The sequence below is a fragment of the Cutibacterium sp. LaCa_255 genome (assembly GCF_057458005.1).
The window spans coordinates 230,687-288,357 of sequence record NZ_CP190956.1 but is presented as its reverse complement, the minus strand read 5'-3'; the positions used below and the strand labels follow the sequence as shown (position 1 = coordinate 288,357).

Here is a 57,671-nt window from a genome sequence, read left to right as displayed (position 1 = left end):
CCACCAGCGCGCACCACGAGGGGCAGGACGGCGTGGTCGACGTCGATCCCCTCCTTGACGCACAGCTCAGCCAAGTAATCGACGAGAACCTTCGGCGGCACCAGGCGGAAGGGATAGTGGTGGGTCCGGGAACGGATCGTCCCGATGACCTTCTCCGGCTCGGTCGTCGCGAAGATGAACTTGACGTGCGGCGGGGGCTCCTCCACGAGTTTCAGCAGGGCGTTGAAGCCCTGCGGGGTGACCATGTGGGCCTCGTCGATGATGTAAATCTTGTAGCGCGAATGCACTGGGGCGAAAAAGGCGCGCTCCCTCAGGTCCCGAGCGTCATCCACGCCACCGTGGGAGGCCGCGTCAATCTCGATGACGTCAATGGATCCGAGGCCGCCGCAGGCCAGGTCGCGACAGGACTGACACTTTCCGCAAGGAGTCGGCGTCGGACCTTGTTCACAGTTCAGCGCTCGTGCAAGGATGCGAGCGGTGGTTGTCTTGCCACAGCCACGCGGTCCTGAGAACAGGTAGGCGTGGTTGACGCGGTTGTTGAGGATGGCCCGCTTGAGCGGCTCGATGACATGGTCCTCACCGATGACCTCATCGAAGGTCTCCGGGCGGTAACGCCGATAGAGGGCCAACGGAGGTTCGAGCGGATCGTCGTCAGGACGGCTGTCGAGGATGTCGATGTCGGGGTCCTCCACGGTCAACTCCTGAATCCGTTCGATGGTGTCGGCATCGTCGACGTCACCCTCGTCCTCGTCGGTCTCCAGACCGTCGGGCTCGTCGGGAGCCTCAGGACCGTCCAGCAGACCCGGATCACGCGAATCCGGGGGAAGGTCGTCGTCAGGGGTGGCTTCGTCAGGGGGCATGACGGGGCGCGGCGGCTCCTCGTCGCCGAAAAGATCCGGACCGTCCTGTTCGAAGGCCTCAGGCTCGACGACCTCGTCCTCCATGCCCGGTTCAGGCACCCTCTCATCCACGGGAAGAACCCTAGTTGACGACTGCGACACAGTCTCATCAGTCCGACGAGCTCTGCGTGGAACAGCCTCAGCCGAAGAAGACCAGCAGAAGGCTGATGACCGTGACGACGGCGAAGGTGGTCCACGCGATCTGCACCGCAGAGCGCACCGGATGCCCCAACCGCTTGGCCTTGCGGCCGCACGAGGTCGTCACCAGCGGAGGGATGAAGAAGGCGACGATGTCCAGCCCGATAACCGTCCAGGTCAGCCATGCCGGGACCCCGCTGTCGTGGAGTTGGGGGTAACCGAGATTGGCTGGCAGCATCGTCTGGGCCATCATCCCCACGATGCCCGCAACGATGAACAGCAGTAGCGAGCACCAGGTGATGCCTGCCCAAATGGAGCCGGCTCGGTCGGTTGTGATGATGCGTTGCTGATCGTTCATGACGACCCTCCTTCCGGGCATTGACGAATGCCTGACGGGGGCGCGGCTGCCGCGGACATGAAAAGGGCTCCCCGCGCACCCGGTAGAGCCAACCTACCCTTGCTACCTCTCGGTCCTGGGGGAGTTCAGTCAGGTGCCGCCGCGCGGGGAACCGAGTTTCACTCTACCCGACGCCTCATCTGGGGAACAAGCCATGGCATTGCTGCACGAATCGCCATTGCCTGCAACGACACGTGGCTCGCCCTAGCATTGCTGACACGTTTTCCACGGCACAGGGAGGCATGATGACGAGGATCGATGTGTGGCTGTGGTCGGTGCGCGCCTACAAGTCCCGATCATTGGCCACTGGGGCCGTCAAGGGTGGCCACATTCGCCTCAATGGGGATCCTGTCAAGCCCTCCCACGACGTGAAACCCGGCGATACCGTCACCATCCACACCCCCGGTTGGGACCGGGTTCTCAAGGTCATCAATCCCATCGCCAAGCGGGTCAGCGCCAAGCTCGCAGTCGAGGCCTACGAGGACCTGTCAGCTCCTCGACCGACCTACCTATCTGCTCCCCCTGCTCGTCGTGACCGTGGGGCTGGACGACCCACCAAGAAGGACCGGCGCCAGATTGATCGGCTTCAAGGCCGTGACTCTCACTACTAGGGCCACCCCGCTCCCCGGATTGGCGCCGCGCGCGAAGTCCATGTATGTTACTCCGCGGAGGATTCGCCTAGAGGCCTATGGCGCTCGCTTGGAAAGCGGGTTGGGTTCACGCCCTCACGAGTTCGAATCTCGTATCCTCCGCGGTCAGCCCGCCTCTCGGATTGCGTGAGAGGCGGGTTCATGTTTTTGATGACGTTAGCGCATGTGAGCCGTTGATCTGGCTGGTTGTAATTTTTTGCTATCAGCCTAAGCGCTCACCAGGTCAGCAAGGATCGTGCCGTGGTCGATTTCAGTATTTTCGGCGACTATCAAAACCCCGTTGAATTCAATTTCTCAACAGCCGAGGGATTCTCCAGCCAGCTACGCTGGACCTCACAGCGTATAAACATCTTTGACGCACGGACGTCGCTTGCTGAGTCCATCGCCTCTCGAGAGTTCAGGGGATTCTTCGCCACCGTATTTGCGCTGAATATTCAGGTGTGCTCGGCGGACGCCATGGCGCTGTCCGAAGCATTGAGTACCGCCGCTGACATGGTGGACTATCTTGCCGAACAAGCTCGTGACTTCGCCTCGCAACATGACGATTTTGGCGATCACGTGCGCGATTTCTTCACAGGCGTCGATGTCCCGCCTGATCTCACACCTGCCGAACCTCCGTCACTTCAGTTACTCCAACCGCCCGTGGCAGGAGATCGTCAGCAGAACCGGTCAATGCGAGGTTCATCGGGTGGAGTATCTTCAGCAGACCCCAATGATCTCACCAGCGCCGCACAGGTGTTGGGAGAGGCTGCAGTCCAGGTACCGGCAGGATCAGTCCTAGCAGGGTGGTTCGACGACTTCACCGCCCAATGTAAGTACGGCATCGTAGAAGTCGGGGATCTGTTCGCCCAGCTGGACAGGTGGCGAAGCCTCAATGATGGAGACGTCGAGTGGTTGTACGCAGTGGCCAAAGCCTTCCAAGCCGCTGGTTCTGGGGTCATCGCCTTGCCCAACACTGCCTTACGCACCGCCTTGCGCGCTGCTGGAACCCCCTTGTGGCGAACCGACCTAGGTGTAACCACCACACAGGTTAGGTACATCGGGCTGGTCAGAGACAGCTGTGGCTGGACACGGGCGAGGGCCTCTGGGTGGAGTGTGTTGCTACCACACAAAGCACGACTCTCAAGAGGCCCTCATGACCCATCGTAATGCCCCGTTGTCCGAAACCGGACGTTTGCGCCTGGCCTGCTGCATCGTCGAGGATGGCTGGCCCCTGCGTCGGGCCGCCGAACGCTTCAACGTCAGCGTCACCACGGCCCAACGCTGGGCACAGCGCTACCGCGCCCACGGGCCGGCCGGAATGCGTGATCACTCCAGCCGACCCCACCACCAGCCCCGACGGGTCTGCCGTCGCACGCAACGACGGGTGGTGGGATTGCGCATCACCCACCAGTGGGGCCCAGCACGCATCGCCTACCACCTACGCCACCAGCACCTCGGCGTCTCGACTGTCGGCAAGATCCTGCAACGCTACGGATGCCCACCCCTGACCTGGATCGACAAGGCCACCGGCGCCCGGCTACGCGCCCGGCCCACACCCGTCTGCTACGAACACGACACCCCCGGTTCCGACATCAAGAAGCTGGGCCGGATCCCCGACGGCGGCGGCCACCGCATGGTCGGATGCGCCCAAGGAGTACGCAACCGTGGCCGATCCGCCAGCGGGGGTGGGTATCACTACATCTACAACGCCGTCGACGACTACTCCTGCCTGGCCTACGTCGAGGTCTTCAGCGATGAGCGCAAGGACACCGCCGCCGGGTTGTGGACCAGGGCCCAGGCCTGGTTCGCCAGCCAGGGCATCACCGTCAAGCGGGTCCTGACCGACAACGGCTCCTGCTACCGGTCCAAAGCCTTCAACAGGGCACTCAAAGACACCCACATCATGCACAAGTACACCCGGCCCTACACGCCCAAGACCAACGGCAAGGTCGAGCGGTTCACCAGGACCCTGGTCGCCGAGTGGGCCTACGCACGGCCCTACGCCAGCGAGACCGACCGCCTGGCCGAACTCCCCGGCTGGCTGCACCACTACAATCACCACCGCGGACACACCGCGCTCAAAGGCACATCACCCGCCGACCGCGTACCTAACCTGTCCGGCGATTACACCTAGACCTCACGTCCCCGGGGCTATCGGGTATCGATCTGCGAACTGGATACCTCGAGGACCCCGTCAACTCGGCGACCGGTAATTTCATCGAGCCCGAAACCGATCTGGCCTTCACGGCAGCGTCAGCGCCCCTTGCTCTCAGCAGGATGTACAACTCTGTCCAGGCCGTTCGGGGACAGGGCGGGGTCTTTGGCCCGGGATGGGCCAGCGTCCTTGACCAGTGCCTACTCGTGAAGTCGGGGTGCGTCGAGTGGGTGCGTGAGGATGGCAGGCACATCGTATTCCCCCTACAGACCGCACAGATGACTGTCCCGCCAACGACTGACCAAGAGTCCGGCCTGGCGGAGGACGACACAAGGCCCGTCGAACAATGGCGAGCGCAGGGCAATAATCTGTGGCTCGGTCGCGTTCCCGTGTCACAGCTTCCCAAGTCCCTTCGCGCCCCGAAAGCATCGCACTGGGTGTGGATAATTTCAGACAACCACGGAAGCCGATGGGTCTTCACTGAGAGCGGCGCATGGGTGAGCAGCGGATCCTCGCAAAGAAGCATCGTGCATGCCACGCGAAAAGACGACCTCGTGACTGCGATAGAAACGTCATGGGGTCGCAAAATCACGGTGTCGTATGACGGCACTGAAGTGGCATCGGTTACTTCCAGTGATGGTCGTTGCGTCCAGTACTCCTACGACGACCAAGGTCGACTCGTTGAGGTGAATGGCCCCGGTGGTTCACGACGTTACGAGTGGGATAACGCACTAATCACGACTGTGGCAGACGCATCTGACACCACGGAATGCATCAACAACTATGACGACCGCGGCCGAATCTCGTCCCAACAAACCGCGAATGGTCGTACCGTCTATTTCAGGTATTTACCTGGGGGCGTCACTGCCGCCAGCGATGCGGATGGCGCCAATGCAAACACATGGATCTGTGACGCTTACGGTCGCACCACAGGTGTGGTCGACGCCCATGGTGGCCACGTTTCGATGGCCTACGATTCTTTCGGCAACATGGTGCGTTGCGTCGATCGAGCTGGAAACGTTACCTCACACCGTTATGACCAGCGAGGGAGACTGACGCACACGGACCTTCCCACTGGAGGCACGGTCGACTGTTCTTGGGACGATGCGGACCGGCTTGTGAGCACAACCTTGGCAAATGGCGCCCGGACTACGCTCGACTACGAGGCTGCTGACCGTGATCCGGTGCGTGTCACGGATCCGTGCGGTGGCGTCACCTGCTTGGAGTGGAACAACGGGTTGCTCCTGCATGCCATGAATCCTGTCGGTGTAAGCCTGAGGTTTTCCTATGACCATCATGGGGATCTAGTGTCTCTAGAGAATGCCGATGGGAAAGCTTGTCATCTCATCCGCGACGACGCGGGACGTATCGTCAAGACGATCTCACCGGGTGGCGTGACGACGCGGTTTGGCTACGACGATGCTGGTCACCTGCTTAGCGTAATTACACCGGATGGTGCGATATGGGCACATCGTCGTGATGCGGCCGGTCGCCTGATCGAGTTAGTTGCTCCCGATGGCGGGAGCACAAAGTGGGAGTATCGCCCGGACGGCCAGATCGCCAGGGTCATTGATCCCCTTGGTCACGTCATTAAACACTCCTACGATCATTTGGGCAACGTGGCGGGCATGCAGCTTCCCGACGGCAACGTTTGGGGCTTCGCCCACGACGCGCTGTCGCGGTTGATACAGATAGTGGCCCCGGACGAGGCTCGGTGGACTTATGCCTATGACGTTGACGGCAACCTTTCTGGCGTCAACGATCCAGCCGGTTTTGCTAGCGTCTTTACCGATGGCCTCACGACCAGCATCATCTCGGACGGCCACGGGCACCAGCTCCACCGCATAGATACCGACCCCTATGGCCTCCCCACTGCCGTGACCGATGCCACTGGTGCCCAGCAGATCGTCACACGTGATTTGTGTGGCCGCCCAGTTGAGTTCCAGAACGAGTCTGGCGCGGTTACCTATGTGGAGCGCGATCTGGCAGGCCGTATTGTTACCCTCATCAGCCCCACAGGGCTGCACACGAGCTACCGCTATGACGCGTGTGGACGGATGATTACCGTCACCGATCCTGCAGGGGGCGTGACGAGTTATTCCTACACCCCGGATTTCCAGGTGACGACGGTGACCGATCCAACTGGTGAGATCGCGCGTTACGAGTACGACGCCATGGGCCGTGTTGTGCTCAGTCATGTTCCCGGCGCCGGGGTGAGCCAATACCGATACGACTCATGCGGCCGACTCGTGTTCAGTTGCGATCTGGTGCACGGAGCGCGTCACTTCAGTTACGACCTTGCTGGTCAGCTCGTGACAGCGACTAACCCGGCTGGGGGCGTATCGCGGTACGACTACGACCGGTGTGGCCGACTCGTAACCCGCACCGATCCGCGGGGGGAGTCACCGAATATACCTGGGACAAGACCGGGGACCTAGTCACGATCAACCGCCCAGATGGCACGATTGCCAGTCGACGTCTCGGCCCTAAGGGCGTCGAAGAATACATTGATGACCAACTAATCAGTCGTATCCTCGTCACTCCGGCGACCCGTACGATCACCATTGATGACTACACTAATCCAGCTTCACCGTGGCGCCACCTGTTTGGGTACGACCCACGTGGACTGCTCGTGACCCATAGCATCTTCCCCATATCAGACGACGAATTCACCGTGGATGAGAGGGCAGCCTCCTCATCCGAGCAATGGTGCTACAACGCCGAGGGACGTCGTACGCGTCATCTCACGTTGGCCGGTGACTCCATCGATTACGCGTACACCAGCACCGGAGAGCTGGAGTCGATTCGTCATTCCCAATTGGGTGAGGTGAGCTTGGAGTGGGACGGGCCCGGCCGCCTCACGAAGCTGGGCAGCCCTCTCGGCCAACAGCAGTGGGGGTACGCTGACGGCTGGGTTACCCACCACACCACCTCCCACGGTTCCACGACTATCAGTCGTGATGAGTTGGGTCGGGTTTTCGAGGTGACTACTCCAGACGGTAGTGTCTGCTACGGGTATGATGGCGCGGGCTCGCTCACATCCGCCGTCGGTACTGACGGATCGAGCTGCCGATGGGACTATGACTCTGCAGGACGACTCGTCGAGATGACCATGAGAGATCCCATGCGTACTCAGATCTGTCACCTTGGCTACGATGTGGCCGGCGAGCCCGTCAGCAGGGTGATGCGGCTCGACAACCGTGGCAACACAGTTGAGACGCACTACCGCTATGACAGGTGCGGGCGACGCGTCGCGGCTGAGTCCTCGGAGGGTCAGTGCCAAGAGTTTAGGTGGGATTCGCGAGGCTGGCTTGCAGAGGTGCGGGTCGTCACGGCTGAACGATCCCAGGAATTCATCACCCATGTTGACGCTTTCGGATGCCTGGCCGAGATGTCAGGTCCTGCCGGACGAACCCCCATTATCTGGGATCTGGCAGTCAACGAGCCGGGATTGGTACAGGTTGGCGACATACCTGCGCTGCCGCTTCCCGACGGCAGTGTTCTGACCCCACTGAGTGCAGACACTGATCAGGCTAGGCAGTGGCGTCAACCGGCAACTGACCCCCTCGACCCGTATACGTTGGTCCACGAGCACCTGACGTCGGATGTCAGCACGGAGGGAGGCCATCTTGGTGTAGCTGGTTTAGCATGGATGGGAGCGCGTGTTTACGATTCCGCCACGGCGGCTTTCTTGACCAGTGACCCGCTTACGGCACCGCCAGGATCCCTGTGGGAAGCCAGCGGTTACGGATACGCCGCCACCAACCCCCTTGTACTAGCTGATCCGTTAGGTCTCAGACCCGTCACCGATGCCCAGATGCGCCAATTCGCGGGCACCATCGACACTCGGAACTTGTGGGACCGCCATATCCACAACGTGTTTTCCGGGGAGACCCTCAAGGGAGTTGGCCTGGCCGCCATCGGAGGAGTCCTGATGTGTTTTGGCGCCGAATTACCCGGGGCGATGCTACTCGGCGCCGGAACCGACATGGTGTACCAGCAAATCGTCAACGGTCACGTCGACTACGGACAGGTCATCTTATCCGATGCGTTGGCGCCTATAGGAGGCTCTGAATTCGGCGAAATCGCAGGCCCCGGGGCCCAATCCCTATTCGCTCGCGGCATAAAGATAGGCGCAACTCAAGGATTCGCCATGGGGAACTATCACTGGCAAACATCACCAGGGCCCCACAACGCCGAAAGCTATCTCGAACACGTAGGCGGAGAAACACTCAGCGGCGCCGCCTTCGGAGGCATCACCGCTACGATGGGAGAAAAAGTATACGATGCCCTCCCAGACTCAACACTCGCCAAGCCTTAAAGCCACACAAGAAGGTATTCTGTAGCAGTTCAGCACAAATATGTACCCAAGTTGCAAGGAGTCACGATATCAATTCGACGAATATGCTTCACCCACCCAGTCCTCCTGAATTTTGGGATTCGGATTTTCCTCTGACCAAAAACCAGAAATTCACTTAGATATTCAGCAGTACCCGCAGTGTCGAATTTGTACTGTCTCACCAACGCCCTGAAGGAGTACAGCCAGCAGAGACGGTAATGGATGATTGTATGCTGTGACAGGCATCCTGACATCCTAGATCTTGCATCTAACACCAACAGTACGATGATGAACTACTATTACCCTGTGATATAAAACCGCCATTTATGCGAATCGATTCGTCGGAAATTGGGGGAGTTGACCCTAGGAAAGATGGCGAAGATACATTCCGACATGAATATCTTGATAGACCGGATTATCAGTAGGGCACCGCATTGTTCCGAACAAGTGGTTATAGTTCATTTGAAATCATCATCTACAGACAGGCAAAAGTACATACCGGTTCACAGCATCGCTCAAAATATATAATATCGGAGGTCGATGGTCTCACCACTGTTCCCTGACGGGCACATGTACATCGAGACCTTTAACGCCTCCCTCACGCTATATCTCGCTTTCACCCCAAGACGCCTGAAACGCTGGCATTCCCGACTTATCAGGCGCTCTATCGTCTGGTAAGTCGGGAGAACGACGAAGCGATCGACTCCGGCAACCCGAAACCGGCATCGGAAAGCTCGACCAGAGACAATGGTTTCACAACTATCTACTTCAGATCACCTGCGAGTAGGGCCTTTTGCGCTTTTCTACCTTGGATCTGAATCCTTGTCAGGCCCGGAAGCATTCGTAGAACCTCTGCCCCACGGATCATCAGCATGGCGGCCATCCTGCAAAAAAGGCTGAACACGTTCAGAATTCACCGGATTCCCTTGCTGCCTGTCCCAGATTTGCGCTTGCTGCCCTTGATGCTGCGGTTGCCCATATGCCGGGTACTGCACGGTCGCGGGTGCCCCTGCAGACTTTGCGCGCATCTTCTTGGTACGTCTCTTATGACCCAGGTGGGAAGCAACACCCCCGATCAGGCCGATGAGCGCCCCTACGACGGTATAGCCCCGACGGTTCTCCGGTAGGAGGATCCCCCGTTACCTTGCTGGTGACCCCGTAAGGAGGGGTCACGGTCGCCGGGCCCGGCATGACTTGCTGCCCCTGTCTCATGAATGATCCGGGGGGTGTTGTCACCGGGCTTGGTGGCGCCAGCCGACCGCTGATAGGGACACGGCCTGCTTCAAAGGTCTCTTCGTAACGTGGGTGCCGGCAGCTGATGCATCACCACCCGGGCGACCGTTCATCTCGGGATGGAAGGATGGCGGTTGTCATGAATCAGGACAGCGGCTTCGACATCTGGTGCGGGCTGGACGTTGGCAAGACCGGCCACCACGCCTGCGCATTGGATGCTGCTGGCCGGAAGGTCTTCGACAAGCCCCTGCCCCAGGACCAGAAGCGCCTCGAGGAACTCTTCGACAAGCTCCAGACCCATGGCCGGGTCCTGGTGATCGTTGACCAGCCGAACACAATCGGAGCACTACCCATCGCGGTCGCCCGGTCCATGGGAATCCAGGTCGCCTACCTGCCCGGGCTGGCCATGCGCCGCGCAGCAGACCTCTACCCGGGCAACGCCAAGACCGACGCCCGCGACGCGTTCGTCATCGCCGACACCGCGAGGACCATGCCCCACACCCTGCGCCGGGTCGACGCCGGCGAGGAAACCCTCGCGGAGCTGAAGGTGTTGGTCGGGTTCGACGAGGACCTCGCCGCCGAAGCGACCCGGCTGTCGAACCGCATCCGAGGATTGCTCACCCAGATCCACCCGGCCCTGGAACGCGTTGTCGGACCCCGGTTGACCACCAAGCAAGGCCTCGCGGTGATCGAGCAGCTCGGCGGGCCCCAGGCCATGGCCGCTGCGTCGAAGTCCAAGCTGCTGCGGGTCATCAGCAAGGCCTACCCGCGCGGCGCCCAAGAGTTCGCCGATGCCATCACCACCGCCCTGGCCGAGCAGACCGTCATCGTTGCCGGAACCGCCGCAGCCGAGCAGGTCCTGCCCCAACTCGCTGCATCGCTGCGCCAGACGCTGGACCAGCGACACGCACTCGCGGCGCAGATCGAACAGGTTGTTGATGCTCACCCTCTTGCCGAGGTCCTGACCTCGATGCCAGGCGTCGGGGTCAGGACCGCAGCACGGATCCTGCTCGACGTCGGCGACGCCTCCCAATTCCCCACCGCCGGACACCTCGCCGCCTACGCCGGACTCGCCCCAGTCACCCGACGATCCGGAACCAGCATCCGCGGCGAGTTTCCCGCCCGCTCTGGCAACAAACACCTCAAACGAGCCCTGTTCCTGTCCGCCTTCGCCGCACTGCGCTCAGACCCCACCTCCAAGGCCTACTACGACCGCAAACGAGCCCAGGGCAAGAAGAAGCACAACCCCGCCCTCATCTGCTTGTCACGCCGACGCTGTGATGTCCTGTTCGCCATGCTCAAGAACCGGGAGCCCTACCGGGCCCCCACCCCAACGCGAGAGCCATCACCCCTGCCCCTCGCCGCTTGACGGGGAACATAGGGACACCCCCCGACGCAGCACCGGTAGGTCGCTCACTCACCGCCTTCATTCCCGATTTCGAGTCCTTGACATCAGTCCACGTGACAGTATTGCCGTCAACAGTACTTGAGCCTGAGTGGCTGAGCACCTTTCCAGGAAATGTCACTGAAACTTTAAAGTCCGCCACCGGGAATTTATCGAGTTCAACATAGTTGAAAAACTTCGAACCGATTGACAGCGACACTCTGTCTGCATCGAAATCCAGCCCCAGCCCGACGCCTCGCGCGGCCTCCGCAGTCGTGTCGACTGAATATTCGCAGTTAACGTAGTTCTTGTCCTCGACGAACTTGGGTTTTTGACCACGTGCTTTATCGGACGCAGACACCTCGAAGAGTTCCTCGCAATCAGCGAAATCCGAAGGCTTGTTGCCCGCCTTCGCTATGTCCGCCTTGGAGATGCCGTAGACGAACGTTGAGCGTACATCGTTCTCGTTCTGAATCTCCATGCCGTAATTGAATCTTCCGGCTCCCATCAGGAGAGGGGCGAGGAGGCTCACCAGAGAGCACCACACGCGGCGCGGACGATTGAGCATGTTCCACAGTTAATCACACAAGACAGTCAGCTTCAGAGCGCATCGCCTCGAGCCCGAGGCGTACATGACCGCGTATACGACTCCGTCTGGCCTGTAGCCACTCCACATCAACGAGCGACCCAAGCGTTCCGATCAGCCCCTGTCCGCGTGGCCCATGCACACGATGCAGTACACCTTGGCATGAAAAAGCATGCGAAGGCCAGGAATGGCATGAGAAGTACACGTCACCCATCTCTCCACTGGATATCGAGTTAGTCATCGTAGCAATCCGGCGGTTGAATCATGGCGTTGAGATGAGAGAGCGCATCAGGATGAGTGTCAAAGAACTTCTTGTGTTCTGCGTACAAGCGCCCGCCAACCGTATTACGCCATGCTTGAGCCTCATCTTCCCAGTCGGGATCAGTGATAGCAGTTCCGGGTAGCTCGAAACGACGGTGATGCAGTTCTTCAATAATCCGAAAATATGCCAGTGAATAGTCAAAACGATTGTAATCGATATTGACCGTCGTTTTCCCATCCCATAGCTTGTAGCGCTGTGTACCAATATCAAAGCGCGTCACTTCATCAAAACGAACCTCGCGGTAGAACACCGTGCCAAATCGAGTCCACACTTTATCGCGATCCACACCGAACCTGCGCCACAGCCCGTTAGCGAGGAAGATGTATCCGAATATGGCCACCAACAATGTGAGTAGCACTTCCGAAATATCTCCGTTCTCACCACGTGAGAATCGCGTCACGGCTCTCACGAAACCTGTGGTGAAGGCAACCGCGAGGATGATGCCAGCAGGCACCATAATCTTAGCCTGTGAGAAAGTCCGTGAATCATAAGGATCTGAGCTCATCTTTCGCAATGCACGCATAAGCCGTTGTTCTCGTGGAACATCAATCACTGGAAAAGGCAACGAATCCTGACCATACACACGTGGTTGAACTTCCATTGTCTTCCTCTCCATCGAATAACATCCTTGATGCCGTTAATCGGGTCCTGAATCCCTATACTCGATGATGTCCTTTAAATGAAGATCACCGAGAATGCTCACGAAAACGTCGCGCAATAGCCCAAATCGTCGTGCTTGAGCACACTAACTCACGATCCGCCGGCAACAACAGTAATAGGGCTGTCCTGAACCTGATAGTTGCCGATCTCTGCACCGATACTACACGACGCCGGATGCAAAGCGGTCACGTCATGACCGTCCGGGGTGATGGACACGGCACCTGAGCAACGATCCGTCAGTCGAAGGTTCTCCAACTTACCGCCAGTAATATCGCTGAGGATGCTTGTCGGATTTGACTTGAAAGGCGTCGTGTAGATCGGCGTCATCTTATTTTCACCCGCCGGCCACGTTCCTAGAATCGTCACTGGTATCGCCGATCCTTCTTTGACTCGCGAAGGTATTTTGATCCTCATGGTCTGCAGCCGTTGCAAAGAGTACGAGGTCGAGGTGTCAGCGTCATCATTTAACGCCTTGTCGGTAGCTTGCTGCTGATCTTGGAGCCACGTCTGCAGGTTTTCCTGATTACTGATCGCGGCTTCCTTTGCCGAAAATTTCGCTGTGACCGTCACCGGCTCTTCCTGTGAAAGAGCCTCCAGCGTGATTGTCCACCCACATTTGGCGTCGATGGAAGTCAGGGCCGGGCTGTGTGACGCAACCTTGACAGTGTCGTCCCATGTTGCATCGGGGCATGAATGGGCTGAGCTGACCACCTCGAGCACATCTCCCCTCACGGACTTCTTGATCGTGCGATAGGTGAGAGTGTACTTCACAGTCCCCTTGCTGACTGTCGCTGCTCGCGAAACATTCAGCCCAGACGGGTACGTTTGCATCGGCAACGAGGCGCTCAGTCCGTCAACCACTTTCGTCCCCTGCTTGTCGGCGTTTCCCGAGCCGCTGCCAGCCATCATCCATACGATGACCACTGCCGCGATGACGAGAATTACTGCGGCATAGATGATGATTCGGTGTGTGCGGCTCGACCACCACGACTTCTCGGTCGCCTCTTCTACCGGCAGGTCATCAAGCGTCTCCCCATCTATCCCCGGACCGGCCTTGAGCACAGTGGCCGAGGCAGAAATACCAAGGGTGCGCAGATGCTCCAGATCGATGGGGGCTTGTCCATCGTCGAGCTTGGCGAGCGACTTCTCGTCACTCCCTGGAGTCGTCAGTGACGTCGCTTGCCGAAGCATGGTCATGGTATGGGGAGCCAATGTCCCCTCGGGCACAGCTAGCGGCGGCTGCCCCTCAACGTCGACAATGATGTCATCCACCAGGTTGACGACGTCATTGTCTGACAGGCGATCGACCGGATTCTTGGCGAGCATCCCTCTGACAAGGCCCCACACCTGGCCGTCTAGCCCCGGAATCACCGCCGGGGTGGAGTGCACATGGCGCTCAGCAACGGAGTACGGATTGTCATCGCCCGTGCCGAATGGCAACTGACCTGACACCATCTGGTAAAGCGTCACGCCCAAGGCATACACATCGGCACTCGGGCTCACCACATTGTCACTGATGAGTTCAGGCGCCAGGTAGTGCGCTGTTCCGACCAGGTGCGTAGCCGTCGATGACTCGCCAAGGATCTTCGCGATTCCGAAATCTGCAACCTTCACCCCAGGGTTCTGGATGCCGTCGGGATTGGTGAGAATGATGTTGTCCGGCTTGATGTCACGATGGACGACCCCACGCCCATGGGCGTAAGACAAGGCCTCAACCACCTGACGGGTCACCGCCAATGCAGCGCCGGGTGCCATTGATCCGGTCGTCACTAACTGCTCACCAAGAGTGGGCCCGCTCGCCAGCTCCATGACGATTCCGAGCATGCCCTGGTCAACGATGAGGTCACGCACGGCAACAATGCGCGGATGCTCGAGTTCGGTGAGGGTATGACACTCGTTGACGAACCGCTGGACCAATTGCGCATCATCGTCAAGGCCGGAACGCAAAATCTTAATCGCAACGCGGTCCTCTTTAGCTCGATCGATTCCCTCAAATACGTACCCAGAAGCACCCTGGCCGATTTTGCGAATAGCCTGATATCGTGACCCGAAATCGAAGGGTAGAAGAATTCTCACCGGCGGCCCCCTGTATTCACCGTGACGCCCTGGATGAGAGTGGCAGCACCATTTTGGCATCCGTACCCACGTGCCTCACTCATCGTCGCTGCTGGATGTCTCGGCAGGCGCACACCCAGCAGGTCCCCGTCATAATCAAGATCCGGCACAAGGAGGACTCCCAGCCGAGACTTGCGAATCTGCCCGGTCCAGTGGCTGTACAGGGTGGGCAGATCGTTGTTGCGACCTGCCACGATAAACAGCAAAGACGAGTCTGGAACGGCCAATACTCGCGCCAAGGTCTGGCTCTCGTCAGCGACCAGGTGAGCATCATCGACAATGATGATGCACGGCTCGGGTTTAGCGCTCTGTGTTGCCACCAGATCCACGAGTTGCTCGGGGAGCATGACGCCAGGCAGCATCTGGTGCAATGGTGAGCGACGCGGGGCCCCTACGAGAATTTTGGTGTCTGGGAACTGCTTCGCCAACATTTGGTGGATTGCGGCAAGCATCGTGGACTTGCCGCTGCGAGCCGGTCCGCTAATGAGCACGTGCTCTCCTGCGAAGGCTTCCAGAACATACGGATTGAGGTCACTCTCGTTTATTCCGACGGGTATCTGCCATTTTTCGTCACCCAGGGCGAGGTGGCTGACCACCTGTTCGGGCTCCACGTGCTTCGGGAACTCCTGCACCAAGGGAGGTAGCCCGTCGGCTCCCCAAAACTCGTTGATCGCCGCTATGACAGCGTCGATGTCGTCAGGAAGCCCGACATGACCGTGATGCGCCCGGGTTGTCGAGACGAACCGTCCAGGCAGGTTGGCTGGATGGTTGTCCTTGTCCACAGTCGGGTGATACTCAGAACTATCGGCTAGTTGGTACAGCCATTTCTGGCCGGTCAGGTCACTGATGGCTGGCGGTAGCGCCTTAAGACGCGTCGTCGTCGCAACGCAGTGAATGCCCACTGCCGGACCTTTGGCCCAGACCTGATAAAAACTCTCAAGTAACGACATGTCGGCCACATCGCTGTAGCTTTCACGTAATGTGGCAAATCCGTCGACGAGGACGAATAGTTGCGGGAAAGTGTCATGAGGACGGGAACTGCGCCGCTCCAATTCTGTCGCGATGTAGCGCAACACTCGTTTCTGAAGCTGACGGCTCTCACTGGTGCTGCCCGGTCCGGCATAGCCACGAACGTGGGCAAGCTTCTCCAAATTGTCCAGCGATGCTGTGAAGACATCCAGTATGACGATGTCGGCATCGCCGGGGGCACAGGTGTCAGCAATCCTCAATGCCAATGAGGTCAACGTACTGGACGTGCCGGACCCTGGCATACCCGCTAGAACAAGGTTCTCGGTGGCAAACCTCCACCCGGAGATGTACTGACGCTGGTGTTCAGGGTCATCAAATAGGGCAACGTCAAGGACCGTCGACTCTGGACCAGGGACCACTCGCTGTCCCCGATGGCTCGCGGGACGATAATGTTCCAGGGCGAGTTCGACATGGTCGGAAAGCGGCTCAGGCCACACCCTACGTGCCGAACCGAATCCGAGTTTGTCATTGGCCTCGCCGATCCATCGGATGAGGACATCCATGTCACTAGCCTCGCCGCCATTGGACCGGATGGCGTGCTCCTCAGGAGTGTTTCCCAAAACCATCGGATCCACATGGAGATCTTGAGAACCACTAGCCCCACTCACACCAGGTACCAGGGCCGTCTGGATTGGGGTGATGTCCTCTTCACCCAGCTTGATATAGGCGCGTCCCTTCCAGTTCCGCGGCCAGGTGTGGCCTGAGACCCGGAGCGCTTTGGAGAAGGCGAAGGCTGAACTGGAGCAGCTGCGGGCAAACCTGCAGAAAATCGCAACGGACATTTTCACTGCTGGTGGCGGCCAGTAAGGATACTTTCACCCGGTGGCGAGATGATACGTCATCTCGCCACCATTCTCCGTACTATTGTCTCGTTTCTGTGCACAGTGATGCCACGCTATGCAACCGTCACATGGCGTCACGGTAAACTTTTCAAACTTTTGAGTGACGATTGTTACATCCGCGCCGTCCAGGGTTTGAGGCGCGGGATTATTTCCCAAACGTAGTGCGTCGGTAGTGTGAGGTTTCCGTGTCTGATACGAGTGATCTGGGTGACTACCAGAATCCTGTCACCTTCGACTTTGGGGTAGCGGCCGAATTCGCGACCAAGCTCCGCGCCGCTGCAGGCAAGGTGACCGTCCTCGACAGTGAACGTGGCCACGCCGAGTCTGTGGCGTCAACCGAATTCCGCGGGTTCTTCTCGCACCTGTTTCGACGGAACATGCAGGTGTGCTCGACGGACGCAGCCGAGTTCACACAGGCATTCAACCAGACCGCCATGGAGGTGGAGTACCTGGCTGAAGAGGCTCGCAAGGAGAACGCGCGACGGCAGCAAGTGCGTGACTACGTGACCGCCCACGCCGATGAGAACTGGTTCAAGCATGGACTGCATGCACTCGAAGACGCGGCTGCCGAAGCCGGACGCAAAGTAGAGCACCTCATGTTTGGGACTGGTGGTACTGCGCCTTTGCCGAAGCCAAATCCACCCGCTCCTCGGTGGGTGAACCCGCCTCAGACAGGCCAGCGCCACACCGATCAGGGGCTGCGTGGACCCTCGGGGGGTGTCTCGAGTGCGGTTCCGACGCACTTGACCAGTGGGGCCCGCCTCATTCATGAAGCAAATCGGGGGTTGCTGCCCGCGTCAGCCCTAGAAACTCTGTATGAACAGTTTTGCGCCAGTTGCCAGTATGGATCGTTGACGGTGGATGGCCTGTTCAGCCAGTACCAGCAATGGATAAGCCTCAACGATGCCGATGTCGCGTGGCTGGAGACCGTGGGGCGAGCGTTCGCCGCTGCTGGAGGCTCGGGAGCCGTGAAGCTAGCCGATGTGGCTTTGGAGGCCGGTTTGAAGGCGGCCGGGGTAAGTGTGACTCGAGCGGATGTTCAGGTCTCCTCGCCAACCCTGGGTGGAATCGACCCTGCCACCGGGTACATCGAAGACCCAGTGAACTCGACGACCGGCAATTTCGTCCTCCCTGAGACAGATCTGGCGTATGGGGGACTGAGCCAGCGACTCGTGATGTCCCGGATGTACAACTCGACGCTGGCAGCCACCTACGATGGCTCTGCCCAGTGCGGGGTGCTGGGGCCTGGCTGGTCGACAATCCTGGATCAGCGCCTGCTCGTCGACGATGACCAGGCACGCTGGGTGCGTGATGATGGTCGCGAGATTGTGTTTTCTCTGACTCCTGGTAGCGCTGGCGAGGTCGCCGGAGCCAATGTCTGCCACGGCGACGAGAATGGGCCGTGGCGGGCAGTTCAGGACAATGTGTGGCTGTGGCGCAGCGACGCCGCCGATGTGGCTGTGGCTCAACCTGCAGGCGTGAGTGGGCCGGTGTGGATTGTCGGTAACAACGCCGGCGAGAAATGGGTCTTCACCGCTGCTGGCGCCTGGGTAGGTTCGGGCTCCGACACCAGTGATGGTGTTTGGGTTGAACGCCATGAGGGTGTGGCTGCCGCTTTGCATTCCGAGTGGGACCGATCAATAGATTTGCTCTACGAGCAGGGACGTCTGGTCAAGGCTGTGGCCAATGATGGTCGCAGCGTGGACTATGTCTATGACAACCATGGCCGATTGGTAGAGGCGACTCGCCCTGACGGGGTCTGCAGTTACCGATGGGATGGCTGGCTGCTGACCCAGGTCATCGATACATCTGGGGCGGCTCAATGCGTCAACACGTTTGATGACCTCGGGCGGATTCGCACCCAGCTGGATGCGACTGGACATCTGACACGGTTCACATACCTACCGGGTGGGGTGACGGTTGCCGATGACGGGCAGGGTCATCATTGCAATACCTGGATCAGTGATGGGCGGGGCCGTACCGTCGGAATCATTGATGCCGACGGGCAGCGCACCTCCATGCTGTATGACCGATACGGCAATCTTGTGGGGGCGACGGATCGGGCAGGCAAAGTGATCCGTCACGCCTACGATGAACGGGGCCATCGCGCCCACACCACACTGCCCACAGGCGGGGTCATCGATTACACCTGGGATGAAGCTGATCGGCTGACCTCCGTCTCAAGCGGCGGTCAGTTGCGGGTGCGCCTCGGCTACGAGGGTAGCCACCCCACACCGGTACGTCTCGCTGATGCCCACGGCACCGTAATGACGATGACGTGGCGCCATGGTCTATTGAGAAGAGTCGTCGATGCTACGGACACCAGCCTCGGTATCGACTATGACAAGTATGGCCAGGTCACGGCCATAACGAACGGGGTCGGCGCCACCTGGCACATCAGCCATGACCTGGCCGGATACGTCACCCAGATACTTACCCCACTGGGATATCGCACTCAGACAGCCCACGACCAGGCTGGACACCTGACCGAGCGTATCGCCCCCGATGGGGCATGCTGGTCTTACAGCTACGATGACGCTGGGCACCTCGAGACGGCCACAGCCCCCGATGGTGGGCGCACCTGCTACACGTGGGGTCCTGATGGCCAGATCACCACAATCACCGACCCCACCGGCGCCACGACCACCCTGTCGTATGACGAGGTCGGAGACCTGACAGGGATCGGACTGCCGGATGGGGCAGGGTGGGCATTCCTGCGCGACGCGATGGCGCGGTTGTGTGGGGGGACCGATCCTGCCGGGGGCACGTGGCGCGCTTCCTACACCGTCACCGGTGAGCTTGCCTCGCTGACCGACCCGACGGGGGCAAGTTTGCACGCCGCCACCACCGATCACCACACCCAGGTCACCAACGCGGCCGGTCGGGTGATCGCCTCCACTCGAGTCGACGACTACGGGCGTGTCGTCTCAACCACTGATGTGTTCGGCGCCACCAGCCGCATCGACTACAACACTGCAGGCCTGCCTGCCGTGCTCACTGACTCTCTCGGTGCGGACATCCGGTTCGGCTACGACCGGGCCGGGCACCTAACAGCTGTCACGAGTCCCACCGGGTTGGAAGAGCAGTACTCTTATGACGAGGCTGGGCGTCTGGCGAGCACCACTGATCCGACCGGCGCGCTCACCTGCTACCGCTACGACGCAGATTCTCGCCTCGTTGAGGTGGTCGATCCAACCGGGGTGGATACCACTTACACTTGGGATCCTGTCGGCCGTCTCGCCGAGACCCGAGTCGGCGGCCGCGTCACCTTCAGCGCCGACTATGACACCTGTGGACGGCCAATACGTACGTGGGATCCGGTTGCCGGAAAACGATCGTTCCGTTACGACCAGGCCGGACGGCTCATCAGCGCTGTTGATGCTGCTGGCCAGGTCCACCGCTACACCTGGGACAAGCGTGGTCGCCTCGTGACAGCAACCACCGGCACTGACGCTATCTCTACCTACCGGTACAACCAGCTCGACCAGATCATCGAATCCACCGATCCCGCTGGCGGAATCCATCGCTACACCTGGGACTCGGCCGGTCGCCTTGCCTCTCATACCGACCCAGACGGTGGCGTCACCAACTATGCCATGACCGACGGGGCAGAAACGGTTACGATCAACGGGCGCGTCTCCATTCGCAAGTGGTGGGACTGTGATGCCCGCCAACTTCACATTGCCGATCACACCGACCCTGCAGCCCCGCTTCATCACCTGATTGGCGTCGATGTACGCGGGCTGATCTGCGACCACACCACCACCGATGCCGAGGGCCAGGTCATCAGCCACCACCACTGGGACTGGGACCGTGAAGGTCGTCTGGTCCGGGCCGACGACACCCACACCAGCGTCTCCTATGCTTACCACGATGATGGACTGCCAGCCCGTATCACTCATTCCACACTGGGTACCGCGACGTTGACATGGGATGATGCAGGGCGCCTGACCGACATCACCACACCCGGCCACCACGACCACTGGGACCACGACAGCGGCCTGCTGTGCAGATACACCCATGATGGGCGCACGACCCGCATCACACGCGACGACCAGGGACGCGTAACCGGGCTGGATACGCCCGACGGCGTGTGGTCCTACAGCTGCAACCAGGCGGGGTCACTGATGACAGCAATCGGGCCTCGCACCCATCACGCCTGGACCCATGACGTCTACGGCCGGCTCACGAGCCACACCACTTCTGAAGGCGCTGCCCGGTGCGAAACGGTATTCAGCTGGGACGCTCACGGCCGTCTCATCGACACCCGCACCTGTGCACATGGCGACACCGCTACCACGCACTACGGCTACGACACGGCAGGACGACGCACCAGCGCCACAGGCGATAGCGGTGATCGACGATATTCCTGGGACACGAGGGGCTGGCTGTCCGGTGTCACCACCGACACCGCCACCGTCTCAACCCACGTCGACGCACTCGGACATCCCAGCCGGGTCGCTACCCAGGACCAGCACGTGCATGTTGACTGGGACCTCGTCACCGGAGCTCCCACCTCCATTGATGGCCACCCCGTCTTGGCCCTGCCAGCAGGCCGCACCCTCGGCACCACACCCGTCGATGAGGTCGACCACTGGCGAGCCACCACACCCGTCAAGCCCCAAGACCCATACCAACCGGTCAGCGCCGCAATCGAGGGAGTCCCTGACACCATCAGACTCGCCGGGAACACTCTGGTCGTTGATGGCCATCCCTGGTGGGGAGCACGCCTCTACGACCCCACCACCACTACCTTCCTGACCCCCGACCCTGAAACTCCGCCCGCCGGAGCACTATGGGCCAACAATCCCTACGACTACGCCAACAACAACCCTCTTACCCTCACCGACCCTCTTGGCACCCATCCCGTCACAGATGACCAACTCGCAGGCCTCACCCACCCCGTGAGGCACTGGTGGGCCACCCACAAACACCGCATCTTGTCCTGGAGATTCGGCGTAGGCGTCCTTGCCATTGCCCTCGGTATCGGGTTGACGGCCACCGGCATCGGGGCTGGTACTGGATTCGCCCTCCTCGCAGCAGCATCCAGCGACGCCTTGATCGGCGGAGGATCAACCATGGCCATCGAACAATATTCCACCGGCGATGTAAACTGGGTCGACGTGCGTAAACAAGCCGCTATCGGAGCTATCGCTGGTGCGGCGACCGCTGGTGCCGGAAATTTTGTCAATTCCCAGATGTTGAAACTCTCCACGACAACCGAGAAAGCCTTGACGAATTTTGCAAGCGAGGCAAAAATTCAAAAGGCAGGCAGCGGTTTGTGGTCCCAACTCAACGGAGCATCGAAGGCTCAACATGCTTTCAAAATGGCCGTCGAAGACGGTTGGGGTAAAGCCATCTCGGAAAACATCTCCAATGAATTCATTGAAGATCTTGTGGCACAGCCACTAGGATCTGGCGCAGAATATATTTCTGATTCTGTCATCAACCACAAGAAGTTCACCATGACCGGCCTCATGACAGCTAACACAGCAAGCGCTTTTTCGGCTCTTCTGCCGGGTTCCACACGGCTGGCTGTACGTCTCAGTGTTCCCACGCGAAGCACAGTGTCTACCGCCGCCCATCCTCAGCTTCACCGGTTCGCCCGGCATTTGAGGGAGGCGTCCCGCGAGGCAGCCTGGTCGGCAGCGGGTAACGTCACCAGAGACTGTCTGTCAAGCCTGATGGACCATGAAGACATTAGCTTCCGAATGGCGCCGAAACAGCTGGGGAGTCCATCAACGCCGGATTCTCCGGTGCACATGCCGAGAACTGGACCGTCCCCCACCTACACCACACAGGCCGATGAATATGAACGTTGAACCCCGCTACCTCGCAGCAGACATGGACAACCCACCCCTCCAATACGAGGAAAAAGGCATCTACGGCATCGCCCGCATGGAACGCCGCATGAGCCACAACCCACACCACCCCCGAGTCTTCTCCCTCGCCTACCTCATGCTCCCCGTATTCCTACCCCTGACAGCCGGCCTCACATGCGGATTCATTTCGATGCTGATCGACAACAGCGACGGCATCCGAGACAGCTTCTCCGGATGGGCCGTCGCAATCGGAGCCCTCACCGCAGCATACATACCCCTATCCCAAGGCCTCTGGCTCCACCCCGGAGTCGACCACGACAAGGTCTGGACCCGATTCGGACCCTTCCACCGCAAAATCCGATTCACCGACATCACCCGACTCGACATCGGCATAGAACACTACAAAATCTGGGCCGGAAAAACCAAAATCAACATCGGATACGACCGATTCGACTACGCCCTATTCCACCTACGCCTCCTCGAAGAACTCCACCACCGCAAACTCCGACTCCCCGACGCCGACATCACCGACCCCAACTGGGAAAACCACGCCCAAACCTGGCGCAACATGCTCTCCGGCGACCTATGGCTCGACCACTACGACTTCTACGACACCCACCCCCAACACCTCGCACACCTCAACACCCTCATCAGCCCACCCGACCACTACGATAATTAACAGATTCGTCACACAGCAGGCTCTCCGCCTTGCATAGAAAAGATCACTATGACCGCCGAACCCCTCACCTTCTCCCACCCATGGGCCTCGCAATCCTGGGGCCAGCCTGGCACTCCCACCCCTGATGACACGTCGGCCCAGGACCCGGCCAGCCCCCAACACCTGCGCCCCTCACGAAAATGGCTGAAATGGGGACTCATCATCGCCATCATCACCACCCCCTTCTTATGGCACTTTATTGCCAAACCCATCAGCCATCCCATCCTCACAATCTGCTGCCAACTATCCGTCACCCTGCCCGGCTACATCATGATCTTCTACCGCCTGCTATATCGAACCCACATCGACAACGACACCATCGGCGTCCGCATCGGCCCTCTCCGCCGCACCATCGACGCCCATCGCATCACGAAGCTGGCCATCACACCCAACTGCTACGTCATCACCGACGAGTCGGGGCACCGGGTACGTGTGAACCATCGAGCTCACGACATCGACCGGGCAGTCCTCCACCTTCTGGTCACTCTCCACACCCGACCCATCGACCTTCCCGAAGGCTCACCCGACCACCCCGACTGGCCCGACTGGGCCCAACACTGGCGCAACATCTTCGCGACCGCCATCTACGACAACCACACCAGCTACTACGCCACGCACCCTGACGCGTTGGCCCAGCTCAACACCCTCGTCCGACCACCGGCGCAAGGCTGGGCACACTGAGCTGAGGCAACCGGGGCCGCAGTGGCGATTCATTCGTCTCGCGCGCTGGCCTCGGTTGATGTCCGTGCCTTCTCAGTCGTCGTTTTTGTCGGCTGGCTGCCACCGCTCGACGCAGCTGTACCGTCACCTCCACAACGACCGCGCCGTGAACTACCGTAGGGGGCAGGGTCATGAGGAGGCGTCCATGAAACCGTCACGAGTCCGCTGGGATCAATTACCCGGCTCAGTTCACCACAGAGTCGCTGAAATCCTCGGGTCCCCAGTCTCCGTCGATACCCTCCAAACCCACGGCACCACCCCTGGGGTGGCATCGCGCGTCGTCACCGCTGACGGTTCCCACGCGTTCGTCAAGGTTGGTCACTGCGCCATCAATGAGGACATTCCCGGCCTCAACCGTCGCGAGGCCACCCTGCTGTCCCTGCTCCCCGACGCTGCACCATCCCCACGCCTCCTCGGCCGCATCGACGTGGACGGGTGGGTCGGCATGGTGACCTCCGACATCGAGGGACCCCATCCCGCACTGCCCTGGTCCGACGAGGACATCACCCCCACCTTGGCCGCACTGTCCCGTCTGGCCGAGTCGACGGCCGGTTTCCACGAGCAGTGGGAACCGTTCTCCGCACGACTGCAGAACTATCGGTCGGTGTGGGACACCTTCATGGACAACCCACCGGCTGACCTTGATCCGTGGCTGGCAGAGCGGATGCCCGACCTTGCGGGACGAGTCGAGAGGCTGGCCCATCACGCGTCCGGCGACACGATCATCCATGGCGCCGTCCGTTCCGACAATGTCCTGCTGCGCAGCGATGGGGCCGTCCTCGTCGACTGGTCCCAAGCCGTCGTCGGACCGGCATGGGTCGATGCCGCCAGCCTCATCATCGACATCATTCACACCGATCCCCTCGACGCCCCGCGGTGGGATCGAGCCGACGACCTCGTGAAGCGCGTCGCAGCCGAGTTCGCCCCGTCCACCCATGGCGAACCTGTCACCGAACCCATCGTCGACCTCCTCGTCGCTGTCCTGGGACTTTCGGAACGCGAATGCCGCAAGCCGGACCCCGCTGGAATGCCGCAACTTCGCGAGTTCCAGCGCGAGCGAGCGAGTAGGTTGCGCGCCTGGCTGTGGGCCTCCGAACATCTCGCGTGATCGGCGAACAACCCCGCAGTTCAGAACACGGAAAGGCGCCGACCTGTCGGATAGCCGTTTTAAGGTGGGAATGTGACGACTTCCACGCCCCCGTCCGCCGCACCCGCCTCCACGTACCGTCTGCAGTTCAACGAGGACTTCACCTTCGCTGACGCCCTCGGCCAGATCGACCACCTGGCCGCCCTGGGCGTCAGCCATCTGTTCTGCTCCCCCATTTTGCAGGCCGCACCTGGTTCCACCCATGGCTACGACGTCGTGGACCACACCCGCATCTCCCATGAATGCGGTGGCGAGGACGACTTCCGTCGACTCTGCGAGACGGCCCATCAGGCTGAACTGGGCATCGTCGTCGACGTCGTCCCGAACCACATGGCGGTACCGACCCCGCTGTGGCACAACTCGGCGCTGTGGAGTGTGCTGCGCGACGGCCCTTCCTCCCCGTACGCAACCTGGTTCGACGTCGACGTCTCGAAGTCCCTGTCGATCCTCATGGCCATCCTCGGTGATCGCATCGGCACGGAACTGACAGCCGGCACCATCCACGTCGAGACCCGGGACATCCCGGACCAGGACGGCACCACCCACCCCGAGGACGTCGTCGTCTATCACGACCACGTCTTCCCAGTACGTCCCGGCACCGAGTCCATGCCGCTGGCCGAACTGCTCGACCAGCAGTGGTACCGGCTGGCGAGCTGGAAGGTCGCCACCGAGGAGCTCAACTACCGCCGCTTCTTCAATGTCGACACTCTGGCAGCTATCCGCGTCGAGGATGACGACGTTTTTGCCACCTCCCATGCCAAACTGCTGCAGCTCTACCGTGACGGGCTCATCGACGGGTTCCGCATCGATCACCCGGACGGTCTGGCCAACCCACGCAAATACCTGGCGGATCTGCAACGAGCCACCGATGGCGCATGGGTTGTCGTCGAGAAAATCCTGGAACCCTCCGAGACCCTCTCCGCCGAACTTCCGTGCGCAGGAACAACGGGTTATGACTCCTTGCTGCGCGTTGACGGGCTGTTCATCGACCCAGCCGGGCTGGTACCCCTGAGCACGCTCTACGAGCGTATCTGCGCTGACGACGATTCGAGGGCATCCTTCCCCGCCGAGCTGAACACGGCCAAACGGGAAATCCTTGACGACATGCTCGTCACCGAACTCAACCGGCTGGCCAATGTTGCCATGGACATTTGCGCCTCCGACATCATGCTGCGTGACCACACCCGTCGTCAGCTGACAAGGGCCATCACCGAGCTCCTCGTCGCGATGGATCGGTACCGCGCCTACCTGGAGCCTGGCCGGGCACCCGGACCTGGCCAGGTGAAGGTCGTCGAAACGGCTGCCGAGCTGGCCCGTATCGAGCTACCGGAAGAGGAACACGACACCCTCGAACTGATCGTCGACATGGTGTGCGGACGCCTTGGGCCCTCGAGTGACCCGGTGGCACAAGCCAGCCGGGATGAGTTCATGGTCCGTTTCGCCCAGACCTGCGGGCCAGTGATGGCCAAGGCCAAGGAGGACACCGCCTTCTACCGCTACACCCGCTTCACCGCGGTCAACGAGGTGGGCTGTGACCCAGAACTGGCCGGGATCTCGGTCGATGACTTCCACGACTTCGCGACCAATCTGGGCGAGAAATTCCCGACGACGATGACAACCCTGTCAACCCACGACACCAAGCGGTCGACCGACGTCCGCGCCCGCCTGGCCAGCCTGACAGAGTTCCCGCGCGAGTGGGAGCAGACGGTTGCGGCCCTGGAGAGCGTCACCGCTGACCAGCGTTCGGAGTTGCTCGACGGGGCGACGATCAACTTGCTGTGGCAGACCCTGGCGGGGACGTGGCGGCTTCCCGGGACCGCCGCTGGCTCCGAGCCGATCAGCGCGGACAGGCTGGTCTCCTACCTGACGAAGGCGGTACGCGAGGCCAAGTCCCACACCACATGGACCGATCCTGACGAGGACTACGAGTCGGCGCTGACGGATCTGGCTAAGTTCTGTCTGAGTGACGAGTCAGTGGCAGAGGCCCTCGACGAATTCACCGAGACGACTCAGACGGCGGTCCGTGCGGCGATCCTTGGACGCGTTCTGGTGCAGTTGACGATGCCTGGGGTGCCCGACACCTACCAGGGCTGTGAGGTCGTCGATCTGTCCTTGGTGGACCCGGATAACCGTCGCCCGGTCGATCATCACCGATCAGCTCGACTGCTGAGGGCTGTGACTTCCAATGGCCTTGACGCTGTGGCTGACGGGGATCGTCTGGATGCCGAAAAGCTGCTGGTGGTCCACCGGGCCCTGGACGTTCGCCGGCGCCACGCCGACGCCTTCCGTGGTGAGCATGCGAGCTACCGCCCGGTCGCGACGACCACCGGCCACGCGGTCGCTTTCGCCCGCGGAATTGACGATGAGCCCCCGACGGTCATCACCGTCGCCACGCGCCTGGCTGGAGCTCTGGAGGGGCGTGGCGGCTGGGCCGACCACCAGATCGTGCTGCCCGAGGGCACGTTCACCGATGTCATCACCGGAAAGACGGTTGAAGGCGGCATGGTGAAACTCGCTGACCTGCTGGACGAGGCACCGGTTGCATTGCTGACCGGGAAGGAGAAGTGATGACCAGCCAGTTGACGGTCTGGGCCCCCAACCGAACCACGGTCCAGACCCTTCTCGACGGACATCTCCTCGACATGACCCGAGACGGCGAGTGGTGGGCCCTCCCCCAACCCGTTGAGGACGGCCAGCGCTATCAGTTCGTCCTGGACGGGGGTAACCCCCTGCCGGATCCACGCAGTCGATACCAACCCGAAGGCGTCCATGGGCCATCGCAGGTGTACGTCCCGCGCGAACCAGCCCCCTGGGACGGCTTAGACCTCAAGGGACGAGTGCTCTACGAGATGCACATCGGCACCTTCACCGAGCAGGGCACCTTCACCGCCGCCATCGATCGCCTCGACGACCTCGTCGAACTCGGGGTGGAGGCCGTCGAGGTCATGCCGGTCGCCCAGATTCCCGGCACTCGCGGCTGGGGATACGACGGGGTGGATCTGTACGCCACCCAGAACACCTACGGCGGCCCGGCCAGCTTCCAGCAGTTCATCGACGCTGCCCATGCCAAGGGACTCGGGGTCATCCTCGACGTCGTCTACAACCACCTCGGACCGGAGGGGAACTACCTGGCCGAGTTCGGCCCCTACTTCAATCACCATCACCCGACCCCGTGGGGCGACGCGGTGAATTTCGACGGGGACGGCAACGAGCCCGTCCGTCAGTTCGTCATCGACAATGCCCACCAGTGGCTGGTGGAGTACGGGGTCGACGGGCTTCGTCTGGATGCCGTCCATGCCCTCGTCGACGGATCCGAGACCCACATCCTCGCCGAGCTGTCCACGAAGGTCGCCGAATGGTCCACGCAGATCGGCCGTCCGCTGACCCTCATTGCCGAGTCTGACCTCAACCAGCCCGACATGGTCACACCGGTCGGCGTCACGGAGGGGTCGCGCGGCATGACGATGCAGTGGGACGACGACATCCACCACTCCCTGCACGCGTTCTTCACCGGCGAGACCGACGGCTACTACTCCGATTTCGGGACCGCCGAAACCCTCGCCAAAGCCTTCACCAAGGTATTCGTCCACGACGGTGGATGGTCGTCCTTCCGAGAGCAAAACTGGGGCGCTCCCGTTGATCCCAACAGCACCCACTACGACGCGGCATCGTTCGTGAGTTTCTTCGAGGACCACGACCAGGTGGGTAACCGCGCTGCCGGGGACCGTCCGGGCCACAACGGGGCCGACCCTAATATCCAGGCGGCAGCTGCTGCGCTGTACCTGCTCGGGCCGTTCACCCCGATGATCTTCATGGGCGAGGAGTGGGCCGCGTCCACCCCGTTCCCCTTCTTCAGCGACCTCGGCCCTGACCTCGGCCCGATGGTGACCACCGGACGGCGTCAAGAATTCGAGAAGATGGGCTGGCAAGGAGTGATTCCCGACCCTCAATCGGTCACGACCTTCAAATCTGCGCAACTCAACTGGGCCGAGCGACGTGAGCCTGACCATGCACACATGCTTGCGTGGTACCAGACGTTGTTGGACATTCGCTCGTCACTTCACCAGCGGAGCTCCCATGACCTGAGCTCCACGTCGATGGAGACCCCGTCCCCCGACGCCGTCGTCATGAGACGCCCTGGAGTGACCGTCATCGCAAGTCGGAGCGAGGTTCCGGTGACCGTTTCAGACCTTCCCGAGAATCCCTCGTCCACATTGGTAATGGGTCACCAGAAAGTCACCGAGACTTGGATCACCCTAACCTGCCCCGGCTGCGTCGTCATCGTCGCTTAGTTCCAGTGGTGGGCTGTCGCAAAACGCGATAAAATCTGCCGCGGCGGAGTCGTACGCCGCCGTCACACCCATCAGCGGTTCGCCTTACGATCACCCCGCCCCCCACAGCCCAGAACACGAGGAGAGGCCAGTCCGTGATCGACATCATGAACGAGTCGGTCCCCTCCGTGACACCCGTGAAACCCCGGCGAAGCCTCTCTTGGAACCATCTTCGCCAATATCGCGCGCGTCTCATCGTGGCTGACATCATCGTCATCGGCGTGGCCCTCGTCGTCGCGATACGAGCACGAACATCAATGACGGTGTTCCCAACAGCCACCGACGTCGGGAACAATGTCATCCCCCTCGCTGGAGTCATCGCAGCGGCCTGGCTGGCGATCGTAGGAGCCATCGGCGCTTACCGCACCAAGTATCTCGATGCCGGTATGGCCCAGTACCGCGCTGTCCTGGCCGGGTCCGCCATCACCGCAGCTTTGCTCGGCGTCTCGGCATACCTCTTCATGTACCCACTCTCCCGCGGTTTCTACTTCCTGCTGTTCCTCTTCGGGATTCCGGCGCTGTTACTGGAACGATTCTTCATGAGGCGCTGGTTGCACCACGAGAGGCGCCGCGGGCGGTTCCGCCGCAGCGTCGTCATCGCGGGAGACTGTGCCCACATCGACGACCTGGACAAGGTCCTACAACGTGAGCGGTGGCTCGGGTATGACGTCATCGGTGTCCTGACCCGAGGACAGGAGAGCTGCCCGATCGTGAGTGTTCCGGTGCTGGGCGAGCCGAGAGACGTCGTCGCCGTCGCACAACGCACCAAGGCGTCCGCCGTCATCTTTGTCGAAGGTTCTTTCTCACGGGCTTACCAGTTCAACCGGTTGGCGCGTGCCCTGGAGGGCCAGGACACCGAACTCATCATCGTCCCCGCGCTGTCGGACATTTCCTCACAACGCATGACGATCCGCCCGGTCGCTGGCATGCCACTGGTTCACATCGAGAAGCCGCAAGCGGAGCGGGCCGGAGGTTGGTTCAAACGGGCTTTCGACATCATCGGCTCCGTCCTCCTTCTCATCGTTACCTCCCCGATCCTCCTCATCGCCGCCATCGCCATCAAGCACGAGGATGGTGGTCCGGTCTTTTACAAGCAGCGCCGCGTCGGACGCAAGGGAGAGATCTTCGAGTGCTACAAACTGCGTTCGATGGTCGTCAATGCCGACGAGATCAAGGCCACGATGTCGGCCGACAAGAACGAATCTGACGGCGTCTTGTTCAAGATGAAGAACGACCCACGCATCACCAAATGCGGCAGGTTTCACCGCCGCTACTCCATCGACGAGATCCCACAGTTCTACAACGTGCTGCGGGGTGACATGTCCCTCGTTGGTCCGCGACCGGCTCTGGAGAACGAGGTGACCGCCTACGAGTCCCACGTGCGTAGGCGTCTCGACGTGCGCCCCGGCGTGACCGGCCTGTGGCAGGTGTCCGGCCGGTCCGATCTGTCCTGGGAGGACACCGTCCGTCTCGACCTCTACTACGTGGATAATTGGTCGATCCTGCAGGACGCCAGCATCCTCATCAGGACCTTCCGCGCGGTGCTCACCTGTTCGGGAGCGTACTGATGGTCACCCGAACGCAACGTGTTGCGCGGGCCCTGACGTGGCTCTACCTTCTCGCTGCCGCCGTCGGGGCGGTTATTCCAATGGGCCGACGCATTGGGACCTTCAAGTTCAACGTCGGGTACCGCCTCACTGGTGGGGTGACACCCATCGGGGCACACCCCCTCACCGGCGACCAGGTTGCCACGATCGGCGATCACGCTCTCAACGTGTTCATGCTCTTTCCTCTGACGCTGTTGGCCAGCCTCGGCTGGCCGAAAGTGCGCTGGTGGATGTGGGGCATTGCCGCCACGATCATTGGTATCTGTGCCGAATCGGCCCAATACGTCCTGCCTCAGTTGGGCCGTCGGCCTCTCATCTCCAACGCCGTCGAAAATGCTGTTGGCGGCTGGGCGGGAGCTGGAATCGCGGCGTGCTTCCATCACCTCAGGCAGGGGTCTCCCACATCGTCCAACCGTTCCCACCGCGAACCATCCGAGAGGTGCACACACCAGTGAAGATCGTCATTACCGGAGGGGCCGGCTTCATCGGCCAGCGCGTTGCTCGTCGTCTGCCTGATGACGAACTCGTCGCCGTCGACATCCTCGAACCGCAGACTCACACCGACATCGACGCCGACCGGGAGCGTTTCCCCGGCCAGGTCATCGAGAAGGACGTCTGCGAGCCCGAGACCTGGGCCAGCCTGGACCGACCGGACCTCATCATCCATCTGGCGGCCGAGACCGGCACCGCCCAGTCGATGTACCAGACGGAGCGTTACCGCCGGGTCAATGTGGACGGCACCAGTCTGGCTGCCGAGTCGGCGCTGACGTGGGGCTGCCCGGTCATCATGACGAGTTCACGCGCCGTCTACGGTTGCGGTCGCTGGCGCCTGCCCGACGGGACCATCGCGTACGGCACCCCGTCAAGCCCCGACGCCGTTCCCGAGGACTCCCGCGAATCCGATGACCACTGCCCGGTGAGCGTCTACGGCGAGACGAAGTCTGAGGGGGAGCACATCCTGGCTGAGATCGCCGACCGGGTTCCGGTGACGATTTACCGTCCGCAGAACGTCATCGGCCCCGGCCAGGCGCTCCACAACCCATACACCGGGGTGTTGGCGGCATGGCTGGCGATGCTCAAGGAGGACCGTCCGATCACGGTCTACGGAGACGGCACCCAGACCCGTGACTTCATTCACGTCGACGACCTTGCCCGGATGATCGTGTGGTCCGTCAAGAACCCGCCGGAACTGGGGTCTCCCCAGATCCTCAACGCCGGTTCCGGTGTGCGCACCACTCTCACCGAGCTGGCCCAGTACTGCATCGACGGCGCCCCTGTTCGTCGCGAGGCCGGCATCACCCACGTCGACGTGGTGCGCGCCGGGGACATTGATCATGCTTGCGCCGACATGTCGCTTTCCAAAGGTCTGGGCGTCCCCCAGCCGAGCTGGTCGACCCCCGACGCCGTCAAGGATTTCATCGTCGCCGGCTGGGACAAGCCCGGGGCGAAGGCCTCAGCCTGGGACGATGCCCTCGACGAACTGAGCCAGCACGGCATGACGAGCAACTCTCAGGAGGACCGATGAGCCCGAGCACCCTTGCCATCATCCCGGCCCGGGGCGGGTCGAAGGGGATTCCGCGCAAGAATCTCAAGGATCTTGCCGGCAAGCCCCTGCTGGTGTGGACCATCGAACAGGCCCTGGCCACACCTGGCCTGGACGTCTACGTGTCCACCGAGGATGCCGAGATCGCAGCGGTCTCCCGCAAGGCGGGTGCCGGAGTGATCGAGCGTCCTGATGCACTGGCCCAGGACACCACAGCCACTGAACCCGTCGTCGAGCACGCCACCGACGTCCTCACCGAGCAGGGACGACGCCCTGACCAGGTGATGCTGCTGCAAGCGACCTCCCCGCTGCGCCTGCCCACCACCATGGGACGCGCCCTGGAGGAGTTCGCGGCCTCTGGCGCCGACTCCATGGTCGGTGTGGTCCCCGAACCGATCTTCATCTGGCAGAAGGAGCCGAGGGTCGTCGCCCACTACCCGTACGAGAACCGCCCCCGACGCCAGGACATGACCCCTGACCAACTGCGTTACCGCGAGACCGGGTCGCTGTACCTGACCAGGACCGAGATCTACCAGCGTGATCACAATCGTCTCGGCGGCCAGATCGAGTTGTTCGTGATGGATCCCATCGAGGGAATCGACATCGACTCCCCGCACGACTTCGACATCGCAGCCGCCGAACTCTCCCGGCTGTCTCGCTGAACGATCCACATCCCAGGAAGAGGCCCCCTCATCCCATGATCATCAACCGCCAGACGACCCCCTTCACCGTCTTCGACGAGGACACCGTTCTCTCCGCGCTGACGAAGATCACCGACAACAAATCAGGCATCGTCTTCTGTGTCGACGAGCACGGCATGCTCACTGGGTCCTTCTCCGACGGCGACTTCCGCCGCTGGATCACCTCCGACCAGGCTGGCGACCTGACGACGCCGGTGCAGGTGGCCGCCAATCGCGCCTGCGTGCGTGCCCATCTCGGTGCCGACGTCTCCGCCATCTCCGGCCTCTTCCGCCCGGGTATCGAGGTCATCCCGCTGGTCGACGAGCGTGGCCACCTGGCGGCCGTCGCGACCGAGGGCGCCGTCGAAATGACCATCGGTCGTCACACCATCGGCGAGGGGCACCCCTCCTTACTCATCGCCGAGATCGGCAACAACCACCAGGGCGACGTCACGTTGGCCAAGCACCTCGTCGACCTCGCCAAGGAGGCCGGGGCCGACGCCGTCAAGTTCCAGTTGCGCGACATGGACGCCCTCTACCGTCAGGCCGGGGGTGCCACCGCCGGCGAGGACCTCGGCGCCCAGTACACCCTCAACCTGCTGGCCAAGTTCTCTCTGAACCCTGAGCAGATGATCGACGTCCTCGATCACTGCAAGGCCGTCGACATTGACGCTTTCTGCACGCCGTGGGACCTCCCCAGTCTCACAGTGCTGGGCGACTACGGCGTCCCAGCCCTCAAGATCGCCAGTGCTGACATGACAAACCACTCCCTGCTACGGGCCTGCGCCGCCGAACACTTGCCGATGCTGGTCTCGACCGGCATGTCGACCGAGGACGAGATCGTCGGTTCGGTGGATGTGCTGCGTCGAGCCGGTGCCCAGTTCGCGTTACTGCAGTGCCAGTCGACCTACCCGGCTCCCTTCAAGGACGTCAACCTGCGCTACATGGACCGCCTGGCCGCCCTGGGCAACTGCCCGGTCGGTTACTCCGGTCACGAACGCGGCTACCACGTGCCGATCGCAGCGGTGGCCCGTGGCGCCCACATCATCGAGAAGCACTTCACCATCGACAAGACCCTGGAGGGCAACGACCACCAGGTCTCCCTGCTTCCCGAGGAGTTCGCCGAGATGGTCGACCGCATCCGTGAGGTCGAGCTGGCCCTGGGCACGGACAAGGCCCGCGCGGTGTCGACCGGCGAGATGATGAACCGCGCCAACCTCGCCAAGTCCTTGGTGTCCACCCGAGCCCTGCACAACGGCGAGGTCATCACCCGGGACGCCGTGGCCGTCAAGTCCCCAGGCCGCGGGCTGCAGCCCAACCACCTCGACGAGCTGGTCGGTCGCACCATGCGTCGCGACATCGACGCCGGTGACTTCTTCTATGACACCGACCTGACCGACGCCGTCGCCCAGGGTCGCAACTACACCTTCCGTCGCCCGTGGGGCCTGCCGGTGCGCTACCACGACGCCCGCAAGCTGCTGTCCCACTCCGAGACCAACCCAAATTTCCTAGAGTTCCACCTGTCCTACAAGGACGTGGAGATGACGGCCGAGCAGATCGCCGAGGCCTTCGAGCACCGCAAGTTCGACGGGATGACCTACACCGTCCACTGCCCCGACCTCTACGCCGGCGACTTCATCATCAACCTGGCCTCCCCCGACGAGGACATCTGGGAGCGCTCGATCGCCGAGGTCCAGAAGGTCATCCAGATCGCCCGTGACCTCGACACGTGGTTCGACGCCGAGGAGCCCCCGGTCGTCATCTGCACCATGGGCGGGTTCACCAAGGACGCCTTCGTGGCCCCCGAGGAGCGTCCGGCCATGTACGCCCGGATCGCCCAGGCCCTCGAGCGCATCGACGAGGACGGTGTCCGTCTGACCTCGCAGACCCTGCCGCCCTACCCGTGGCTCATGGGTGGACAGCAGCACCACAACCTGTTCATGGGTCTCGACGACACCGTCGAGTTCTGCAACCAGTACGGACGTCGTCTCACCCTCGACCTGTCCCACTCCAAGTTGGCCGCCAACTTCAACAAGATCCCGTTCAGCGGGTACATCGCCGAACTGGCACCGCTCAGCGACCACCTGCACATCGTCGACGCCGAGGGGGTCGACGGCGAGGGCCCGCAGATCGGTGAGGGCGAGATCGACTGGCCGGTGACTGCACGGCAGCTCGACGAGCTGGCCCCCGAGGTCACCTTCATCCCGGAGATCTGGCAGGGCCACGTCAACAACGGTGAGGGATTCTGGACGGCCCTCGAGCGCCTGGAGCAGTGGTTTTGATGAACCGACCGACCGCCCTGTGGGTGTCCCCGGTGAGCAGCCTCGCCGGGGTGGCCCGACATGTCCTCGACGTCGCTCAGGTCGGGATTCCCGGCTGGCGGATGGTCGTCTCATGCCCCTCCGGCCCTCTCGCCGACAGGCTCCGGGAGATGGACGTCGAGGTCGTCGACCTTCCCGTCGAGACCGGGACCGCGGTCCGATCCTTGCGCGCGACGATTCAGCAACTCGGGCCTGACATCGTCCACTCCCACCTGGCCAAGGCCGATTTTCTGGCAACGATGGCCTCGGTGGGCACCGGAGTCAAGCTCGTATCCACCGAGCACACCATCCCGACCGACCGATTCATGTACCACTCGAACCGCGCCTCGGCGGTCGCCATGGAGACTGCACACCGTCTCCGGCTGACCCGGTTCTCCGGGGTCATCGCGGTGTCCGCGGCCACCGAACGCGAGATGCGTCGCCAGTGGCACATCAAGGTACCGATCACGGTCATACTCAACGGTGTCGACCGTCCCGCCACCCTGCCGTCCCGCGAGCCCGGTCTGAGGCTGCTGTCCCTGGCGCGGCTGTCGAAGGAGAAGAACATCTCCGCGACGATTCGCGCCTTCGAGCACATCACCCGTGAGCATCCGGAGGCGACCCTGACGGTTGCCGGCACCGGGGAGGAGGACACTTCCCTCAAGACTCTGGCCCACCGTCTGGGTCTCGACGACAAGGTGAGTTTCCCCGGCTTCGCCGACCCGGACGAGGCGATGGCCAGCCATGACGTCATCATGCAGCCCTCGAAGTCGGACAACTGCTCCTACACCCTGCTCGACGCCCTCGCGCAGGGAATGGGCGTGGCCGCGAGCCCGGTTGGCGGCAATCCCGAGATCCTTCCTCCCCGGTGCATCGCCGAGGCCGATGACGTCGAAGCGCTGGCGGAAGTGGCCATCCGGCAGGGACTCCGCCTGGACAACCGCCCCGCCCTGACCGATGCCATTCCCACCGTGGCGGGCATGACGGAGGGCATCTCTGAGGTCTACCGAGAGGTTGTGGGATGACCACATTCACCATCGCCTCCAACCAGGGAAGCATGGGCGGCGGTGAGGTCATGATGCTGGCCATCGCCGAGGCGGCCCGCGAACTCGGTCGTGAGGTCACCGTCGTCGCACCGCAGACCCCTGGGGACGTCGTCGAGGAGGCCCTTCGACGCGGCTTCCGTGTCATGGCCATCCATGGGGACACCACCGCGAAATATCTGGCCAGCCTGCGGCGCTGGGACGCCACCGAGCGCAGGGGTCTGCTGTGGTGCAACGGCTTGCGACCGGCTTTCGCCACCTCGGGGCATCTGAACCGGGTCGTCCACCTGCATCAGCGTCCTGCCGGCAAGCTGCGCGCCCTGGCCGTGGCGGCCCGTCGCGGCGCACTGGCAACCGTGGTCCCGTCGGCATATATGGCCGCGGCAGTCCCCGGTTCGCGGGTGATGTGGAACTGGAATCCGCCCGCCCGGACTCGCGATTTCACCGAGCCGGGAGCGACCGTGACGGTCGGGTTCCTGGGTCGGTTGTCCTCCGACAAGGGGGTCCCGCGACTGTGCGAGACGATGTCTGAATTGGAACGCCGGCACCCTGGGCGATTCAGGCTACTGCTGGCCGGTGAGCCCCGATTCGTCGACCCAGCCGATGCCGACCGTGTCGCCAACCGCATAGCGGCTCTGGGCGATGCCGTCGACCACCGTGGCTGGATGGACCGTAACGAGTTCTTCTCCTCAGTTGACCTCGCGGTATTCCCCTCAGTGTGGCCTGAACCCTTCGGACTGGTTGTTTCCGAGGCGATGTCGGCGCACTGCCCCTTCGTCATCACCGACGCCGGGGCCCTTCAGGAGGTGGCCGGGGCTGAGCACCCTTTCGTCGCGAAAGCCGATGACGCCGTCAGCCTGGCCGATACCATCGAACGGGCTGCCGAAGGCTACGACGAGGAGCTCCTCGACGCAGCTCACGACCGCTGGCAGGAGAACTTCTCCCCCGAGGCCGGCCGCGCCCGACTCGCGGAGATTCTGGCTGATGTCGATCCGGAGCCCGACCAGGGCGCCCCGCACGTCGCTATCGCCCACGACTACCTCACGCAACGAGGTGGTGCAGAACGTGTCGTCACCCAGTTCGCCAGAATGTTCCCGGAGGCCCCGATCATCACATCGGTGTATGAATCGGACCTCACCTACCCTGAGTTCTCCACTCATGAGGTCATCACCTCTCCGCTCAACCGGATCGGATGGCTCCGTCGCCACTTCCGGGCCGGCCTCCCCCTCTATGACTGGGCCTTCGACCACACCTGTGTTCCGGAGGGAACCGACATCGTGCTGGTGTCGACAACGGGGTTCGCACACGGAGTCAAGACGCCTGCCGGATGCCGCAAGGTCGTCTACTGTCACTCTCCCGCACGATTCCTCTACCTGGCAGAGGACTACTTGGGCGACCAGTGGTGGCGTTCACCCAAGGGGATCGTGCTCAAGGCCCTCACCCCGCCGCTACGACGTTGGGATCGCCGGGCCGCCGCGTCCGCGGACGAGTACCTGTGTAACTCGACCGTGGTTCGCGACCGTATCCGTGACGTGTACGGGATCGAGGCAGCAGTCGTGCATCCGCCGTACTCCCTGGATCCCACCGGCCCCCAGGAGCCACTACCGGGACTGGATCATCCCTCCTTCTTCCTGGTGGTCAGCCGCCTCATGCCCTACAAGAATGTCGACATCGTGCTGAATGCCTTCGTGGATCTGCCCGATGAGCATCTGGTCGTCGTCGGGTCAGGGCCATTGCGCGATGAATTGCACGATCTCGCCCCGGCCAACGTATCCTTCTTCGAGGGCATCAGTGACGCCCAGTTGCGGTGGGCCTACGCCCACGCGGCTGCTGTCATTGCGCCGAGCAAGGAGGATTTCGGTTTGACCCCCGTCGAGGGTTTCGCGTTCGGAACCCCCTGCCTGGCTCTGCACGCGGGCGGGTATCTGGACACCGTCGTCGACGGCATCTCCGGACAGTTCTTCGACTCTGCGACTCCTGACGCCGTCGTCCAGGCCGTCCGCTCGTTCCGCGAGAACCCTGTGGAGAAACGCGCCGTTCTCGACCATGCCGAAAGGTTCTCCCCGGACACCTTTTCCAAGGATGTGCGACGTGCGATGAAGGCGTCCACGTGACCAGTGTTCCGGTCATCCCTCCCGCCTACCATGCAGCACAGACGATGCTGTCTCGGCTCGACGAACGAACAGTCCTCAATGAGCTTCGGACATGAAGGAGCGCCCATGAATCCGCGCAGTGCACGGACTGCGGTGGTCAATCAATTACCTGAACCAGTGCGTCAAAACGCGCAACTGGCACGCCGGGTGTTCGGGCATTGGAGGGACAAGGACCGGCGCGAACGCGATCTGACCGTTGCTCGTGGCATGAAGGGCACGTTGCCGCCCGTCCGGCCGCGGCGACGCGATCAGGTGTGGGCCGTCTCGGTGGTCTTGAACGAGGTCGACATCATCGAGTCGACCGTCAGACACCATCTCGACCAGGGGTGCGACCACATCCTCATCGCCGACAACATGTCGAACGACGGCACGTTCGAACTCCTGCGCGACCTGTCCCGCACCCTACCGATCACCGTCTTGAGCGACACCACCAAACCCTTTTACCAAGGGGCGAAGGTGACCTGGCTCAGTCGGGTGGCCTGGCTGTCGGGGGCTCGCTGGATCATCCCCTTCGACGCCGACGAACGCTGGTTCGCACCGGGTGAGTCCCTCCGGGAGTTCTTCACACGAAACACCCACCCCATCGTCGCTGCGACCATCCACAATTTCTATCCCACCGATGACGATTCCGACACGTGGCGGATGCAGGTCAGACCTCACCCACTCACCCAAGTCGCATATCGAAGTCACCCGCTCATCGAGGCCCAGGACGGCAACCATCACGTCGCCCTTCCCGGATTCCCCGTCAGCGAGCCGGGTCTCTACATGGCACACTTCCCGTGGCGGTCGATGGAACAGCTCCGACGGAAGGTCCAGCAGGGCGCCGAGAGGATTCGAATGACGAACCTCGGAGAGGGAATCGACGGCTACTGGTGGCAGATGGCTGACACCATCGATACGCGCGTCGAGCAGACATGGAACTGCATCCTCGGTCGTCAGGACGTCGACTTCGACTTCGGGTACAAGCCGCAAGGAGAGTTCGCCGTCGTTGCGGTCCAGGATTGGCAGACGTGGCCGAAGGAGTTCACCCAGCATGAATGAGAACATCGCACATGGAATGACGTCGCTGTCCACGTTCGCTCTGCGTGCCGCTCGCAAGGCTGCCACCGTGGCCGAAACTGCCGCCCGCACCACGCAGTCCCAGATGTCCCGGGCCCAACGCGGGCTCACGCACAAGATCGATTACCAGATGCAGGGGCTCGACTGCCCCACCGCACAGCAGTATCTCGACGGCTGCAACCGTCTCACCCGACCGATCAGAATCTCTGACGCCACAGCCTGCAAAGAACCGTCGATCGTCGTCCTCGGCACCTTGGACACGAGCGCCATATTCGGAGGCATGGCCACCATCTTCCGCGTGGCAGCGGCCTTGGCCGAATACATGGGACGGCCCCTGGTCGTCGCACAGACCATGGGTGCTGACAACGCGCACGCGCGCGACACCTTCCGAGCACTGGGCCTCACCGTCGCCGACGGGGACGTGTCGTCGGTTGACATCCGCGACCGGACGAACGACGTCCTCCCTCTCCACGAGGACGACATCGTCGTCGTCAGTGCTTGGTGGGACGCCGTAGCCGTGTCGAAAATGGGTAGGAATCGGAAGTTCGTTTACCTCATCCAGGATTACGAGCCCATCTTCTACAGCAACTCGGACGATTTCGTCGCTGCCGAAGCCAGTTACCTGAGCCGTCAGTTCGTCCCCATCTTCAACACGTCCGAACTGAGGAAGTTCTTCGCCACGAAGGGCTATTTCGACACCTCGGACTCCTGCTTCTTCGAACCGGCGGTGGAGTTGCCATCCGTGTCCCGATCCCCGCGCAACGACAGAGTTCCCAAGCTGTTCTTCTATGCGCGTCCCGGCGTGGCACGCAACCTCTTCCGTACTGGCCTGGCTGCCATCGACCTCGCCCTGGGAAACCCGGAGATGGCCAACTGGGAAGTCCACTGTGCCGGCAGCAAGGACGTGCCCGAGGTCAGATTCCGCAACGGAACCACACTCGTCCGGCACGGCAAGATGGCACCCGGCGACTACTTCGCCTCGCTGGGTACCTATGACATGTGTCTGTCCCCCATGCTCGCACCCCACCCGAACTATCCGACCCTCGAATTCGCGACGGCTGGGGTCCCCGTCGTGACGACTTCGTGGGAGACGAAGACCGACCTCGCGCACTACTCCGGGCTCATACGGTTGGCTGCGCCCACGCCCGAGGCTCTGGCCGACCGACTGGTCGAGTGCGCACGCATGACTGCCGACGAGAAGGCTGGCGGAGCCGCCCAAGGCCACATCCCGACGTCGTGGAACGAGACGCTCACACCCGCTGTCGCGAAACTCGCGGAGGTGCTGACGTGACCCTCGGAGACCTCGTCACCGTGATCGTGGTGTCGTACAACCACGAGGACTACATCTCCCAGTGCCTCGAGTCCATCGAGAGCCAGACCGTGCGCCCCCACCGAGTCATCGTCCTCGACGATCGCTCCTCCGACTCGTCGGTTCGGATGGCCGAGCAGTTCGCGGAGTCCTCGGACCTGAGCGTCACCGTCGTTCCGCACCGTTTCAATGTCGGCCTGTGCCGGACGCTGAACGAGGCCCTCGACATGGTGGAGACGAAGTATTACGCGTACCTGTCAGCCGACGACTACATGATGCCGACGCGGCTCGAACGACAACTCGAACTGTTCGAGAGTCTCCCCGACGATCACGCCGTCGTCTACTGCGATGCGTGGCGCGAGGACGGCAACGGGGAGCGCCTGCCCGAACGGTTCAGCGAGTCCTATGGGTGGCCGCCTCGCGCCGACCGGGTCGGGGACGTCTTCCTCACCGTCCTCGAGTCGCCCTGGATTCCGGCCCCCTCCGCGATGGTTCGCACCGACTACGTCAAACGGATCGGAGGTTACGATCCGCAGATCTTCTTCGAGGACCTCGACATGTGGGCTCGCCTCGGGGCCCGGTGGAAGTTCGAGTCGATTGACGAGCCCCTCGTCGTGTTCCGAGAGTTGGAGTCGTCGTTGGGGCACCAGGAGTTCGAGTCGGGCAATCCGCGATTCCTCGATGCACTGACCCGGGTGCTGCTCAATGCCGAAGGCCTGCGGCCCGAGCACGACGCGAGGATCCGCGCCCGACTCTGGGAACTCCTCATGAGGTCTTGGAAAGCCGGCATGCCGATGAGGGGCCGGGCAGCCGTCGCGAAACGGCTGGCTCCCCACACCGGCTATCGGACCTCCCCGCTGTACGCGGCGATGATGGGTGTCGGGCTGCCACACCCCAGCCGTGTCACGAGTCGTCCACGCAAGCCTCGCGGATAGCGGACGGGCAGTTCCCACCGCCCGATCGTCATTGCGCGTCGGAGTGCCTCTGCGGATGAAAGACCGACACCACCTTGCGCTGGAAGGAATCCCACGAGTAGTGGTCGAGGGAGACGAGGCGGCCCGCGGCGGCCCTCTCCTCGCTGGTGTCGTGGTGCCTGAGGGCGTCAATCAGCCCACGCGCGAACTCCTTCGGATCGCCGGCGACGAGGCCGAAGTCCTGGAACCGGTACACACCTTCGGCCCCGATGGTCGTCGATACGACCGGGACTCCGGCGCACATCGCCTCGATGGTCTTGAACTTGACCCCCGACCCCATGAGGAGAGGTACTGCCACCACCGCTGCCTGGGCGTAGAGAGGGTCAAGGTCGTCGACCCATCCGGTCGCGCGGATCCCCGTCTCACTCGAAGCGAGCGCGCTGACCCTGCGATCAGGGTCTCCCCCGGCCAGGGTGAGGGTGGCATCGGGAACCGCTGCCCGCACGTGAGGCCACACGTGTTCGACGAGCCACTGGGCTCCCTCCACGTTGACGTCTCGGCCGAAGTGGCCAACCACCAGAACGTCATGGGTTTCCGGCCGACGCGCAGTGTGATTGACGCCAAGGGGAGGACAGATGACCTCCACGTCGGTCGCCCCCAGTTCCCTCAGCAGGTCGGCGTCCTTGTCGTTGAGGGTGACCACTGCGTCAAGATGGCGAAGAACCGCTCGTTCCTGCAATCTCGTCCATGCCGTGATGGCCTTCCAGCGAAGCCTTGCGGCTGGTGTCGAGGCCTCGTCAGCCCGGCGAGTGAAGAGCTGGCTCATGACGTCATGGAAGGTCCCCACGACACGTGCGTGCGGATTGACACGCTTCAGCAGCGGTGCCAAGCGTATGAACTCCAGCCATTCGAGATCAATGACGTCGGCCTGGCTGACGAGGTCTCGGCCTTCGCCGCTCATCAGCCACGGCAACCAGCGCAGCGGGGGCACCGCAGGGTCTAGCCGGCGAATGCCGTTCTCAAGTCGTCCGAGTGGGTCAACCCGTCCGACGATGCACCGTTGCCCTGGCGGTGGAACGACGACGCCATGCACATTTGTGATGACCTCGCCACCGGGCTGGGACGCAGCGAGTGCAACAACCTGTCCACATCGACGATGTACCCTTGCCACATCACGGACGTAACGCATTCCTGCACTTGGCGGGTTCTCCTGGGGTAATCCTCCCCCCATCATGACGATGCGCAACATTGCGGCATTCCCTTCTAAACTTGCCTTGATGGGGCACACCCTTCCAGTCAGGATAGTGCGCCGACAAGCCCGTCTCAGAGCAACCGTGGCTCCCTCGAAGTCACATATCAATTAGGAGACCCATGCCGAGCAAGGAGCAGTTGCGGCTGGCCTACGACCCTCCGACCAGGCGCAAGGCTGTTGTCGGCATCATTGGCTCATTCATCGCCTCCATCATTGACATGGCCGCCGTGATGGCGGTGGCCCCCCTGTTCCAGCTCCTCATCGGGGCAGACATCCACTCCCTCGGGCCCGTCGGAACGTTGACGACGTCGGTCATGGGGGACGCTTCTCACGGCCGCGCGGCCGCGTTCCTGGGCGCCGTCGTCTTCGGCGGTTTCATCATCAAAGACATCTTCAACATCTTCTTCAGTTGGTGGCTGGGGACATTCGTGACGACCACCCAGGCCAAGGCTTCCGTGAAGCTGATGAGGTACTACCTCGATGCTCCGTTCTCCCTGCACGCCCGGCGCGGGACCGGCTCATTCCTCAACACCCTCGGGCCATCGGTCGGGCAGGTGTACAGCTACCTGCTGAGCGGGGCGATGTCGGCGATCAGTTCCGCAATCACCATCCTCCTTGTGGCCGTGGCGCTCCTCATCACAACGCCCCTACCAACGCTGATCACCTTCGTTTACATCGGCGGTACTGCGCTGCTCTATGCAACCGTCATCAGGCCTCGATCCGTTCACGCCGGCACGGAGGCCCTCGCAGCATCCAAGGCGGGGTACAAGGCCGCGCTGCATGCCCTGGGCGGGATCCGGGAGATCATCGTTCGGGGATCCCAGCGGCATTTCATCGACGAGTACGAGGACTCTCAGAGTCGAGCAGCACGAGCGAGCCGAGATGGAAACTTCTATGGGAGCCTTCCTCGTTACCTCCTGGAGCTTCTCTTCGTCATCGGTATCACCATTTTGATTCTGGTGACGATGCGGGTCTCTGGCGGAGAGGAGATGATGGCCACGATCGCCGTCCTTGGTGCGGCCAGCTTCCGGGTGCTCCCGAGCATTTCGAGCCTCCTCGGTGCACTCAACACCATGCGCATGGGCCTACCCGGTTTGGAGGATCTCACTCGCGATCTGGTCTGCGCAGAAGCACTCCACGTGGAGCGCTCGTCAACCTCCGAAGCGGCCCTCACTCTCCATGAGGACATCACGGTCGACCATCTGTCCTTCCGCTACGAGGACGGCCCGTTGGTCCTCGACGACATCACTCTCACCATTCCGGTTGGGCAATCGGTCGCCCTGGCGGGAAGCTCGGGGGCAGGAAAGTCGACCTTGGTCGACCTGATCCTGGGGCTTCGTTCCCCGTCTGACGGGGCCATCCTCTCCGACGGCACCGACATTGCCACCGCCTTGGCTGCGTGGCGCAAGAACATCGCGGTCGTCCCACAGGATGTGTTCCTGCTGGACGCGAGCCTTGCGGAGAACATTGCCTTCGACCAGCCTCGCAACGAGATAGACGAGGCGAAACTGGCACGAGTCATCAAACAGGCCCAGCTCGACGACTTCATCAACGAACTGCCCGACGGCGTCGACACATCCATTGGCGAGCGCGGTTCTCGTCTCTCCGGTGGTCAGCGGCAGCGAGTCGGTATTGCCCGTGCCCTTTACCGCGAGCCCGAACTGCTCATCATGGACGAGGCCACCTCTGCTCTGGACAATGAGACCGAGCACAGGATCACCCAGACGATCGAGTCGCTGCACGGGCACATGACGATGATCATCGTCGCGCACCGGCTCTCAACCGTCCGCAACGTCGACAAGGTCGTCTTTTTCTCCCACGGAAAGATTGACGCCAGCGGCACGTTCGAGCAGGTACAGGCCGAAAGCGAGGAATTCGCTCACCTGGTCGCGTTGGGAGATCTCTCCGGCGGTAAGTGAGAGAGAGAACGGCTGCCGTCGAGGACTGTGCGCCCAGTCCTCGACGGGTCACTGCATGAGTTGTCGCGCGACCACTGCGGCCGGCTCCTCACCCTGCTGTGTCGCAGCGGCTGTCGGGGCGTCCCCCCAGCGCGAGAGGTGGTATCTGTCCCAGAACTCTCGTACCCACGAGGGCGGGGCCGGATGATGAACCCAAGCCGGAATCCCCCGAGACGCGGCTTCCAAGGTGCCCGTGGAAAAGATGGAGACGACCGGTCGTCCCTCCTCCACCAGGGGCTTCCCAGACTTCTCGATCTGCACCCCGCAACGACGCATGCCCTGGTGCTGAGCACGCGAAATGGCATCCGCCTCGTTGGGATGCGGGCGGTAGACTGCCCCCGTGGAAGTGCAGAACTCGGTGTAGATGCGTTGCTTGGACACTCGGCCGAGCTCAGACCCGTGCAACTGTCCCAGCATCATCGGAGTCTCGTCCAGCACCTGCACCTTGGGCAGCCTGGACGCCTTCCACAGCATCTGGGACCCGACGACCTCGCTGGTGACGTCGGAACGCCCGGCACACTGGTACTCGGCGTCGGCTTGGGACCAGGCAAACAGGTGATCCCCTGGGCTCAGCGGTGGGGCCCAAGGCGTCAGCAGACCGTGTTGGATCACGCAGAAGCGAGCGTGACGCCTCGCCGCCCACGGCCTTACGTCAGCAGACAGAGGGTTGAAGGCTCCGAGGGTCAACACCTGTTCGACCGACGACGGCAGCGGGGCCGACGGATGCCACTCCATGACCCGAACCCAGCCTGGCGCATATCTGCGCGCCTCGGGGAAGGCCGACAACACTGCGGTCTGATTGGGGTCCAGATGGGACAGTGGATCGACGGTTGCACAGCGGCAGCTTGCGGAAAGCTGGTCCAGCACCACCAGAACGGTTGGCGTCCCGGCCGGCAAATACAGCATTGGCGGTGGGCTCGGAGTTCCCCGCTGGAGGAGTGCCTTCGCGGACGACAGCCCAAATCGCAGCCGGTTCCGGTTGCGGGACCATTTCCGCCACGCATCGAGGTCCTCGGGAAAGACAAGACCGGTGTTCCTCACACTCATCACCACAATTCGTCCAGGACAGCGATCCTGTGGTCCAAGGTGTGCTCGGCCAGGGTACGGGCCCTCGCAGCATCCCGCAGGGAGGCCATTCGCCCTCGGTCCGCAAGTACCCCACGAGCGATCTCGACGGTCTCCTCGGGACTGTGCTGCACCAGAACCTCTGTACCGGGCTCATAGAACTCATCGACGTCATCCCGGTCGACGATCTGGACACCGCCCACTCCACAGGCCTCGAAGGTGCGCATCGTGAAGCCGTCCTGGTCGCCATGGATGTTCAGGGTTGCGACGGAGTCACGCATGATCGCGTATGCCTGGCCAAGGCTGACGTCTCGCCCCGCCGGAATGCCGGACGAGCCCAGCCGCCAGGTTCTCAGCCGGTCGACCGGGTGATCCGACCAGTCCCTGCCGTAAGCCCTCACGGGGACGTCACCGGCCACGAGAGCGGCGAGTACTTCCTGGCGCCTGGGCTGGCTTGATCCCACGAAGCTGACGACGTCCTTGGACCAACTGCCGTCGCTTCTCGTCTCCGCGTTGTAGGCCAGGGCCACATGATGGGCGTCAATTCCCTGTCCCTTGAGCTGGTCAGCGTCGCCCCGACTGTACGTGGCGACCGTCGATACCTGTGCGACAACATCGATGTCGTGTGTCATACGCCGTAACTCGTCGTACAACCAGACCACCGAGTGCTGGCATCCGGCACTGAGTTCGTGCCAATAATCAGCCTCCAGCACGTCCCCGCGCACCGTGAGAACCAGATCTGGACGCACTTCGCGTAACCGCTGCACCGCCCTGGCGGTGACGGTCTGAGCGGACAGATGCCGAGCCTGGCCACGAACTTTGGCTGGCAATTCGTATCTCAGCTTGTTCCAGGCCTTTTCGACGAAGGGGGCCGCGTCGTACTCGTGGACGACGACGTCGTACCCCTTCTTCTCGAAGGCCCGTCCAATGGCCAGCCCGTAACCGTGGAAACTCGGCGTGACGACGAGCAGCTTCGTCACTTCGCTTCCTCTCTGAACTCCGCAAGGACCGGGCAGAGCCGCAGCCCCGCACGTGTCATGAGTCCCAGTACCGACGATCGCATACTTCCTTCTCACACTCCCGCCGCGTACCTCTATTACCTGGCTGCATTGGCACCCCCAGCGTCACGGGGGACGAGATCATCCCTTGAAACGTCCTTGATCCGTACCGCTCACACAGGGCGATTCCGATGGTGATGAAGGCGGGAGCGGCGAAGAAGCTCTCGCCAAGTTTCCACGCACACACCAGCACCGCAATCGCTGCACCTTCGACGACGCGTTGTTCGTCAGAGACCTTGTTTCGCTGATCAAGGATTCCCCAGACCACAAAAATGAAGAGTCCGACAACAGCGACGAGGAGGGGGATTCCTCCCTCAACCCTCAATGCCGCATAGGAATTGTGGAACCACATTCGACGATCGCCGGGAATCTCCACCCATGCCGTCCCTAAACCACTGCCGTACCACGGAGACAGGCTCACTTTCGTAGCGGCCGCCTCGTCGATGAGATTCCGGAACCAGTCGGTGCCAATCCTGGCGGAAAAAATACCGGCCTCGGCATAGTTCTCCTCCACGTATCTGATACAGAGCCACCCGATGAGTGCGACACAGAGGCGAAAGAGGAGACCGAGCCGATTCCTCATGAGGATCCAGATAGCACCAGCCGGGAACGCCATCATCGCGGTCCGAGACCCGGTGGCGAACAGGGCGGCACCGAAAAGTAACGTGGCAAGCACACGCGATCGAGTAGAACTCAGGGTCGCCAGGACGAGCATCCCGACGATCGCGTAGATCATGCCTGCGACATTCTTGTCGCCGACGAATCCAATCAAATAGCCTTCATAACCGCTGGGGCGCAGCGGTGTGAAGTTCGCGGGGATGTTCACGAAGATCAACCCGAACCCGTACCCGGCGATGAAGGATCTCCAGAGAAGCCGGCCTTGAGCGATGCACACGGAGAACAGCACCAGCAGGAACCAGCGAAAAGATCGCTGCATCCACGGTTGACCCTGATGGACGGATATGCCAACGACCCAGGCGAGCGCACCGAACCAGAACACAAGGTAATACCCGAGCCCGCGAACATTGACGGTGGGGCGCACAAAAGCTGCCACGAGAATCGCCGCCGCAATCAGACCAACGTCAATGGGAACCGGAAGACCAATGTCATAGCGACCGGCGATGAACGCAAGACCGAGAAGGAAGTCCGGTACCCGAATACTTCCGACCCTGGCAGCGGCGCTACGAACCCGCGTGCTCATGGCGGGATCCCGGTCCGCCACAGCAGCGGGTCGGGCCGTGCCATCAGTCACAACTCCAGTCATTTCGCCCGACGTGGCGTGATCTCTGTATCCGTGTCGGCGCGGTCCTTCTTGGGAACGCGAACCAGACCCTCCGCCGGCTGCGCTTCCTGGACCACCGCAATGGATTCCCGGCTCTCCTGCTCCTCGCTGCCGTAAGAGGAGTAGCCGCGTTTTCCGTAGTCACCGTAGTAGGAGCCATATCCATAGTTGGCGGCCCCGTAACCATAGAGGACGTCACCCATCTTCTTGCGGGGCACACGGGTCAGCACTGAGCCCAGGAGCGGAGCACCAACCTGCTCCAGACGCTTGGCCACGAGGGACACCTGATCGCGGTGGGTCTTACCGACGACGGCCACGTAAATGGTGCCGTCGGCAATGGCGCCGAGCAGGCCGGCATCCGTGATGGCCAGCAACGGCGGAGCGTCGATGACGACGAAATATCCGCGCTTACGCAGCTCGGTCAGGAGGTCTTTCATCCGTTGGGAACCCAGGAGCTCGGACGGGTTCGGGGGGATCCGTCCGGCGGCCAGCATCTGGAGACGCTTGGTCTCCGTTCGCATCAGAGCGTCATCCAAGGTGACGTCGCCCGCAAGAACCTGCGACAGACCCACACCGGCTTCGGCACCGAACGCCTTGTGCTGCACCGGTCGGCGCATGTCAGCGTCGATGAGAACGACCTTCTCGCCAGCCTGCGCCATGACGACGGCCAGGTGGGTCGACACGGTCGACTTGCCCTCTCCGGGATTGGCTGACGTGACGACGACAGCGCGCGGCGGGTTGTCAACATTGGCGAACCGCAAATTCGTACGCAGATGCCGGAATGCCTCGCCAGTCACGCCAGAGATGTGGACAATCGACTTCTCGCGCTGCTCGGCAAGTTTCTTGTCATCCGGAATCACACTGAGGATTCCGGAACCAGTGAGTTCCTCGATCGTCGCCTGGTCTCGCACCTTGACGTCAAACTGCTTGCGCACCACTGCGACGACCGCACCGATGAGAAAACCGGCCGCCAAGCCAGCAACGACATACAGCGCCACCGATTTTCCTCGATCACCGCTAGGCAGACCTGCGGATTCGTAACCAAGGACATGCACTGAGGTCATCTTGGCCAACTGGGCGTCGCTCTTGTGGTCCGACGCCGCGATCTGGCCATAGGTCTCCATGCGCAGAGCCTCGGAGATGAGAGCCTCCAACCCCGCATTGGCAAGGGCCTGAGCATTCTTGGCGGTGCCGCCGGTCGCCTTGATGTCAATGAACGCGGTGTCGCCGGGGACTGAAGCCGACACCTGCCCATTCGCAGCCTCCGGCATCCCGTGTTTCTTGAGGATCTCGGATGTCTTCTGCGCCATCGTTCGAGTCTCGACAAGCTTCGTGTACGTCGCCGCCCTCTGCTGGGCAATCGCGTTGCCAGACATGGCCTCGCCGACCGACGTCGAATCTCCGGCCACAACCATTCCGGTCGCCTTGGCCGTAAACGTTTCTGAGCGCGTCAGTTGGTAAACCGCACCGAGCAATCCGCCTGCCAGCGTGCAGATGACGAGAAGAGCAAGGTTGCGCCGCAGGATGCGGACTACGTCGACGATTGTCATGAGGCATGGACTCCTCTGGTGGTTCGCTGGCCCTCATGGGGACGGGCCAAAACAGCCCACAGGCACAGTAACCTTACGGCACCCCATTCGATTGGGCGAGTCATGGCAGATTGGAAAGCTCAGAGTCTCGTCACGAGATCACGCAGATACGTTCCGTATCCCGACTTCTCGAACATGTCGGCCTGCTCGAGAAGTTCCTTGTCGGTCAGGAATCCACGACGCCATGCGGCCTCTTCGGGGCACCCCACCTGCAAGCCTTGACGAGCCTGAATGGCCCGCACGAAATTGCCGGCGTCATTGAGGGAGTCGAAGGTCCCCGTGTCCAACCAGGCCGTGCCGCGCGGCAGCAGTTCGACGTGTAGTCGGCGCTGCTCCATGTACGTCCGGTTGACGTCGGTGATCTCCAGTTCACCCCGCGCCGACGGCTTGAGGTCTCGCGCGATTGCGACGACGTCGTTGTCATAGAAGTAAAGACCGGGAACGGCCCAGCGCGACCTGGGATGCTCCGGCTTCTCCTCGATCGACACCGCAAGGCCGTCATCGTCAATCTCGACGACGCCATACGCGCGCGGATCAGCAACCTGATAGCCGAAGATCAGAGCTCCGTCGACGGACTGGGCCTTGGACAGCAGGCGAGTCCCCAATCCTGGGCCCGAGAAAATGTTGTCGCCCAGCACGAGGCATGACGAGTCATTCCCGACGAAATCGGCACCGATGGTGAAGGCCTGGGCCAAGCCCTTGGGCTCGGGCTGCACGGCAAAGGAGATCGAGATCCCGAACTGAGAGCCGTCTCCGAGGAGGTGGTGGAAAGCCTCGGCCTCGTGGGGAGTGGTGATGACCAAGACGTCCCGGATACCCGCGAAAATGAGGGTGGTCAGAGGGTAGTAGATCATCGGCTTGTCATAAACGGGCATGAGCTGTTTGCTCGTACCCAACGTGATCGGGTGCAGTCGAGATCCAGTTCCGCCGGCCAGGATGATTCCTCGCATTGACTCAGTCTAACGGACGATCATCCGCGTGGTGCCCGGAGAGAGTGCCAAATGTGTGGTCACGGACCAGCACGTCGCGACGCTGCGCGTTGGGGACCAGTGTCGCCGCGATGCTGCCACCCATGCATGATCGTGGACCACTCGTCAGAAAACGTTTCGGCTGGGTCCACATCGGCTCCGCGTGCCTTCTTGACGACATTCCAACCGGCGTTGAGTACTGACGTTGCCACCATTCCGGCCAAGAAGCGACGAGTCCCACCCCACTTGTCGAAGAAGCGGAACTGGCCGTCAACGTTCCAGGAACGCACTCTGTCAGTCGATGACGATCCGCCACCGACGTGTCCGATCTCGACCTGCGGCAGATAAACGGCCTTGAGTCCGCGCTCTTCATGGAGCCGGCGGTGCAGGTCCATCTCCTCGCAGTACATGAAGTAGTCCTCGTCGAACCCCCCGACCGCCCGAAAGTCCTCCAGCGGCATCATGTGGGCGACGCCAGCCACCCAGTCAACGGCCACGCCACGCCCGCTCCTCGTCGCAGCCTTGACGGAGGTGACGTCTTGCCCCTGAAGCCGGTCGAACCACTCCTGACCGTGGAATCGCGCGCCTGGGGTGGCCCAGTTGGCGATGTACTGATGAGGTTTTCCCCAGAACCTCGCCACTGGTGCCGGGTGGTCTGCCTGCCGCACTGCCGGGGCGGTGATGGCGCGTCCCCATGGCTTGGCGGCCGCCAGGAAGCGCCTCAGGAAATCGTGTCCTACCGTGACGTCGCTGTTGAGGAACAGCACAAAGTCTCCCGATGCCGTCGCTGCGCCGCGATTGCACGCAGCCCCGTAACCGCCGTTGACCGTGCTGCGCACGACCTCCCAGCCGTCACCATCGGGGAAGGGCACGGGAGAACAATCGTCGCTGACGATGATCTCGACGGAATCGACCCCGTCCTGGGTCATCAGATCACCGACCACCTCCATGGTGGGGCTGACCTCGCCGTAGTGCGGTATGACGACCGAGACGCTCGGCAGATCTGACGTTGCAGCGTCCAGTCCCGCCCCGACGTCCGGGCCGGCGCCTGGGCTTCGCTGAGTGAAGAAGCCCCTCACTCGGGCGGACAGCGCACCTCTTTCTGGACCAGCCACCGACGCTGGGACCACGGTCATGCCCGGTACCCGAGTGACACTGTGGCCACCCTCGGCCAAGCGATGAAGGAGGTCGTCATCGGCGTCCTTGCCTGACAGGCTCGCGTCAAAACCGCCAGCGGCAATCATCGCCAAGCGGCTCACCCCGAAGTTCCCAGACGCCCGCACAGCAACGGATTCGTCGGAATCAGCGCCGGTGAAGACCACTGCTCCCCGGCCGGCGTCGATTCCCCGCCTGATCCAGTCCGAAGAAACGGCAACGTCCGTTCCGGTGAACATGACGACGTCACCGGTGGCGAAGGAGGTCGCAACATTTCGGGCGTATCCGTCGCCGGGACGAGCAGTGGCGTCAACCTCTCGGATGTCCAGCCGCTCCTGCCAGCCCTTCACAAGGCCAGAAAGGTCCCTTCGACACCCACTGTCGGCAAGCAGGACCTCGAAGTCCGGAGGGTCAACTTGGTCAGCAAGAGCCTGAAGCTGGCGCGGGAGAGATCCCCATTCCTCAGAAACCGCGATGATGACGGTCACGTCGGTCATGGGCGCACACCCCTCTTGTCGATCTGGCTGTCGGGGCAGGCACAACAGCCCGGTACGGCACTCATCGTGCCACAGCACGCGCCGACCTCGCCGTCAATGGCCCTTCTCCCTCCTGCAGCGAACAACGAGACGAGAGAGAACGTATGCTCATACACTGACGACCGTGACCTCACTATTAGTCACCGGCGGAGCCGGTTTCATCGGCAGCAACTTCGCCCACTGGGTCCTCGACAACACCGACGCCACCGTCACCGTCCTGGATGCCATGACCTATGCTGCCAACGAGGCCTCCCTGGCAGGGCTGCCCGAGAACCGCTTCCAGCTGGTGCGCGGATCGGTCTGTGACGCTGACCTCGTCGACGAACTCGTCGCCCGCCACGACGCCGTCGTCCACTTTGCCGCAGAGTCCCACAACGACAACTCCCTGGATGGCCCGGCGCCGTTCATCCAGACCAACATCGTCGGCACCTTCACCCTGCTGCAGGCAGCCCGCAAGCACGAGGTCCGCCTGCACCACATCTCCACCGACGAGGTCTACGGCGACCTGGAACTCGACGACCCGGCGAAGTTCACCCCGCAGACCCGGTACAACCCGTCCTCCCCCTACTCGGCCTCCAAGGCCTCCTCGGACCTGCTGGTTCGCGCTTGGGTACGCTCATTCGGAGTCCAAGCCACCATCTCGAACTGCTCGAACAACTATGGCCCACGCCAGCACGTCGAGAAGTTCATCCCCCGACAGATCACCGAGATCCTCGAGGGACGCCGCCCCAAGCTCTACGGCGCCGGCCTCAACGTGCGCGACTGGATCCACGTCGACGACCACAACTCGGCCGTGTGGACGATCCTCGAACGCGGCACGATCGGCGTAACGTACCTCATCGGAGCCGACGGTGAACTCGACAACAAGACCGTCATCGAGCTCATCCTCGAGCTCATGGGCCAGCCCACCGACGGCTACGACCACGTCAACGACCGCCCCGGCCACGACCTGCGCTACGCCATCGACGCCACCAAGCTCCGCGAGGAGCTCGGCTGGCAGCCCGAGTACACCAACTTCCGTGACGGCCTGGCCAACACCATCGACTGGTACCGCAACAACGAGTCCTGGTGGCGCCCCCAGAAGGAAGCCACCGAGGCCGCCTACGCAGCGAAGGGACAGTGATGAGCGACCTCAGCATCGACACCACCGACATCCCTGGCCTCCTCGTCCTTCACCTGCCCCTGCACGGTGACAACCGCGGCTGGTTCAAGGAGAACTGGCAGCGCGAGAAGATGACCGCCCTCGGCATGCCCGACTTCGGTCCGGTCCAGAACAACATGTCCCACAACTCCCAGGCCGGGGTCACCCGCGGCATGCACGCCGAGCCCTGGGACAAGCTCGTCTCGGTCGCCAACGGACGCATCCTGGGCACCTGGGTCGACCTGCGCGACGGCGACTCCTTCGGCAACGTCGTCACCGTCGAGATGGGTCCCGAGACGGCCGTCTTCGTCCCCCAGGGTGTGGCCAACGGCTACCAGGCCCTTGAGGACGGCACGACGTACACCTACCTCGTCAACGACCACTGGTCGGCCGAGGCCAAGAAGTCGTACACCTTCGTCAACCTCGCCGACCCGGCCCTGGGCATCGAATGGCCCATCTCCTTGGAGAACGCCGAACTGTCCGAGGCCGACCGCCACCACCCGCCACTGGCCGAGGTCACCCCCTTCCGCAAGCCCCGTACCGTCGTGCTGGGCGCCAACGGCCAGCTCGGCAAGGCACTGCGGCCGCTGCTGCCAGACGCCGAGTTCACCACCCGTGACACCCTCGACCTGTCCAACCCGGACAGTCTGGACGCCTTCGACTGGAGTGGGGTCGGCACCATCATCAATGCCGCCGCCTACACTGCCGTCGACGCAGCCGAGGACCCTGCCAACCGGGCCACGGCCTGGGCCGCCAACGTCTCCGGTGTCGCCCATCTCGCCCGGATCGCAGCATCCCGTCGAGCCACCCTGGTCCACGTCTCCAGCGACTACGTCTTCGACGGCACTGCCGAGGTCCACACCGAGGACGAGACCTTCAGCCCGCTGGGCATCTACGGCATCACCAAGGCCGCCGGCGACGAGAGCGTAACCGCCTACCCGCGCCACTACCTGATACGCACCAGCTGGGTCGTCGGCGAGGGTGGCAACTTCGTCGACACCATGGCGAACCTGGCCCGTCGCGGTATCAGCCCCCAGGTCGTCTCCGACCAGCACGGCCGACTGACCTTCACCCGTGACCTCGCCGCCGCCATCGTCCACCTGCTGACGACCGGCGCTGCGTTCGGCACCTACAACGTCTCCAACGAGGGACCGACGCAGACCTGGTTCGACATCGCCAGCGAGATCTTCACCCTGCTTGGAGCCGAGGGAACCGTCACCCCGACGACCGCCGCGGAGTGGGGCAAGGACAAGAACCTGGCCCCCCGACCGACCCATTCCACCCTCGACCTGTCGCGTATCGAGGCCACCGGGTTTACCCCGGCCACGGCCGCCGATCGACTGCGCGAACACCTGGGCGTGGCCAAGTGATGGACCTTGCCGCCCTCGGCACCACGGTGCAGGTCGACGTCTCCGGGACCGGGCTGGACGAGGAGGAGCTGCGCCATGCGTGGGCTCGCTGCCTCGCCGACCCGGATCCTGATGCGCTCTCCCTCACCCCCGGTCCGATGACGGCATCCTCCCTGACGCAGGAGATCACCCGAAAACTCATCTCCCGTCAGATCGGCCACCTCCTCATGTTTCACGCCGGCGCGGTGTGTCACCCAGCCACTGGGGACTCAGTTGTCTTCATCGCCCCTGGCGGCACCGGGAAAACCACCCTTGCCACGTACCTGGGGCGACGATATGGATACATCAGCGACGAAACGGTTGCCATCGAGCCCGACACCTGGCGGATCCTCCCTTACCCCAAACCGCTGTCTACCCGTCGTCCCGACCTCTTGGGGGAGAAGTCCGAACTCAGCCCCGACGACCTGGGGTTGCAGCCCTGCCACCCGCATCCGCATGTCAGCCACCTCGTATTGCTGGCACGAGACGACTCCCACGACACCCTCATCACCCCCGAGCGGCGTCTTGATGCCATGGTGACGATGGCCGAACAGTCCTCGTCCATCCACAAACTCCCCAAGCCACTGCACCTGCTGGCCGATCTCATCGACCACACCGGCCAGGTGTGGCGGGCCCAGTATGCCGAGTGCGAGACTCTCGAGCCCTTCATCAAGGATGCGCTGGGGGCACCATGTTGATCTCTCGCGCCGACGTCACCGACATCTGGTTCGAGGAGGGCGAGGCCCTCGTCATCGTCGAGGATTCCGTCATCCGTCTGAGCCCTCTGGCCGTGGCCATCTGGGGCGTTCTCGAAACTCCCTCGGAACTCGAGGAGCTGGGCTCCGAACTCGAGGCCCTCATCGGCCCTCCTCCTCAGGGCAACATGATCGAGATCCTCACCACCTCCATCGAGGACTTGTCCCGTCACCACGTCCTGACGGTGTCATGACGGCCCGAATTGATAGCATCCAAGCCGATGAATGACATGATCGAGGGGACACCGATCGGCACTGCGAGCCGTATCGAGTTAACCCACGGCGTCCTGCAGCGGCTGGCCAACCGATGCGGTGCCGACCTGCTGCACGTCAAGGGCCCCGCCGTGTCCCCCGACCTGCTCGCGCGCCGTGTCGTCAACGGCGAGGAGATCGTCATCCCGCGCCACTCCACCGATGCCGACGTCCTCGTGCGTCCTGAGCACCTCGCCCAGTTCGAGTCCATGCTGGTCAATCACGGCTGGCACAAGGTCGCCGACTTCCGCAAGGGATCCGCCTTCGGTCACGCCGCCAATTACTGGCACGAGCTCCTCGGCTACGTCGACGTCCACCGTCAATTCCCTGGCATCGACATCGCGCCCTCACCGGCATTCCAAGCCCTGTGGACCCGTCGTCAAGGAATCGACATCGCCCACACCCCCATCCACACTCCCAGCGTCACCGACCAGCGCCTCATCCTCCTGCTGCATGCCGCCCGCAGTGGCAACCCGAACCATCCCGACAAGGTGCGATGCTGGGACGACGCCAGCGATCAGGAGCGCCAGACGGTGCGCACCCTGGCCCGCGATCTCGACGCCCAGGTCGCCCTGGCCGCCGCCATCGGCGAACTGGAGCAGTACCGCGGACACCGCACCTATGACCTGTGGCGACAGTTCTCGACCGGCGACCCCAGTCGTCTGCACGAGTGGCGCGCTCGAGTCCGCGCCGCCCCCACCCGCAAGGAAGCCGTCAAGGTAGTTCTGAATTCCCTCGCTCTCAATCGACCGCACCTCCGCATGGACCTCGGCCATGACCTCACCCGCGCCGACATCGTTCGCGGCTACTGGGACCGCACCGTCAGGGCCTCCCAGGAGGTCTTTCACGTCGCCCGGGAACAGGTGTGCAAGCAGCTGGACTCCCGACGTCGAAAGGGACGCCGATGACGTGGCGGATCAGCCCCAACGTGGCCTGGACGTACGACGAGGATGGCGTAGCTGTGGCTACCGTCCCGGATACCCAGGTGTATCGCCTCGACAGCAGCGGCGGAATCATCTGGGACGCCGTCGCCGAGCGCCCGGGAGCGACGACCGAGGAGATCGTCGCGGACGTCGCCGCCCTGGTCCAAGTGCCTGCCGACCACATCTGTGAGGACGTCATCAGCTACCTCCACCACCTGGAATCACTCGGTACCGTGATCGCGAGAGGTTGACGATCATGACCGAACACGCAC

Annotated in this window: 39 protein-coding genes, 1 tRNA gene, 1 other RNA gene and 4 pseudogenes (2 of these 45 running past the window's edge); 30 read left to right on the top strand and 15 right to left on the bottom strand. The window is 62.3% G+C overall.

Going from position 1 to position 57,671, the window contains the following annotated elements; genetic code table 11:
• The 3 genes from ACP8ML_RS01180 to ffs form a co-directional block, all read right to left on the bottom strand.
• Positions 1-944, bottom strand: the start of a protein-coding gene (locus ACP8ML_RS01180) for a DNA polymerase III subunit gamma and tau (protein WP_065673352.1). 1,921 nt of this gene lie to the left of the window's left edge; only the first 944 of its 2,865 coding nucleotides appear in the window; the start codon lies at positions 942-944; its stop codon lies off the left edge, out of view.
• Between the two features lie 94 nt (positions 945-1,038).
• Positions 1,039-1,416 carry a hypothetical protein gene (locus tag ACP8ML_RS01175; protein ID WP_004810352.1) on the bottom strand — a complete coding sequence of 126 codons (378 nt, stop codon included), beginning with the start codon at positions 1,414-1,416 and terminating at the stop codon, positions 1,039-1,041.
• Between the two features lie 38 nt (positions 1,417-1,454).
• Positions 1,455-1,551: signal recognition particle sRNA small type (ffs, locus tag ACP8ML_RS01170), an RNA gene on the bottom strand.
• Positions 1,552-1,679: 128 nt separating this feature from the next.
• On the opposite strand from ffs, the gene ACP8ML_RS01165 reads away from it, so the two are divergent.
• The 6 genes and pseudogenes from ACP8ML_RS01165 (at position 1,680) to ACP8ML_RS01140 (ending at position 11,162) form a co-directional block, all read left to right on the top strand.
• Complete coding sequence (locus ACP8ML_RS01165; RefSeq protein ID WP_117189819.1) at positions 1,680-2,045, top strand: RNA-binding S4 domain-containing protein; 366 nt, start codon at positions 1,680-1,682, stop codon at positions 2,043-2,045.
• 56 nt (positions 2,046-2,101) lie between these two features.
• Positions 2,102-2,186: transfer RNA gene (locus ACP8ML_RS01160), tRNA-Ser, on the top strand.
• A 138-nt stretch (positions 2,187-2,324) separates the two neighbouring features.
• A pseudogene (locus ACP8ML_RS01155) lies at positions 2,325-3,107 on the top strand (DUF6531 domain-containing protein); the annotation flags it as partial.
• A 112-nt stretch (positions 3,108-3,219) separates the two neighbouring features.
• On the top strand, positions 3,220-4,200 hold the full coding sequence (locus tag ACP8ML_RS01150; protein ID WP_486702959.1) for an IS481 family transposase: 981 nt from the start codon (positions 3,220-3,222) through the stop codon (positions 4,198-4,200).
• Positions 4,179-8,542 (top strand): annotated as a pseudogene (locus ACP8ML_RS01145) (DUF6531 domain-containing protein); the annotation flags it as partial. The gene ACP8ML_RS01150 and the pseudogene ACP8ML_RS01145, both read left to right, overlap by 22 nt.
• Positions 8,543-9,932: 1,390 nt before the next feature.
• On the top strand, positions 9,933-11,162 hold the full coding sequence (locus tag ACP8ML_RS01140; protein ID WP_486702934.1) for an IS110 family RNA-guided transposase: 1,230 nt from the start codon (positions 9,933-9,935) through the stop codon (positions 11,160-11,162).
• On the opposite strand, the gene ACP8ML_RS01135 is transcribed toward ACP8ML_RS01140, so the two are convergent.
• The 5 genes and pseudogenes from ACP8ML_RS01135 to ACP8ML_RS01115 form a co-directional block, all read right to left on the bottom strand.
• Positions 11,092-11,685, bottom strand: coding sequence for an LppM family (lipo)protein (locus ACP8ML_RS01135; RefSeq protein ID WP_486703061.1), 594 nt, complete (start codon positions 11,683-11,685; stop codon positions 11,092-11,094). The two genes, ACP8ML_RS01140 and ACP8ML_RS01135, sit on opposite strands and share 71 nt — an antisense overlap.
• Before the next feature lie 311 nt (positions 11,686-11,996).
• Positions 11,997-12,701: a hypothetical protein gene (locus ACP8ML_RS01130; RefSeq protein ID WP_138774594.1), complete on the bottom strand. Its 705-nt coding sequence runs from the start codon at positions 12,699-12,701 to the stop codon at positions 11,997-11,999.
• A 134-nt stretch (positions 12,702-12,835) separates the two neighbouring features.
• Positions 12,836-13,576: a hypothetical protein gene (locus ACP8ML_RS01125; protein WP_249361155.1), complete on the bottom strand. Its 741-nt coding sequence runs from the start codon at positions 13,574-13,576 to the stop codon at positions 12,836-12,838.
• 459 nt (positions 13,577-14,035) lie between these two features.
• A pseudogene (locus tag ACP8ML_RS01120) lies at positions 14,036-14,881 on the bottom strand (serine/threonine-protein kinase); the annotation flags it as partial.
• 176 nt (positions 14,882-15,057) lie between these two features.
• A pseudogene (locus ACP8ML_RS01115) lies at positions 15,058-15,222 on the bottom strand (ABC transporter ATP-binding protein); the annotation flags it as partial.
• A gap of 2,297 nt (positions 15,223-17,519) precedes the next feature.
• On the opposite strand from ACP8ML_RS01115, the gene ACP8ML_RS01110 reads away from it, so the two are divergent.
• The 16 genes from ACP8ML_RS01110 (at position 17,520) to ACP8ML_RS01035 (ending at position 42,098) form a co-directional block, all read left to right on the top strand.
• The gene (locus ACP8ML_RS01110) at positions 17,520-22,553 is read left to right on the top strand and encodes a DUF6531 domain-containing protein (protein WP_117188394.1); all 5,034 of its coding nucleotides are present in this window, start codon (positions 17,520-17,522) and stop codon (positions 22,551-22,553) included.
• Complete coding sequence (locus tag ACP8ML_RS01105; RefSeq protein ID WP_081302601.1) at positions 22,543-23,232, top strand: hypothetical protein; 690 nt, start codon at positions 22,543-22,545, stop codon at positions 23,230-23,232. Before ACP8ML_RS01110 ends, ACP8ML_RS01105 begins: the two co-directional genes overlap by 11 nt.
• Before the next feature lie 48 nt (positions 23,233-23,280).
• Complete coding sequence (locus ACP8ML_RS01100; protein WP_117188121.1) at positions 23,281-23,952, top strand: hypothetical protein; 672 nt, start codon at positions 23,281-23,283, stop codon at positions 23,950-23,952.
• A gap of 184 nt (positions 23,953-24,136) precedes the next feature.
• Positions 24,137-25,099 (top strand): phosphotransferase family protein, encoded by a 963-nt coding sequence (locus ACP8ML_RS01095; RefSeq protein WP_065673052.1) that lies wholly within the window; start codon positions 24,137-24,139, stop codon positions 25,097-25,099.
• Positions 25,100-25,171: 72 nt separating this feature from the next.
• Positions 25,172-27,706 carry a malto-oligosyltrehalose synthase gene (treY, locus tag ACP8ML_RS01090; RefSeq protein WP_065673051.1) on the top strand — a complete coding sequence of 845 codons (2,535 nt, stop codon included), beginning with the start codon at positions 25,172-25,174 and terminating at the stop codon, positions 27,704-27,706.
• Positions 27,706-29,430, top strand: a complete 1,725-nt coding sequence (gene treZ / locus ACP8ML_RS01085; protein ID WP_117188123.1) for a malto-oligosyltrehalose trehalohydrolase — start codon at positions 27,706-27,708, stop codon at positions 29,428-29,430. Before treY ends, treZ begins: the two co-directional genes overlap by 1 nt.
• A gap of 236 nt (positions 29,431-29,666) precedes the next feature.
• Positions 29,667-31,037, top strand: a complete 1,371-nt coding sequence (locus ACP8ML_RS01080) for a sugar transferase (protein WP_486702990.1) — start codon at positions 29,667-29,669, stop codon at positions 31,035-31,037.
• On the top strand, positions 31,037-31,531 hold the full coding sequence (locus tag ACP8ML_RS01075) for a VanZ family protein (protein ID WP_117188125.1): 495 nt from the start codon (positions 31,037-31,039) through the stop codon (positions 31,529-31,531). The genes ACP8ML_RS01080 and ACP8ML_RS01075 overlap by 1 nt, the downstream gene beginning before the upstream one ends.
• Positions 31,516-32,601: an NAD-dependent epimerase/dehydratase family protein gene (locus ACP8ML_RS01070; protein ID WP_249361138.1), complete on the top strand. Its 1,086-nt coding sequence runs from the start codon at positions 31,516-31,518 to the stop codon at positions 32,599-32,601. Before ACP8ML_RS01075 ends, ACP8ML_RS01070 begins: the two co-directional genes overlap by 16 nt.
• Positions 32,598-33,281 (top strand): acylneuraminate cytidylyltransferase family protein, encoded by a 684-nt coding sequence (locus tag ACP8ML_RS01065; RefSeq protein ID WP_117188135.1) that lies wholly within the window; start codon positions 32,598-32,600, stop codon positions 33,279-33,281. Before ACP8ML_RS01070 ends, ACP8ML_RS01065 begins: the two co-directional genes overlap by 4 nt.
• A gap of 35 nt (positions 33,282-33,316) precedes the next feature.
• Entirely contained in the window at positions 33,317-35,581 is a 2,265-nt protein-coding gene (locus ACP8ML_RS01060) for an N-acetylneuraminate synthase family protein (protein ID WP_117188137.1), read from the top strand.
• Positions 35,581-36,624, top strand: coding sequence for a glycosyltransferase family 4 protein (locus ACP8ML_RS01055; RefSeq protein WP_065673045.1), 1,044 nt, complete (start codon positions 35,581-35,583; stop codon positions 36,622-36,624). Before ACP8ML_RS01060 ends, ACP8ML_RS01055 begins: the two co-directional genes overlap by 1 nt.
• The gene (locus tag ACP8ML_RS01050; protein WP_117188139.1) at positions 36,621-38,756 is read left to right on the top strand and encodes a glycosyltransferase family 4 protein; all 2,136 of its coding nucleotides are present in this window, start codon (positions 36,621-36,623) and stop codon (positions 38,754-38,756) included. Before ACP8ML_RS01055 ends, ACP8ML_RS01050 begins: the two co-directional genes overlap by 4 nt.
• 105 nt (positions 38,757-38,861) lie before the next feature.
• A complete protein-coding gene (locus ACP8ML_RS01045; protein ID WP_171048493.1) occupies positions 38,862-39,836 on the top strand; it encodes a glycosyltransferase family 2 protein in 975 nt (324 codons plus the stop codon).
• Entirely contained in the window at positions 39,829-41,145 is a 1,317-nt protein-coding gene (locus ACP8ML_RS01040; RefSeq protein ID WP_171048494.1) for a rhamnosyltransferase WsaF family glycosyltransferase, read from the top strand. Before ACP8ML_RS01045 ends, ACP8ML_RS01040 begins: the two co-directional genes overlap by 8 nt.
• Positions 41,142-42,098 carry a glycosyltransferase family 2 protein gene (locus ACP8ML_RS01035; RefSeq protein ID WP_171048495.1) on the top strand — a complete coding sequence of 319 codons (957 nt, stop codon included), beginning with the start codon at positions 41,142-41,144 and terminating at the stop codon, positions 42,096-42,098. Before ACP8ML_RS01040 ends, ACP8ML_RS01035 begins: the two co-directional genes overlap by 4 nt.
• 28 nt (positions 42,099-42,126) lie before the next feature.
• Here the strand turns inward: ACP8ML_RS01035 and ACP8ML_RS01030 are convergent, their stop codons facing one another.
• Positions 42,127-43,038: a glycosyltransferase gene (locus tag ACP8ML_RS01030; RefSeq protein ID WP_346723498.1), complete on the bottom strand. Its 912-nt coding sequence runs from the start codon at positions 43,036-43,038 to the stop codon at positions 42,127-42,129.
• A 410-nt stretch (positions 43,039-43,448) separates the two neighbouring features.
• Here ACP8ML_RS01030 and ACP8ML_RS01025 point away from each other — a divergent pair, with 410 nt between their 5' ends.
• Positions 43,449-45,248, top strand: coding sequence for an ABC transporter ATP-binding protein (locus ACP8ML_RS01025; RefSeq protein ID WP_065673037.1), 1,800 nt, complete (start codon positions 43,449-43,451; stop codon positions 45,246-45,248).
• 48 nt (positions 45,249-45,296) lie between these two features.
• Here the strand turns inward: ACP8ML_RS01025 and ACP8ML_RS01020 are convergent, their stop codons facing one another.
• From ACP8ML_RS01020 to ACP8ML_RS00995, 6 genes are all read right to left on the bottom strand, one after another.
• Complete coding sequence (locus tag ACP8ML_RS01020; RefSeq protein ID WP_249361139.1) at positions 45,297-46,193, bottom strand: prephenate dehydrogenase; 897 nt, start codon at positions 46,191-46,193, stop codon at positions 45,297-45,299.
• 140 nt (positions 46,194-46,333) lie between these two features.
• Entirely contained in the window at positions 46,334-47,332 is a 999-nt protein-coding gene (locus tag ACP8ML_RS01015; protein WP_065673036.1) for a CgeB family protein, read from the bottom strand.
• 55 nt (positions 47,333-47,387) lie between these two features.
• A complete protein-coding gene (locus ACP8ML_RS01010; RefSeq protein ID WP_249361140.1) occupies positions 47,388-48,611 on the bottom strand; it encodes an O-antigen ligase family protein in 1,224 nt (407 codons plus the stop codon).
• Between the two features lie 59 nt (positions 48,612-48,670).
• A complete protein-coding gene (locus ACP8ML_RS01005; protein ID WP_117188149.1) occupies positions 48,671-50,242 on the bottom strand; it encodes a tyrosine-protein kinase domain-containing protein in 1,572 nt (523 codons plus the stop codon).
• 119 nt (positions 50,243-50,361) lie between these two features.
• Positions 50,362-51,231, bottom strand: coding sequence for a glucose-1-phosphate thymidylyltransferase RfbA (gene rfbA, locus ACP8ML_RS01000; RefSeq protein ID WP_065673034.1), 870 nt, complete (start codon positions 51,229-51,231; stop codon positions 50,362-50,364).
• 59 nt (positions 51,232-51,290) lie between these two features.
• Positions 51,291-52,901, bottom strand: a complete 1,611-nt coding sequence (locus ACP8ML_RS00995; protein ID WP_065673033.1) for a glycosyltransferase family 2 protein — start codon at positions 52,899-52,901, stop codon at positions 51,291-51,293.
• A gap of 163 nt (positions 52,902-53,064) precedes the next feature.
• Between ACP8ML_RS00995 and rfbB the strand changes: the two genes are divergently transcribed.
• The 7 genes in view from rfbB to ACP8ML_RS00960 are tightly spaced (at most 27 nt apart) and all read left to right on the top strand, a layout consistent with a single transcriptional unit that may run on beyond the window.
• Positions 53,065-54,063, top strand: a complete 999-nt coding sequence (gene rfbB / locus ACP8ML_RS00990; RefSeq protein WP_117188151.1) for a dTDP-glucose 4,6-dehydratase — start codon at positions 53,065-53,067, stop codon at positions 54,061-54,063.
• Complete coding sequence (locus tag ACP8ML_RS00985; protein WP_117188153.1) at positions 54,063-55,451, top strand: sugar nucleotide-binding protein; 1,389 nt, start codon at positions 54,063-54,065, stop codon at positions 55,449-55,451. The genes rfbB and ACP8ML_RS00985 overlap by 1 nt, the downstream gene beginning before the upstream one ends.
• The gene (locus ACP8ML_RS00980) at positions 55,451-56,167 is read left to right on the top strand and encodes a hypothetical protein (RefSeq protein WP_065673030.1); all 717 of its coding nucleotides are present in this window, start codon (positions 55,451-55,453) and stop codon (positions 56,165-56,167) included. The genes ACP8ML_RS00985 and ACP8ML_RS00980 overlap by 1 nt, the downstream gene beginning before the upstream one ends.
• On the top strand, positions 56,161-56,418 hold the full coding sequence (locus ACP8ML_RS00975) for a nitrate ABC transporter (protein WP_065673029.1): 258 nt from the start codon (positions 56,161-56,163) through the stop codon (positions 56,416-56,418). Before ACP8ML_RS00980 ends, ACP8ML_RS00975 begins: the two co-directional genes overlap by 7 nt.
• Positions 56,419-56,445: 27 nt before the next feature.
• Positions 56,446-57,384 (top strand): nucleotidyltransferase family protein, encoded by a 939-nt coding sequence (locus ACP8ML_RS00970; RefSeq protein ID WP_486702989.1) that lies wholly within the window; start codon positions 56,446-56,448, stop codon positions 57,382-57,384.
• Positions 57,381-57,650 (top strand): PqqD family protein, encoded by a 270-nt coding sequence (locus ACP8ML_RS00965; RefSeq protein ID WP_016666784.1) that lies wholly within the window; start codon positions 57,381-57,383, stop codon positions 57,648-57,650. The genes ACP8ML_RS00970 and ACP8ML_RS00965 overlap by 4 nt, the downstream gene beginning before the upstream one ends.
• Before the next feature lie 5 nt (positions 57,651-57,655).
• Positions 57,656-57,671, top strand: partial view of an arsenate reductase/protein-tyrosine-phosphatase family protein gene (locus ACP8ML_RS00960; protein WP_065673026.1) — the 5' end (the start) only. 563 nt of this gene lie beyond the right edge of the window; only the first 16 of its 579 coding nucleotides appear in the window; it begins with the start codon at positions 57,656-57,658; its stop codon lies beyond the right edge, outside the window.

What these genes read in the sequence shown, in the direction of transcription:
- ACP8ML_RS01175 (WP_004810352.1), bottom strand. Translation starts at nt 1,416, where the DNA reads ATGCCCGGAAGGAGGGTCGTCATGAACGATCAGCAACGCATCATCACA.
- ACP8ML_RS01165 (WP_117189819.1), top strand. Translation starts at nt 1,680, where the DNA reads ATGACGAGGATCGATGTGTGGCTGTGGTCGGTGCGCGCCTACAAGTCC.
- ACP8ML_RS01150 (WP_486702959.1), top strand. Translation starts at nt 3,220, where the DNA reads ATGACCCATCGTAATGCCCCGTTGTCCGAAACCGGACGTTTGCGCCTG.
- ACP8ML_RS01140 (WP_486702934.1), top strand. Translation starts at nt 9,933, where the DNA reads ATGAATCAGGACAGCGGCTTCGACATCTGGTGCGGGCTGGACGTTGGC.
- ACP8ML_RS01135 (WP_486703061.1), bottom strand. Translation starts at nt 11,685, where the DNA reads ATGGGAGCCGGAAGATTCAATTACGGCATGGAGATTCAGAACGAGAAC.
- ACP8ML_RS01130 (WP_138774594.1), bottom strand. Translation starts at nt 12,701, where the DNA reads ATGGAGAGGAAGACAATGGAAGTTCAACCACGTGTGTATGGTCAGGAT.
- ACP8ML_RS01125 (WP_249361155.1), bottom strand. Translation starts at nt 13,576, where the DNA reads ATGCAAACGTACCCGTCTGGGCTGAATGTTTCGCGAGCAGCGACAGTC.
- ACP8ML_RS01105 (WP_081302601.1), top strand. Translation starts at nt 22,543, where the DNA reads ATGAACGTTGAACCCCGCTACCTCGCAGCAGACATGGACAACCCACCC.
- ACP8ML_RS01100 (WP_117188121.1), top strand. Translation starts at nt 23,281, where the DNA reads ATGACCGCCGAACCCCTCACCTTCTCCCACCCATGGGCCTCGCAATCC.
- ACP8ML_RS01095 (WP_065673052.1), top strand. Translation starts at nt 24,137, where the DNA reads ATGAAACCGTCACGAGTCCGCTGGGATCAATTACCCGGCTCAGTTCAC.
- treZ (WP_117188123.1), top strand. Translation starts at nt 27,706, where the DNA reads ATGACCAGCCAGTTGACGGTCTGGGCCCCCAACCGAACCACGGTCCAG.
- ACP8ML_RS01075 (WP_117188125.1), top strand. Translation starts at nt 31,037, where the DNA reads ATGGTCACCCGAACGCAACGTGTTGCGCGGGCCCTGACGTGGCTCTAC.
- ACP8ML_RS01065 (WP_117188135.1), top strand. Translation starts at nt 32,598, where the DNA reads ATGAGCCCGAGCACCCTTGCCATCATCCCGGCCCGGGGCGGGTCGAAG.
- ACP8ML_RS01060 (WP_117188137.1), top strand. Translation starts at nt 33,317, where the DNA reads ATGATCATCAACCGCCAGACGACCCCCTTCACCGTCTTCGACGAGGAC.
- ACP8ML_RS01055 (WP_065673045.1), top strand. Translation starts at nt 35,581, where the DNA reads ATGAACCGACCGACCGCCCTGTGGGTGTCCCCGGTGAGCAGCCTCGCC.
- ACP8ML_RS01050 (WP_117188139.1), top strand. Translation starts at nt 36,621, where the DNA reads ATGACCACATTCACCATCGCCTCCAACCAGGGAAGCATGGGCGGCGGT.
- ACP8ML_RS01045 (WP_171048493.1), top strand. Translation starts at nt 38,862, where the DNA reads ATGAATCCGCGCAGTGCACGGACTGCGGTGGTCAATCAATTACCTGAA.
- ACP8ML_RS01040 (WP_171048494.1), top strand. Translation starts at nt 39,829, where the DNA reads ATGAATGAGAACATCGCACATGGAATGACGTCGCTGTCCACGTTCGCT.
- ACP8ML_RS01030 (WP_346723498.1), bottom strand. Translation starts at nt 43,038, where the DNA reads ATGAGCGGCGAAGGCCGAGACCTCGTCAGCCAGGCCGACGTCATTGAT.
- ACP8ML_RS01025 (WP_065673037.1), top strand. Translation starts at nt 43,449, where the DNA reads ATGCCGAGCAAGGAGCAGTTGCGGCTGGCCTACGACCCTCCGACCAGG.
- ACP8ML_RS01020 (WP_249361139.1), bottom strand. Translation starts at nt 46,193, where the DNA reads ATGCTGTATTTGCCGGCCGGGACGCCAACCGTTCTGGTGGTGCTGGAC.
- ACP8ML_RS01010 (WP_249361140.1), bottom strand. Translation starts at nt 48,611, where the DNA reads ATGAGCACGCGGGTTCGTAGCGCCGCTGCCAGGGTCGGAAGTATTCGG.
- ACP8ML_RS01005 (WP_117188149.1), bottom strand. Translation starts at nt 50,242, where the DNA reads ATGACAATCGTCGACGTAGTCCGCATCCTGCGGCGCAACCTTGCTCTT.
- rfbA (WP_065673034.1), bottom strand. Translation starts at nt 51,231, where the DNA reads ATGCGAGGAATCATCCTGGCCGGCGGAACTGGATCTCGACTGCACCCG.
- ACP8ML_RS00995 (WP_065673033.1), bottom strand. Translation starts at nt 52,901, where the DNA reads ATGACCGACGTGACCGTCATCATCGCGGTTTCTGAGGAATGGGGATCT.
- ACP8ML_RS00985 (WP_117188153.1), top strand. Translation starts at nt 54,063, where the DNA reads ATGAGCGACCTCAGCATCGACACCACCGACATCCCTGGCCTCCTCGTC.
- ACP8ML_RS00980 (WP_065673030.1), top strand. Translation starts at nt 55,451, where the DNA reads ATGGACCTTGCCGCCCTCGGCACCACGGTGCAGGTCGACGTCTCCGGG.
- ACP8ML_RS00975 (WP_065673029.1), top strand. Translation starts at nt 56,161, where the DNA reads ATGTTGATCTCTCGCGCCGACGTCACCGACATCTGGTTCGAGGAGGGC.
- ACP8ML_RS00970 (WP_486702989.1), top strand. Translation starts at nt 56,446, where the DNA reads ATGAATGACATGATCGAGGGGACACCGATCGGCACTGCGAGCCGTATC.
- ACP8ML_RS00965 (WP_016666784.1), top strand. Translation starts at nt 57,381, where the DNA reads ATGACGTGGCGGATCAGCCCCAACGTGGCCTGGACGTACGACGAGGAT.